Origin of the sequence: Collimonas antrihumi, from assembly GCF_018304965.1 — a bacterium.
Classification (GTDB): domain Bacteria; phylum Pseudomonadota; class Gammaproteobacteria; order Burkholderiales; family Burkholderiaceae_D; genus Collimonas; species Collimonas antrihumi.
Genome location: NZ_JAGQED010000004.1, coordinates 173,014 through 230,684, shown reverse-complemented (window position 1 = coordinate 230,684; position 57,671 = coordinate 173,014). Strand labels below are relative to the sequence as shown.

At 55.6% G+C, this 57,671-nt stretch carries 47 protein-coding genes, 1 tRNA gene and 1 pseudogene (2 of these 49 only partly in view); 21 read left to right on the top strand and 28 right to left on the bottom strand.

What is annotated here, in order from left to right; genetic code table 11:
• The 4 genes from KHU29_RS06235 to KHU29_RS06220 form a co-directional block, all read right to left on the bottom strand.
• Positions 1–1,282: the 5' portion of an ABC transporter permease subunit gene (locus KHU29_RS06235; RefSeq protein ID WP_211451878.1), read on the bottom strand. 443 nt of this gene lie to the left of the window's left edge; the window shows 1,282 of its 1,725 coding nt (coding positions 1–1,282); its start codon is at positions 1,280–1,282; its stop codon lies beyond the left edge, outside the window.
• Between the two features lie 14 nt (positions 1,283–1,296).
• Positions 1,297–2,349 carry an ABC transporter ATP-binding protein gene (locus tag KHU29_RS06230; RefSeq protein ID WP_211451876.1) on the bottom strand — a complete coding sequence of 351 codons (1,053 nt, stop codon included), beginning with the start codon at positions 2,347–2,349 and terminating at the stop codon, positions 1,297–1,299.
• A 12-nt stretch (positions 2,350–2,361) separates the two neighbouring features.
• The gene (locus KHU29_RS06225) at positions 2,362–3,423 is read right to left on the bottom strand and encodes an ABC transporter substrate-binding protein (protein ID WP_211451873.1); all 1,062 of its coding nucleotides are present in this window, start codon (positions 3,421–3,423) and stop codon (positions 2,362–2,364) included.
• 88 nt (positions 3,424–3,511) lie between these two features.
• Positions 3,512–4,282, bottom strand: a complete 771-nt coding sequence (locus KHU29_RS06220; RefSeq protein WP_211451871.1) for an enoyl-CoA hydratase/isomerase family protein — start codon at positions 4,280–4,282, stop codon at positions 3,512–3,514.
• Positions 4,283–4,677: 395 nt separating this feature from the next.
• On the opposite strand from KHU29_RS06220, the gene KHU29_RS06215 reads away from it, so the two are divergent.
• From KHU29_RS06215 to KHU29_RS06200, 4 genes are all read left to right on the top strand, one after another.
• Positions 4,678–5,457 (top strand): basic amino acid ABC transporter substrate-binding protein, encoded by a 780-nt coding sequence (locus tag KHU29_RS06215; RefSeq protein ID WP_211451869.1) that lies wholly within the window; start codon positions 4,678–4,680, stop codon positions 5,455–5,457.
• A gap of 15 nt (positions 5,458–5,472) precedes the next feature.
• On the top strand, positions 5,473–6,264 hold the full coding sequence (locus tag KHU29_RS06210) for a basic amino acid ABC transporter substrate-binding protein (protein ID WP_211451867.1): 792 nt from the start codon (positions 5,473–5,475) through the stop codon (positions 6,262–6,264).
• A gap of 50 nt (positions 6,265–6,314) precedes the next feature.
• On the top strand, positions 6,315–7,109 hold the full coding sequence (locus tag KHU29_RS06205) for a basic amino acid ABC transporter substrate-binding protein (protein WP_211451865.1): 795 nt from the start codon (positions 6,315–6,317) through the stop codon (positions 7,107–7,109).
• Between the two features lie 182 nt (positions 7,110–7,291).
• Entirely contained in the window at positions 7,292–8,035 is a 744-nt protein-coding gene (locus KHU29_RS06200) for an amino acid ABC transporter permease (RefSeq protein WP_211451863.1), read from the top strand.
• A gap of 168 nt (positions 8,036–8,203) precedes the next feature.
• Here KHU29_RS06200 and KHU29_RS06195 read toward each other — a convergent pair whose 3' ends face one another.
• Positions 8,204–11,512 carry a UvrD-helicase domain-containing protein gene (locus KHU29_RS06195; protein ID WP_246541562.1) on the bottom strand — a complete coding sequence of 1,103 codons (3,309 nt, stop codon included), beginning with the start codon at positions 11,510–11,512 and terminating at the stop codon, positions 8,204–8,206.
• Complete coding sequence (locus tag KHU29_RS06190) at positions 11,509–14,256, bottom strand: PD-(D/E)XK nuclease family protein (RefSeq protein ID WP_211451859.1); 2,748 nt, start codon at positions 14,254–14,256, stop codon at positions 11,509–11,511. Before KHU29_RS06190 ends, KHU29_RS06195 begins: the two co-directional genes overlap by 4 nt.
• 325 nt (positions 14,257–14,581) lie before the next feature.
• Here KHU29_RS06190 and trxA point away from each other — a divergent pair, with 325 nt between their 5' ends.
• The 12 genes from trxA (at position 14,582) to KHU29_RS06130 (ending at position 26,437) form a co-directional block, all read left to right on the top strand.
• Positions 14,582–14,908: a thioredoxin TrxA gene (trxA, locus tag KHU29_RS06185; protein ID WP_092414674.1), complete on the top strand. Its 327-nt coding sequence runs from the start codon at positions 14,582–14,584 to the stop codon at positions 14,906–14,908.
• Between the two features lie 104 nt (positions 14,909–15,012).
• Positions 15,013–16,275 (top strand): transcription termination factor Rho, encoded by a 1,263-nt coding sequence (gene rho / locus KHU29_RS06180; RefSeq protein WP_014004861.1) that lies wholly within the window; start codon positions 15,013–15,015, stop codon positions 16,273–16,275.
• 309 nt (positions 16,276–16,584) lie between these two features.
• Positions 16,585–17,508, top strand: coding sequence for a LysR substrate-binding domain-containing protein (locus KHU29_RS06175; RefSeq protein ID WP_211451938.1), 924 nt, complete (start codon positions 16,585–16,587; stop codon positions 17,506–17,508).
• 180 nt (positions 17,509–17,688) lie between these two features.
• Positions 17,689–19,158: a 2-hydroxymuconic semialdehyde dehydrogenase gene (locus KHU29_RS06170; protein ID WP_211451857.1), complete on the top strand. Its 1,470-nt coding sequence runs from the start codon at positions 17,689–17,691 to the stop codon at positions 19,156–19,158.
• Between the two features lie 29 nt (positions 19,159–19,187).
• Complete coding sequence (locus KHU29_RS06165) at positions 19,188–19,976, top strand: 2-keto-4-pentenoate hydratase (RefSeq protein WP_211451855.1); 789 nt, start codon at positions 19,188–19,190, stop codon at positions 19,974–19,976.
• 17 nt (positions 19,977–19,993) lie between these two features.
• Positions 19,994–20,962, top strand: coding sequence for an acetaldehyde dehydrogenase (acetylating) (locus KHU29_RS06160; RefSeq protein ID WP_211451853.1), 969 nt, complete (start codon positions 19,994–19,996; stop codon positions 20,960–20,962).
• A 12-nt stretch (positions 20,963–20,974) separates the two neighbouring features.
• Positions 20,975–22,021 carry a 4-hydroxy-2-oxovalerate aldolase gene (gene dmpG, locus KHU29_RS06155; RefSeq protein WP_211451851.1) on the top strand — a complete coding sequence of 349 codons (1,047 nt, stop codon included), beginning with the start codon at positions 20,975–20,977 and terminating at the stop codon, positions 22,019–22,021.
• Positions 22,018–22,824 (top strand): 2-keto-4-pentenoate hydratase, encoded by an 807-nt coding sequence (locus KHU29_RS06150; RefSeq protein WP_211451849.1) that lies wholly within the window; start codon positions 22,018–22,020, stop codon positions 22,822–22,824. The genes dmpG and KHU29_RS06150 overlap by 4 nt, the downstream gene beginning before the upstream one ends.
• Positions 22,821–23,270: a RidA family protein gene (locus tag KHU29_RS06145; protein ID WP_211451847.1), complete on the top strand. Its 450-nt coding sequence runs from the start codon at positions 22,821–22,823 to the stop codon at positions 23,268–23,270. The genes KHU29_RS06150 and KHU29_RS06145 overlap by 4 nt, the downstream gene beginning before the upstream one ends.
• 54 nt (positions 23,271–23,324) lie before the next feature.
• Positions 23,325–23,897, top strand: a complete 573-nt coding sequence (locus KHU29_RS06140; protein WP_211451845.1) for a 3-hydroxyanthranilate 3,4-dioxygenase — start codon at positions 23,325–23,327, stop codon at positions 23,895–23,897.
• On the top strand, positions 23,894–24,901 hold the full coding sequence (locus KHU29_RS06135; RefSeq protein WP_246541559.1) for an amidohydrolase family protein: 1,008 nt from the start codon (positions 23,894–23,896) through the stop codon (positions 24,899–24,901). The genes KHU29_RS06140 and KHU29_RS06135 overlap by 4 nt, the downstream gene beginning before the upstream one ends.
• A 105-nt stretch (positions 24,902–25,006) precedes the next feature.
• On the top strand, positions 25,007–26,437 hold the full coding sequence (locus KHU29_RS06130; protein ID WP_211451843.1) for an amino acid permease: 1,431 nt from the start codon (positions 25,007–25,009) through the stop codon (positions 26,435–26,437).
• Positions 26,438–27,127: 690 nt separating this feature from the next.
• Here KHU29_RS06130 and KHU29_RS06125 read toward each other — a convergent pair.
• From KHU29_RS06125 to kynU, 4 genes are all read right to left on the bottom strand, one after another.
• On the bottom strand, positions 27,128–27,442 hold the full coding sequence (locus KHU29_RS06125) for a c-type cytochrome (protein ID WP_211451841.1): 315 nt from the start codon (positions 27,440–27,442) through the stop codon (positions 27,128–27,130).
• Positions 27,443–27,512: 70 nt separating this feature from the next.
• Positions 27,513–29,240, bottom strand: coding sequence for an LVIVD repeat-containing protein (locus KHU29_RS06120; protein ID WP_211451839.1), 1,728 nt, complete (start codon positions 29,238–29,240; stop codon positions 27,513–27,515).
• Positions 29,241–29,318: 78 nt separating this feature from the next.
• Positions 29,319–30,344 (bottom strand): porin, encoded by a 1,026-nt coding sequence (locus KHU29_RS06115; protein WP_211451837.1) that lies wholly within the window; start codon positions 30,342–30,344, stop codon positions 29,319–29,321.
• A 203-nt stretch (positions 30,345–30,547) separates the two neighbouring features.
• Complete coding sequence (kynU, locus tag KHU29_RS06110) at positions 30,548–31,783, bottom strand: kynureninase (RefSeq protein WP_211451836.1); 1,236 nt, start codon at positions 31,781–31,783, stop codon at positions 30,548–30,550.
• A gap of 356 nt (positions 31,784–32,139) precedes the next feature.
• Between kynU and KHU29_RS22135 the strand changes: the two are divergent.
• The 4 genes and pseudogenes from KHU29_RS22135 to KHU29_RS06095 all read left to right on the top strand — a co-directional run.
• A pseudogene (locus tag KHU29_RS22135) lies at positions 32,140–32,325 on the top strand (MFS transporter); the annotation flags it as partial.
• 373 nt (positions 32,326–32,698) lie between these two features.
• Positions 32,699–32,968 (top strand): type B 50S ribosomal protein L31, encoded by a 270-nt coding sequence (locus KHU29_RS06105; RefSeq protein WP_061532390.1) that lies wholly within the window; start codon positions 32,699–32,701, stop codon positions 32,966–32,968.
• Between the two features lie 314 nt (positions 32,969–33,282).
• Positions 33,283–35,001, top strand: coding sequence for an ArnT family glycosyltransferase (locus tag KHU29_RS06100; RefSeq protein ID WP_211451834.1), 1,719 nt, complete (start codon positions 33,283–33,285; stop codon positions 34,999–35,001).
• Positions 35,002–35,138: 137 nt separating this feature from the next.
• Positions 35,139–35,225 (top strand) — tRNA-Leu (locus tag KHU29_RS06095).
• 703 nt (positions 35,226–35,928) lie between these two features.
• Here KHU29_RS06095 and KHU29_RS06090 read toward each other — a convergent pair.
• The 16 genes from KHU29_RS06090 to KHU29_RS06015 form a co-directional block, all read right to left on the bottom strand.
• Complete coding sequence (locus KHU29_RS06090; RefSeq protein ID WP_246541556.1) at positions 35,929–36,585, bottom strand: DUF2968 domain-containing protein; 657 nt, start codon at positions 36,583–36,585, stop codon at positions 35,929–35,931.
• A gap of 185 nt (positions 36,586–36,770) precedes the next feature.
• Entirely contained in the window at positions 36,771–38,138 is a 1,368-nt protein-coding gene (locus KHU29_RS06085) for a sigma 54-interacting transcriptional regulator (protein WP_211451830.1), read from the bottom strand.
• Between the two features lie 81 nt (positions 38,139–38,219).
• On the bottom strand, positions 38,220–40,040 hold the full coding sequence (locus KHU29_RS06080; RefSeq protein ID WP_211451828.1) for a pilus assembly protein TadG-related protein: 1,821 nt from the start codon (positions 40,038–40,040) through the stop codon (positions 38,220–38,222).
• Between the two features lie 32 nt (positions 40,041–40,072).
• Complete coding sequence (locus tag KHU29_RS06075; protein WP_211451826.1) at positions 40,073–40,519, bottom strand: DUF3613 domain-containing protein; 447 nt, start codon at positions 40,517–40,519, stop codon at positions 40,073–40,075.
• A 37-nt stretch (positions 40,520–40,556) separates the two neighbouring features.
• Positions 40,557–41,462, bottom strand: coding sequence for a tetratricopeptide repeat protein (locus tag KHU29_RS06070; RefSeq protein ID WP_211451824.1), 906 nt, complete (start codon positions 41,460–41,462; stop codon positions 40,557–40,559).
• The gene (locus KHU29_RS06065; protein ID WP_246541554.1) at positions 41,459–42,370 is read right to left on the bottom strand and encodes a type II secretion system F family protein; all 912 of its coding nucleotides are present in this window, start codon (positions 42,368–42,370) and stop codon (positions 41,459–41,461) included. Before KHU29_RS06065 ends, KHU29_RS06070 begins: the two co-directional genes overlap by 4 nt.
• An 86-nt stretch (positions 42,371–42,456) precedes the next feature.
• Positions 42,457–43,386: a type II secretion system F family protein gene (locus KHU29_RS06060; RefSeq protein WP_211451821.1), complete on the bottom strand. Its 930-nt coding sequence runs from the start codon at positions 43,384–43,386 to the stop codon at positions 42,457–42,459.
• 2 nt (positions 43,387–43,388) lie between these two features.
• A complete protein-coding gene (locus KHU29_RS06055; RefSeq protein WP_211451819.1) occupies positions 43,389–44,744 on the bottom strand; it encodes a TadA family conjugal transfer-associated ATPase in 1,356 nt (451 codons plus the stop codon).
• 115 nt (positions 44,745–44,859) lie between these two features.
• Entirely contained in the window at positions 44,860–46,164 is a 1,305-nt protein-coding gene (locus KHU29_RS06050) for a CpaE/TadZ family protein (RefSeq protein WP_211451817.1), read from the bottom strand.
• Between the two features lie 20 nt (positions 46,165–46,184).
• Positions 46,185–47,501 carry a type II and III secretion system protein family protein gene (locus KHU29_RS06045; RefSeq protein WP_211451815.1) on the bottom strand — a complete coding sequence of 439 codons (1,317 nt, stop codon included), beginning with the start codon at positions 47,499–47,501 and terminating at the stop codon, positions 46,185–46,187.
• 56 nt (positions 47,502–47,557) lie between these two features.
• The gene (gene cpaB, locus KHU29_RS06040) at positions 47,558–48,583 is read right to left on the bottom strand and encodes a Flp pilus assembly protein CpaB (protein ID WP_211451813.1); all 1,026 of its coding nucleotides are present in this window, start codon (positions 48,581–48,583) and stop codon (positions 47,558–47,560) included.
• Positions 48,584–48,887: 304 nt separating this feature from the next.
• Complete coding sequence (locus tag KHU29_RS06035; RefSeq protein ID WP_211451932.1) at positions 48,888–49,373, bottom strand: TadE/TadG family type IV pilus assembly protein; 486 nt, start codon at positions 49,371–49,373, stop codon at positions 48,888–48,890.
• A 122-nt stretch (positions 49,374–49,495) separates the two neighbouring features.
• Entirely contained in the window at positions 49,496–50,038 is a 543-nt protein-coding gene (locus tag KHU29_RS06030) for an A24 family peptidase (protein ID WP_211451812.1), read from the bottom strand.
• A 78-nt stretch (positions 50,039–50,116) separates the two neighbouring features.
• The gene (locus KHU29_RS06025) at positions 50,117–50,305 is read right to left on the bottom strand and encodes a Flp family type IVb pilin (RefSeq protein ID WP_211451810.1); all 189 of its coding nucleotides are present in this window, start codon (positions 50,303–50,305) and stop codon (positions 50,117–50,119) included.
• Between the two features lie 491 nt (positions 50,306–50,796).
• Positions 50,797–52,515 (bottom strand): ShlB/FhaC/HecB family hemolysin secretion/activation protein, encoded by a 1,719-nt coding sequence (locus KHU29_RS06020; RefSeq protein WP_211451808.1) that lies wholly within the window; start codon positions 52,513–52,515, stop codon positions 50,797–50,799.
• Positions 52,516–52,731: 216 nt separating this feature from the next.
• Positions 52,732–54,123: a collagen-like triple helix repeat-containing protein gene (locus KHU29_RS06015; protein WP_211451806.1), complete on the bottom strand. Its 1,392-nt coding sequence runs from the start codon at positions 54,121–54,123 to the stop codon at positions 52,732–52,734.
• A 370-nt stretch (positions 54,124–54,493) separates the two neighbouring features.
• On the opposite strand from KHU29_RS06015, the gene KHU29_RS06010 reads away from it, so the two are divergent.
• On the top strand, positions 54,494–55,408 hold the full coding sequence (locus KHU29_RS06010) for a 5'-nucleotidase (RefSeq protein WP_211451804.1): 915 nt from the start codon (positions 54,494–54,496) through the stop codon (positions 55,406–55,408).
• A 175-nt stretch (positions 55,409–55,583) separates the two neighbouring features.
• Here KHU29_RS06010 and KHU29_RS06005 read toward each other — a convergent pair whose 3' ends face one another.
• A complete protein-coding gene (locus KHU29_RS06005; protein WP_281416082.1) occupies positions 55,584–57,236 on the bottom strand; it encodes a 3-(methylthio)propionyl-CoA ligase in 1,653 nt (550 codons plus the stop codon).
• Between the two features lie 198 nt (positions 57,237–57,434).
• Positions 57,435–57,671, bottom strand: the final stretch of a protein-coding gene (locus KHU29_RS06000) for an NADP-dependent malic enzyme (protein ID WP_211451802.1). Its footprint extends 2,076 nt past the window's final position; only the last 237 of its 2,313 coding nucleotides appear in the window; its start codon lies off the right edge, out of view — the gene reads right to left on this strand; its stop codon occupies positions 57,435–57,437.

Below are 57,671 nucleotides of genomic sequence, written 5' to 3'. Positions count from 1 at the left end.
TCACGATGCGTGGCACGATCAGCGGCGCCAGGAAAACCGCGAACATGGGCTTGGTCCAGGCCGCCGGCAAGCGTGTCAACGACAGTGCTGCGCCCAGGCCCAGAGCGGTGGCGGCAAGCGCAGTTACCACCGCCACGCCGAACGAACGCAGCAATGCCGATTGCCAGACCGGAGAGAACATGAACGAGGAGAACCAGCGCAGGCTGAAACCCTTGGGCGGGAAGGCAAGGAACGGGGAATCGGTGAATGCAATCGGCAATACCACCAGAATCGGCAGCGACAACAATGCGATCAACACCAACGTATATATTTTAAGGCCGCGCACACTCGCGCTTATCGGCCCCAGTGCGGCATGAGCGCGCCCCAATGTTCTGCCGACGACGATCAGGAAACCGTTCATGCCAGGTAAATTCTTGTTGCGTGCCGCTGGTCGTGACTCGCCGCTCAATGAGGACAAGCCAACCAGTTTGTCGTACAAGATAAATACAGCGATCGCACAGACCAGCAATACCGTCGACAAGGCGGCGGCAAACGGCAAATTGAATAATTCATTAATCGCCGAAATCACCAGCTGCGCGATCATGGTTTCCTGCGGTGTGCCGAGCAGAGCCGGCAAGATGAAGAAGCCAAGGCTGGTGATGAATACCAGTAAACCGGCGGCAGCCATACCCGGCGCCGCCAGCGGCAGGAACACCGAAAAAAACGCAACTGTGCGATTGGCGCCCAGTGTTTCCGCAGCCTGCAGCAATTGCGCATTAACGCCGCGCATGATCGGCAGCATGTTCATCACCGCCAGCGGCAGCATCGCATGCACCATGCCTATCATCACCCCGCTCAAGGACGGCGCCATGGCTTGCGGATCATCGACCAGGCCAAGTCCCATCGCAATCGAAGCCAGCACACCGGTTTTGGACAGCACCAGAATCCAGGCAAAAGTCTTCACCAGGTAACTGGTCCAGAACGGGATCAGCAGCCAGATCATCCATTTACCGCGACGGCGGTCGCTGATCTGACTCAGAAAGTAGGCGACCGGAAAGCCGAGTCCGACCGCAAGCAGCGCGGTCAGCAACGATATCTTGAAGGTGGTCCACAGTACTTTCGCATACACGATATCGCCGCTGATGCGATGGAACTGCGCCAGACTCAGATTGCCGTCGGCGTTGTAGGCGCCGGTTTGCAAGATCTCGTAGACCGGCACCCCAAAAAAACATAGCAGGAATACGATAGACGGCAACGCTGGCAGCATGGCCTTGATCAGCTTGCGGTTTGAGGGATTAAGCATGATGGCGGCTCCTGTCAGGCGGCAACGACGGTGGTCAATTCGCGCTGCCAGCTGACGCCGACGATATCGCCGACGGCCGGTGCTTCGCGGCGGCCGCAACGTAGCAAGAAAGGCTCCGCTTCACCGATGTCGATGAGTACGCGGATATCGGATCCGGCGAACACGACTTCGTTGACGCGACCGCGCAGATAGGCTGATTCAGCGTTCGCCAATCGCGCGTTTTCGGGCCTCACGACCAGCGTCCGGATGTCCGATTGACCAACTTCCTGCGGCATCACAGGCAATGCGAAACGACCGTTGCGCAAGGTATCGAACCCAGCCGCACCTTGCTCCAGCGTTCCTTTCAGCAAGTTCGAATAACCGATGAATTGCGCCGAGAACACCGTGGCAGGCTGGTCATACATGGCTTGCGGCGTACCTATCTGCTCTATCTTCGACTGATTCATCAGGCAGATGCGATCGGACAAATTGAGCGCCTCCTCCTGGTCGTGGGTGACGTAAATGAAGGTGGCCCCCAAATCCTTGTGCAGGCGGCGGATTTCGGATTGCATGTGCTCGCGCAATTTCTTGTCCAGCGCGCCCAGCGGTTCGTCCAGCAAGATCACCGAGGGCTTGTAGACGAAGCAGCGTGCCAGCGCAATACGCTGTTGCTGGCCACCGGACAATTCGCGCGGCAGGCGATGAGCGTAAGCGCCCATCTGCACCATTTCCAACGCCTCCTTGACCGCGGCATCCATCGCCGCTCTTCCCTCTTTGCGCATGCGCAAAGGATAAGCTACGTTGTCCCAAACGGTCATATGAGGGAACAAGGCATAACTTTGAAACACCATGCCTATGCCCCGTTCACCGGCCGCTTTGCGGGTGGCGTCTTTACCGTCGATCAGCAACTTGCCGTCGCTTGGTTCGACCAGCCCCGCGATGATTTGCAGCAGCGTGGTCTTGCCGGAACCTGAAGGTCCGAGCAGGGTCAGGAATTCTCCATCCTGAACCTGCAGATCGGTAGGCGAGAGCGCGGTAACGTCCTGATAGCGCTTGCTAAGTCCAATTGTTTCTAATCTGGCGACCATTTTCCTACTCGCTTACGAAAGTAGCCATGCGTTGAATCGATCCGATGCCAGATTGCGGTTCTTGTGCCACCACTGCGCGTTGGGTGCGCGCATGAGTCTCAGGTTGGCTGCAGAGGTCGGCAAAATCGCGGCGCGTTTGGCTGGAATGTTTTGATAGGCATTGAGATTGGTGGGGCCGTATGCCAAAGTGTCGGTAAAGGCCGCCTGGCGCGCGGCATCGGCGCAGAACTTGACGAACGCCTTGGCTTCTTCGGCGCGTGGCGTTCCCTTCGGCACACCCCAGCCCTCGATCGAATACAACCCTTGGTTCCAGACGATGGCGACTGGCGCGCCGCCTTCGATGGCGGTTTGCGCACGCGCATTCCAGGTCGAAATCATGTCGACCTCGCCGGACTGAATCAGCTGCATCGCCTGCGCGCCGCTGGTCCACCACACCGCGACATGCGGCTTGATGCGATCGAGACTCTTGAACGCCCGATCCAGATCCAGCGGATAAAGTTTATCGATAGAGACGCCATCGGCCATCAAGGCCTGTTCCAGCGTGTCGATGGCATTGCGGCGCAATGCCCGGCGTCCTGGGAATTTTTCGACATTCCAGAAATCGGCCCAGTTGGACGGTGGATTTTTCCCGTACTTGTCGCTGCGATACGCCAGCACGGTCGAATAGACGTCGACACCCATGAAGTTCGGAGCAACCGATGCCGCCAGCATGTTGGGAAAATCGGCGGCTTTCAATCCCAGCGGCTCAAGCAAACCTGCTTCTTCCAAGATAGGGATATCCTGCGCCACGGTCAGGGTTGTGACGTCCCACACGAAATTCTTCGTCTTCACCATCGCCGTCAACTGCGCCACAGGTTGCGCCTCGCGCGCCACATTGATGACACGGATACCGGTGGCCTTTTCAAACGGGTCGTAAAAAGCCTTTCGATATGCTGCAGTGTAAGGACCGCCGGGATCGGCGACCACGATCTGTTTGTTCTGGCCGAATACTGTTGCCGGGAATGCGCCGGCGACAGCCAACCCTCCGGCAAGCTTCAGCACTCCACGGCGTGTGGTATCGAAACGATTTTTCATACGACCTCCCTATGCGATAGAAATGTGGATAGAAATGTAGGCAGAAACGTGAATATGTTCATTGGGGCAACCTTCTGCGGAAATCTGATTACGCGATGCTGCGCCCGCGTTTGCGGAAAAATTCTTCCATCATGCGTGCCGGTTCGCCGGTGCTGTACGCCTCCACCTGGATCCGGCGGCCGGCTCTGATGGCTTCGTGAAATCCGGATTCGGACATTTCGCAGAAACGCTGCTTATCCAGGCGCATCGCTACCGGCGGCTTGGCTGCCAGATCGCGGGCAATCTCCATCGCTTTGGGCATGACTTGATCGGCGGCGACCAGATGATGGATCAGGCCGATCCGATGGCACTCTTCCGCTTCCATCATGCGACCGGTCAGTGTCAGTTCTATCGTGCGCGACAAACCCAGCATCTGCTTCATGATCCACGGACCTGTGACGCTTGGGATGCCGGCATTTATTTCTGGCTGTCCCATGCGCGAACCGGCGTGACCGACGCGGATATCGCCCAGCAACGCGACCTGGAATGCGGAGCCGGCAGCGGTGCCGTTAAGCGCGATGACCAACGGTTTCGACAAGCCACGTAGCACGGCATAGTAATTTTCCCATTCGCTCATCCACTCGTTGACGCGTGCAGGATCGAAGCCATGCGCCTCTTCCAGGTCCTGTCCCGCACAGAATGCGCGTTCGCCGGCGCCAGTCATGACGATGGCGCCAATGGCCGGATCGGCATTGAAATCCTTCAGCGCAGCGATGATCTCGTTACGCATGTCGGTGTTCCATGCGTTGAGTTTTTCAGGGCGATTCAGGGTAACCACGCCGACGTTCCCGTTTGTTTCCAAGATGATATGCTTTGCCATAACTATTCCTATGTAATAAGTAATATTTAATTGCGATACAAAGTATTGACGCAATATGCGTGCCTGTCTATGCGCATGGCACAAGAGGCTTTTACATTGGGAAAGGTGGCGTATTAGTGCGCAAAAACTGTGCACTGCAGCATGCAGATATTCTGTTTTGGGCGAAGTTGATGCGAGAAACGGGTAAAGGGCTCTCGGAGTTTGGCAACGCATCTATATAAATCATTGTCATTTACATAGATGAATCTAAAATAGCGGCTTATTCCAAACAATATTGATAAAATTGCAACGACACACTCCAGCGAGAAGGCCGCACGTGGCGGCCACTCGTGAAATCTGGTTTTCGTCGCCGATATGAACTGGAACACTCTACCGATCTTTACAGGAGAAACTCAATGAAACGCATTTTCAATCTGGGCTTGTGCGTACTCGCGCTGTCATTGGCAGCTTGCGGCAAGCAGGAACCGAAAACGGCAGCAGCGCCAGCGCCGACTGTATACCTGGTCGGCGCCGAAGCGACTTTTGCGCCGTTCGAATACCAAAATGAACAAAAGGAAATCGTCGGCTTCGATGTCGATGTAATGAATGCAATCGCCGACAAGGGCGGTTTCAAGATCAAGTTCGTCAACACGCCGTTCGAAGGCATCTTCAATTTCCTGGCGCAAGGCGACCGCGATCTGCTGGCATCGGCGATCACGATTACCGATGAACGCAAGCAGACCGTCGATTTCTCCGAGCCTTACTTCGAAGCCAATCAACTGATCGTGGTGCCGAAAAATTCCACAGTCACGAAGTTTGCCGACTTGAAAAGCATGAAAGTTGGCGTGCAAAGCGCAACCACCGGCGATGAAATCGTGCAAAAGGAATTGGGCAAGAGTAATCCCAACATCAAACGCCTGGAATCGGCAACCCTGGTCATGAAAGAGCTGGAAGGCGGCGGCGTCGAAGCAGTCGTATCCGACAATGGCGTGATCAAGAACTACATCAAGAACAATCCATCTGAAGGCTTCCGTTTCATCACCGATCCGGCCTTCCCTAAAGAGTACTACGGCATCGCAGTCAAGAAGGGCAACGCCGAATTGCTGGCCAAGGTCAACCAGGGACTGGCGGCAATCAAGGCTGATGGAACTTACGACAAGATCTACGCCAAGTACTTTGCCGACACAGCCAAATAAACGCGGGGAGAACACATGAAACAACGATATCTGCCGGCCCTGACCCTGGCATTGCTGTGTTCGCTTGCAGTTCTCGCAGGCTGCGGCAAAAAGGACAGCAACTCCGCGGCGACCACCGGCAACACTGAATACGTGGTTGGCGCCGATGGCGCTTACGCGCCGTTCGCTTCCGAGAATGAACAGAAAGAACTGGTCGGCTTCGATGTCGAGATCATGAAAGCCGTGGCCGACAAGGCCGGCATCAAGATCAGGATCGTCAATACGCCGTTCGACGGCCTGTTCAATGCATTGGCCCAGGGCGACCGCGACATCCTGATTTCCACCATCACGATCAACGACCAGCGTCGTCAAACCATGGATTTCTCGGAGCCCTACTTTGTGGCCAAGCAGCTGATCGTGCTGCCGTCGAATTCCAAAGTGACCAAATTCGAAGATCTGAAATCCTTGAAGATCGGCGTCCAGAGCGCTACTACCGCTGACGAAGCGGCGCAAAACCTGGTCGGCAAAAACAGCCCTAGCGTCAAGCGCTTCGAATCGATGCCGCTGGCGTTTCAAGAGCTGGAAGGCGGTGGCGTCGATGCCGTGGTCGGCGACAATGGCGTCGTCACCAATTTCGTGAAGAACAATCCGGGCAAGAATTTCCGCATCGTCAACGATCCTGCTTTCCCCAAGGAATATTACGGAATCGCGGTCAAGAAGGGTAATGCCGAACTGCTGGCCAAGCTCAATCACGGGCTGGAACAGATCAAGGCGGACGGCACCCAGGACCGGATATACAAGAAATATTTCGCTGACGAGAAGATATGAACCAAGCTATGAATTCAGCCATGAATTCAATTTATTTTTGCGAGAGCACCATGAAAAAAATGTTACGCCGTTACCTGCCGCTATGCGCTCTGAGCATGAGCCTGCTCGCAGTGGGCGCCTGCAGTAAAAAAGAAGAAACACCGGCGGCAGCTGCCAAACAACACTTGTACGTGGTTGGGGTTGAATCGGCTTACGCGCCGTTTTCCGCTGAAAACGAAAAGAAGGAAGTGGTCGGTTTCGACATCGATTTGATGAAAGCGATCGCGGCAAAAATCGGCATCGAAGTGAAATTCGTCCCGACGCCGTTCGAAGGCATCTTTAACTTCCTCGCTCAGGGCGACCGCGACTTGCTGATTTCAGCCATCACGATTACCGATGAGCGCAAGCAGACCGTGGATTTTTCGACACCGTATTTTGAAGCCAGTCAGTTGATCGCGGTCCCGCAAGGTAATACCTCGGTCAAGCAGTTCAATGACCTGAAGACGATGAAAATCGGCGTGCAAAGCGCCACCACCGGCGATGAGGTGGTGCAGAACCTGGTCGGCAAGAACAATCCCAGCATCAAGCGCTTCGATTCCACTACGCTGGCCTTGAAAGAGCTGGAAAGCGGCGGTGTCGATGCCGTGGTGGCCGACGACCCGGTGGTGAGGAACTACATTACCAACAATCCATCCGCCAGCTTCCGTGTGGTGACCGATGCCGGTTTTCCGAAAGAGTACTATGGCATTGCGGTACGCAAGGGCAATACCGAGCTGCTGGCCAAGATCAATCAAGGCCTGGCAGATGTCAAAGCTGACGGCAGCTTTGACAAAATCAATGCAAAGTACTTTGGCAGCAGCAAATAAGCAGTTGCACATAGCTGTAAATAGTTGCGAATCCCCCGCAGACCGCCTGTTTTTGGCTGTCTGCGGCAACTACGGTATAATTTTGCGCTAATTTTTAGTATCTTCTTGCATAGCCCGGATCATCAGCCAGCCGGGTTACGCCTCCACTCAGCCCGTCACACCGTTTCTTCTCAACAATACTTATGGATTTTCGCTGGAGCATCATACAAGGCTACGCGCCGCTATTCGTCAAAGGCTTTTTCATGACGCTACAGGTCGCCGTGATCAGTATCATCATCGGCACCATCCTGGGCTTATTGCTGGGCATGCTACGTTTGGCGGATATCAAACACGGGCCATGGAAATGGCCGATGCGCGTACTGAAAGGGCTGGCCAGCTTCTATGTCGCCTTCTTTCGCGGCACCCCGCTGTTCGTGCAGATCCTGCTGATCCACTTCGCGGTGATGCCGGTGCTGATCCATCAGGACAACGGCCTGCTGATCTCCGGCGAGCTGGCGCGCACCATCAAACAGGATTACGGTGCCTTCATCTCCGGTGTCGTGGCCTTGTCGTTGAATGCAGGCGCGTATATTTCCGAGATTTTCCGCGCTGGCATCCAGTCGATTGACCGCGGCCAGACGTATGCCGCATCCAGCCTTGGCATGGGTTACAAACTGACCATGCGTTATGTGGTGCTGCCGCAAGCGTTTCGCCGCATGCTGCCACCGCTTGGCAATGAAGCGATCACCCTGCTCAAGGATTCGTCGCTGGTGTCAGCTATCGGCCTGGCCGAGCTGGCGTACGCAGCAAGGACCGTGGCTGGTGCTTATTCGCGCTATTGGGAACCGTACATCACGATTTCCGTGGTCTATTTCACCATGACCATGTGCCTGGCGATGCTGGTCGGCCGGCTGGAAAAGAAATACGCAGCGCCGCATCACCGTTGATTGCTGGACGGCGTAGGGTGGGCACGCTTTTGTGCCCACGCGGAATTCACATCACGTACACGTCTGTTTAAGCACCACATGGGCCGGCACTCCGGTTATCACGGTCACGCGTGGGCATTCATGCCCACCCTACGGCTGTCTTGACGTGAATTATAGAAGCGCTCTTACTTAGTCGATTTCCGACAACCGTCCATCTACTGTCAGCAACGCGGTGCGCAAGCGCTTATCCGCAAACACTGCCTGCGCCGCTTGCCGATAAGTGCGCAACTGAGCGGTATACGCCGCGCGTTCGCTGTCGAGCAGATTGCGTTTGTAATCCAGGATCCATACCTCATCGTCAAAGATCACTACCCGGTCGAAACGCAGCACGACGCTGTCGGCGATGATTTCCATTTCATTGCGCGCGTGCAGGTGCAAGGCTGGATTAAAGAAATGCGCCAGATCGGCCTGCCCCAGAATGGTTTGGGCCTGATGCCTGATCAGCTTGGCCAACACTAGCGGGCACGGTAGCCAGCGTGCAATCGTCTCGGCATCCGGCAGCACCACCGGCCATTGGCCATGCTGGGTGACTCTTTCCAGCAAAACATGCAAAGCGATACCTTCAGCTATCGCCTGGCTATCGAAAGTGGCGGCAGCCGCTACCACCGGCGGCGGCAGTTGCGGGGGATCGAATATTTCCTGCTCAAATCTTTGTGCGCCATCGACGACGGCAGCAGTTTCTGCGACTGCATCGACACTGGCTTCAGGCACATGTTCGAGCCTTGCATACCAACTGTCATCCGTCACGCCGCCGCTTCTGCCGGCGACACCGCTAATGATCAGCAATTGCTTGGCGCGGGTGGTAGCGACGTACAACAGGTTCCAGTCTTCCTGTGTCTTGAAACCTTCTTCTGCCGCAAACAAAGGCTCGCGGGCAGCGCCACGCTCGGCGCTGCTGCCGAACGCGGAAAAGTGCTGCGGCGCTTCCGCGTCTTGCGGCCAGTCGCACAGGATGCCGTAGTCGTCACGGGCAGGTTTGCTGTGGTTGGCGTCCAGCAGCACCACTATCGGCGCTTCCAGGCCTTTGGCGCTGTGTACCGTCAAGATGCGTACCGCATCGGTGGCAGCGTCGATACTGGCTTCGTCAGGAGCATCGCCGCCACCGGCGTTTTGCAGGCTGCGCAAGGCATCGATAAATTTCGGCAAGCTGGGATAGCGGCCGGCGTCCATGTTCAAGGCGAGTTCGACGAAGGTTTCGATGTTGCCGATGGCCTGGCTGCGCGACAAAGGTGTCGCCGCTTGCGCATAGCGGGCCAGCAATTGGCCTCGATGCAAAATCACGTCAAGCAGATCGTGCACCGGCAAACGTGGTGCAGCCTGCAACCATTCTTCCAGCAAAGCGCTGGCGCGTTGCAGCGCCGGTGCAGCGTCATGCTCCAGCGAAGCAGCCCGCAGCCGCGCCCACCAGCCGCGTTCTGTACGTTGCGCCAGGCCGATCAGATCATCGTCGCTGGCCCCGAAAATCGGCGATTTCAATACATGACCCAATGCCCGTGCATCGTCGGGTGTGATCAGGAAAGTCAACAAGGCAATCAGATCGGAAATTTCCAGCGACTCCAGCAGACCGCCGCGCTTATCGGACATGAACGGTATGCCAGCTTCGCGCAGTGCACTTTCGTAGGCGCCGAGATGGCTGCGCTTTTTTACCAGTAACATCACATCCGACCAGCGTATTGCGCGGCCACCTTGTTCCTGACGCACTGTCAGTTCCTGCCTGGCGCGCCATAAAGCTTGCGCCAGCTGTCTGCCTTCATCCCGACGACGCGCGTCTTCTGATTCTTCGCGTGCGGTCGTCAGGGGATTACGAAGGCCTTGCGGCGCTTCGTCTGCCTCGTCGCCGGCTTGCCGGATCAACGGTAAACGCCACACATCGCCGCCTACTTCGCCCAACGTGGTTTGCGCAGAAAACAAAGGATTGGCGTAGAAACTGGCGTTCAACACGTCCACAATCGCACTGGCGTTGCGCCTGGTTTGATTGGCTTGCAATACCGTGGCGCCTTGTTCTTGCAATAATTTGCGCGCGGCTTCAAACACGCGCGGCTCGGCGCGGCGGAAACGATAGATCGATTGTTTCGGATCGCCGACCACAAACACGCTCGGCTGGCCGGCATCTTCGCCATAGGCGCTCAACCAGGCGCGCACAATACTCCATTGCAGCGGATTGGTATCCTGGAACTCGTCCAGCAGAATATGCTTGTAGCGCGTGTCGAGCCGGCTTTGCAGATAGGCCGCGCTTTCCGGATTGGTCAACAAGCGATAGGCCTGCCATTCCAGATCGGCGAAATCGAACACACGCTGCTCTGCCTTGAGCGCCTGATAGCATTCCAGATAAGCGTTGCCGACGCTGAACAGATGCTGGTTCAAACTCAGTACAGTACGTTCGTAACTGCGCTTGCGCAGCAATTTGAGCGCTTCCCCGGTCGCAAAAAATTCTTCCTCGAAGGCCTCAAGGGCATTGCCGCCCAGGCTGTTTTCCAGCGCTTTCAGAAAATCCTTGGTTTTGCCGTTACTACGCGGCTTGCCTGCGTCATCAAAAAACTGATGGCAGAGAGCGTCGAAATTGACTACTTCCGCGCCCGCGGTCAGCGCCATCTCAATAGCGGTCGCGCGTTTCTGGTTGGTGGCCGAGCCTTGCCCCAGCAGCCAGGCAATCTGCTTCACTTGGGACAATAATTTCTCGTCTTCCCACAAGGACAGGCGGGAGTCGACTTCGGCGTCTTCGCCGCACATCTCGCGCAGCCATTCCATCGGCGCATCCGCACCCTGCTGAATCACTGCCCACCACTCGGCGCGCTTATCGATGAAAGCGTTCAGCAATTTCCGTGTGCTGAAATCGCCAACCAGTTGGTACAGCGTTAGCAAATCCTGCTTGATCTGGCTATTCTCTTCGTCGTTCAGCGATTGCATGAAACGCAGATAGGCATCTGCCTGCAACTCGCCGGTTTTCTCTATCAACGCGTAGCCATGCGGTACACCGGAAGCCAGCGGCGCAATTTTCAGCAAGCGCGCGAACCAGCTATGAAAAGTATCGATAGATAAACTTTGCGGACTAGCCAGCACGCGCTCATACAGATTGCGTGCGGCAGGCAATACTTGCGTCATGGCTTGCGGCGCGATGCCACGCTCTAGCAACAAGTTGCGCGCTTTGGCATCCGGCTGCAGCGCCAGATCGTGCAACAGCTCCAGCAAACGTTCGCGCATTTCCTGCGCCGCCTTGCGGGTAAAGGTAATCGCCAGCAGTTCGGACGGCGCAGCGCCGGCTAGCAATAGCCGCAACATACGCGCCACCAGCAACCAGGTTTTACCGCTGCCGGCGCACGCTTCCACCACCACCGAGTGCTGAGGATCGCAAGCGGCATTGGTAAAACTCTGGGCGTCGACCACTTCGCCATTCATCCGATAGGCGCTCGGCGGCGCGTTGTGCACAGGCTCGCTCATTCCCACGCTCCCTTGCGGCACAGGCCTCGTACATCGCAATACTGGCATACCGATGCGACACCATTGGCGGGCAGGCCGACACCGTGCGCAATCGCTTCCACATTGACCGAAATCTGCGCAGCCAAAGCACGTTGCGCTTCGTCATAATCAGGTGCGCTCACATCGCCGACCTTGTCTTTGGTAGTTTCCAGCGCGACGTAATGCGCCGCCGCAACCGGGCGATCCGATAGCAAGCCGTAAAACGCCAGTTGATGATCTTCATGATCCTTGAGTTTTTTATTCAGCACGAGCAGGTTGTTGGTCTTGTAGTCAAGCACCGCGCGTTCACCGGCATCGTTCTCGTCGATCCGGTCGATCCGGCCATGCAGAGTCAAGTCGCGGTCCGCCAGCGGCATCGGCTTTTCATATGCCTGTTCGCCAAACACAAAACGCCAGCCTTTGGCTTCGTGCTCATTAGCCCAGACGACGTAAGCCGAAATCACCTTTTGCCAGCGCGAGTAATAACCAAGGGCTGCGGCATTTTTGGCGATGACATCGTCGAATAATTTTTTTGAAATATCCACCAACAATGCTTCGCGCTGATCTGCGGGGCATGGCTGATCGCGCAGGGTTTCGTGGTAAGTCTCCAGGATCTCATGGAGCCAGCCGCCGTAGTCGCGCTTTTCCGGCAGGTCTGACAGTTCATCCAGCGATGCCAGGCCCAGCATACGCCGCGCAAAAAACTGATACGGACACTGGATAAAACTGTTGTAAGCACTGGCTGACAGACGGCTTGGCGTCAGCTGCGGCGCGACCGGCGTCGGCATGACTGACGGCGTAGCCTGCAAGCTTTGCACCGCAATCTTCGCCCGTCTTTCGGCCAGTGCAGGCGCTGCATGGCGCGCCAAGGTTAGTTGCAGGCGCTCGATCCAGGGACTGACCGGATTCGGTTCGCCATCCTTATGTGCCTGCCAGGACAACACTACCTGTGGATTCATCGCCAGCAATTCAACCACGTCCCGCAGTTGCTGGCGCTGCCGGCTCTCGCGTGTCGCCAGACCCAGTTCACGCCTGACGGTATTGGCAAAGAACAGCGTCTCTTGCGGTTGTGAAGGCAGGTGATCGGCGTCGGCGCCGACCATCAATACCGCATCGAATGAGCGCAAGCGGGCGCCGTTCAACGGCAGCATCACTACCCGGCGGTCATTGATGGCGCTGATGAAGCTGGTATCGTCGAGCTGCAAATTGACCAGCGCGCGCCATTCCGGAAAAGAAAACAGCGCGGCATAATCTTGACCCTGCGCATTCGCCGGCGGCGCGATATTCTGCAACAGCTGCAAGATCTGCTGGCCGGCCGAATCCGCGCTGAGCGCCGATGCAATGCCTAAACTATCCAATGTCGCGGTGGTGGTGGCAATCCAGTCGCGCAAATTCTTGCGGCCGCTAAACAATGCTGCCTGCTGCGCCAGCAGGGCTACCGTCTTTTGCTCCGTTGGCGCCGCATTCAGCGCATTGATCACCGCGCGCCACTCGCCAAGCACATTGGCGCGCCGCAGCAGCAATTCTATTTTCATCACCAGCGCCGACTTGTTGGCGATGCTGTCCTGCGCCTCATGCAACAAATCCCTGGGCGCTTCGTTCAATACAAACGGCGATTTCAGCAAATCCAGCAAGGCCGTGGTTTCGCCACGTGCAGCGACAACATCGAACCAGGCGGCAATCGCGGAGGCGGCACGCGTGGTCGACAACTTCCAGCCCGTTTCATCGGCCACATGTATCTGCGCACGTTCCAGCAAGGCGCGAATCCGCCGGGCCACGACCCGGTCCTGCGCCACAATCGCCAGACTGGTTTTGCCTGACTGCAGCCAGTCGATCACCATTTGCGCGCCCTGCACCGCTTCGTCTTCGACACTGGCGGCCGCGCACAATTGCAGCTCGGCCGGCAGCGCATGATCGCTGGCGGCGATATCGGTACGTTCTTCGGTGGTTACTACTTCCACCATTTCCGGCCACGCCACTGTATATGTCGGCAGTATTGCCTGCGCACGCCAGTCCAGCGTCATCGTCACCACCCGCTGATGCCTGGCATAGGCGTCGAGAAAAGCTTGCTCCAACGGCTCCGGCGCCACCGAACTGATCCAAATCAGCGGCTGGCTGGCGCTTTCCGCTATTTGCAGCATTTGCGCGAAACGAGCCGCAATCGCATCGTCGGCATCCAGCTGGCTTTTCCAGATCGACCACACCAGCTGCGTTTCATCCGACAATAATTTGCGCGCATCCGGCGACAATTGTTCCAGCGCGCTCTGCCAGCGCTGTTCCGGATCGCTGGCGGCATCGGCGTGCAACCCGGGCAGCAAAGCCTGGGTCAGCTCATCTGATAGCGCTAACAGTGTTTGTGCCAGCGGCAGCAAATCGGTATTGCGACGCGCGGTAAATAATTTCTTCAGCCAGCCATGCTGGCGCAACTCGGCATACAAGCGCATCAGCCGTTCGCTGGCGGGCAGTACATCCGGTAACGGCGGCAACGTCATCAACCAGCCGGACAAGGTAAAGAATTGCGGCGGCACGAAAGTCCCGCCTAATTCTGCAGCGATCGCTGCTTTCAATGGCTGTGCATGGGCGAAAGTTGGCAGCACCACGCGCCAGCGGGCGAAATCGCGCTGGCCATGATCGCCGCCGTCCTCGCGGCAGGCCGCCAGCAATGCGCGCGCCGCGGCCGGCCAGAAGTAGGCAGATGACACAAGTTTTATGGATTCTAGAGGCATGTGGCTCACTGGAAGGACGGGACCGGCCGCTCTGCTACGAGAATCAAGGCTCTCGCATTTTTGCAACAATTAGCCCTCATTTTATGCGAGGCCTTGAAAAAATAAGCTCGAAATAATTACATCGTCCACACTTTTTATCAAAATCGGTTATTATTTAGTGAATATCCCGCCGCAACACCTCTTACCACACCCACAAAAACTTGAATTCGCGCACGGCATCCCCACTTATTCAATAGAATAGGGAACGCCGATGGCAACCACCAAGCAGGAATGGTAAGTAGTCTTGGCACACATTGATTTCTTTTTCCCTCACATTGAGGAAACCATGAGCGAACACATTAAACATACTTCCGACGCATCCTTTGAAGCAGATGTACTTAAATCAGACAAACCGGTCCTGGTCGATTTCTGGGCTGAGTGGTGCGGTCCTTGCAAGATGATTGCCCCGATCCTGGAAGAAGTCGCCAAGGAATACGGCGACAAGCTGCAAATCGTCAAGCTGGACGTTGACGCCAACCAGGCAGTGCCTGCCAAGCATGGCATTCGCGGCATTCCGACCTTGATCCTGTTCAAGAACGGTGTTCCTGCGGCACAAAAAGTCGGCGCGCTGGCCAAAGGCCAACTGACCGCATTCATCGATTCGAACCTATAATAACAACCGCGGCGGTGCGCCCGCATCGCCGCTTGTGTTTTACTAACGACACCACGTAGTTCCCTCCCCCACCCAATACTTCCCATCCCGGGACACTCATACCTATGCATTTATCCGAATTAAAGGCGTTACACGTCTCCGCCCTGCTAGAAATGGCAATCGGCCTGGACATCGATAACGCAGCGCGTTTGCGCAAACAAGAACTGATGTTCGCGATCCTGAAAAAACGCGCGAAATCAGGAGAACAGATTTTTGGCGATGGCGCCCTTGAAGTCCTGCCTGACGGCTTTGGCTTCCTGCGCTCGCCTGACGCCAGCTACATGGCGTCCACCGACGACATTTATATTTCGCCTTCGCAAATCCGCCGTTTCAACCTGCATACCGGCGATTCGATCGAAGGTGAAGTGCGTACGCCGAAAGACGGCGAACGCTATTTCGCACTGGTCAAGGTCGACAAGGTCAACGGCGAATCGCCGGAAGCGTCGAAACACCGCATCCTGTTTGAAAACCTCACGCCGCTGCACCCGAACAAACCGCTGCCGCTGGAACGCGACATGCGCGGCGAAGAAAACATCACCGGCCGCATCATCGACATGATCGCGCCTATCGGCAAAGGTCAGCGCGGCCTGCTGGTGGCGTCGCCGAAGTCCGGTAAATCGGTCATGCTGCAACACATTGCGCATGCCATCACGACTAACCATCCCGACACCGTGATGATCGTCCTGCTGATCGACGAACGTCCGGAAGAAGTGACAGAAATGCAGCGCTCGGTGCGCGGCGAAGTGGTTGCATCCACTTTCGACGAACCGGCCACGCGTCACGTACAAGTCGCCGAAATGGTGCTGGAAAAAGCCAAGCGCCTGGTCGAAATGAAGAAAGACGTAGTGATCCTGCTGGATTCGATCACCCGCCTGGCACGTGCCTACAACACCGTGATTCCTGCTTCCGGCAAGGTGCTGACCGGTGGTGTCGACGCCAACGCGCTGCAACGTCCGAAACGTTTCTTCGGCGCCGCCCGTAACATCGAAGAAGGCGGTTCGCTGACCATCATCGCTACTGCGCTGATCGAAACCGGCAGCCGCATGGATGACGTGATCTACGAAGAATTCAAGGGTACCGGCAACATGGAAGTGCATCTGGAACGCCGCCTCGCCGAGAAGCGCGTTTATCCATCCATCAACCTGAACAAGTCCGGCACCCGCCGCGAAGAATTGCTGATCAAGCCTGACCAGCTGCAAAAAATCTGGGTGCTGCGCAAGCTGCTGTACAGCATGGATGAAATCGAAGCGATGGAGTTCATCCTCGACAAGATGAAGTCGACCAAGAATAACGCCGAGTTCTTCGACATGATGCGGCGCGGCGGCTGATCGGCATCGACCTCGGCCTAGCCCGTTTCGGTTGAAATCCACCTCGATCGAAAACAAAAAAAGTCTGACCTGCGCAAGCACGTCAGACTTTTTTTTGCACGGCGCGAAGTTAGCGCAGTACACTTGGCGCAATATTGCATGGCCTCGGTTACCTCTCAGTTACTGATGAGTCATGCGATAGCAGCCTGTTACTAATCACATCAGCAATCACATTAAAATAAAATCGCCGAAGCATTTCAGTGCTTCAGGCAGGAGACGAAATTGTCGGACATACCGGAAAAGCGCGCCAACGTGCCGTTGGTCGACACCATGATGCGCCGCTTGAAACTGAAGCCGTTGCTGATTTTTGAACGTGTGCTGGAATCCTCTTCCATCGCCCGCGCCGCGCGTGAATTGAACCTGACCCAGCCGGCCGTCACCAAGGCGATCCAGGAACTCGAAGCAGATCTGGATGTGCCGCTGTTCGAACGCACCAATCGCGGCGTGGTGCCGACTTGTTACGGCAGCCTGCTAGGCGCGCGCGTCAAGACCGTGATCGCCGAACTACGCTACCTGACCGATGAGCTGAATGCCTTCCGCTCCGGCGATACCGGCCATGTCATCGTCGGCACCCTGATCTCGGCATCGGCGCGATTGCTGCCGCAGACCATCACCAAACTCAAACAGCAACGCCCCGGCGTCCTGATCACCGTACGCGAAGGACCAACCGACCAGTTGTTCCCGGCGCTGGCCAGCGGCGAACTCGACATGGTAGTAGGACGCCTGCCGGAACGCGACCTGCCGCTGGCACGCATGTTCTCGTTTGAACACACCACGCTATATCGCGAAGCCCTGTGCGCCGTAGCCGGTTGCCAGCATCCGCTGGCGCAACGCGCCGACATCCATTTGCCAGACCTGTTGGAATGGCCGTGGATATTGCCGCTACCGGAGTCACCGGCGCGCCTGACCGCCGAACATCTGTTTATGGATGCTGGCCTCAGCATGCCGGCCAACATTGTCGAATCGCTATCACTGCTGACCAATATCGGGCTGATGCAAGATTCGCCCTCCTTATCGCTGATGCCGCGCGCCGTTGCCCAGCATTTTGCGCGGCTCGGCCTGCTCGCCATCCTCGATCTTGGCGATCTCGGCAAATTCGGCGACATCGGCTACTCGGTGCGTGCCGACCGGGCGCCGACACCAGCTGCACATTTGTTCATCGAGTGCCTGAAACAGACGGCAGCAGAACGATAAAACGTGGCTATTTACATAATCTTTCTTCATCGCCGATGAAATCCAACGTATTCATAGATATAGATTTGTGGAATATCAGGAGCATATTATTTCATTATGATTGATATCTGGCTCTCCCTATACTAGCCCTACAAGACCGAGCGGCAACACCGCTAGCCATAGGGAGAGGGAGACATTGTTGTGAGCATCAAGACAGTCAGGCAATTGCAGCATTTCATCGGCGGTGAATTCCATGCCACCGAAAAAACCTTTAACAATATTTCCCCGGTCGACGGCAGCCTGCTGGCCACCGTCTGTGAAGCCGATGCCGCTACCGTCGACGCCGCGGTAAAGGCAGCTCAGGCAGCACTCAAGGGACCATGGGGCACCATGAGCGTGCAACAGCGCGCTGCTTTGCTGCACAAAGTCGCTGACGGCATACAAGCGCGCTTCGAGGAATTTGTGGCAGCCGAAGTGGCCGATACCGGACGCTCGCTGCAGCAGGCACGGACGCTAGACATCGCGCGCGGGATTGCTAATTTCCGCACCTTCGCCGACCTCGCCAAAACCGCCAGTACCGACTTGTTCCAAAGCGATACGACAGATGGAGCCGGCGCCTTGAACTACACCATCCGCAAGCCGCTGGGCGTAGTCGGCATCATTTCGCCATGGAACCTGCCGTTACTGCTGTTCACCTGGAAAGTCGCGCCGGCACTGGCTTGCGGCAATACCGTAGTAGCCAAGCCATCGGAGGAAGCACCTTCCTCCGCGACCTTGCTGGCCGAAATCATCCGCGATGCAGGCATCCCTGCCGGCGTGTTCAACCTGGTCCATGGACTGGGCGCCAACTCTGCCGGCGAATTCCTGACTAAACACGACGGTATCGATGCGATCACCTTCACCGGCGAATCCAAAACCGGCAGCACCATCATGAAAGCAGTCGCCGATGGCATGAAGGAAGTGTCGTTTGAGCTGGGTGGGAAAAATGCTGCTGTGGTGTTTGCCGATGCCGATTTCGATGCGGCGGTAGCAGGCGTGATGCGCTCATCGTTCACTAATTCCGGCCAGGTCTGTTTGTGTTCCGAGCGGGTCTACGTGGAGCGCGCCATTTTCCCGCGCTTTGTCGCTGCGCTCAAAGAGAAAACCGAAGCCCTGAAAATCGGCTATCCGGATGAAGCGGACGTCGATATGGGACCGCTGATTTCGCACGCTCATCGCGACAAGGTGCTGTCCTACTATGAGCTAGCCGAACAGGAAGGCGCCACCGTGGTCACTGGCGGCGGCGTACCGAAATTCGGCGACCGGCGCGATGCCGGCGCTTACGTACAGCCGACCATCTGGACCGGGCTGCCTGACAATGCACGTTGCGTTACCGAAGAAATTTTCGGGCCGGTGTGCCACATCGCACCGTTCGACAACGAACAGGAAGTCATCGCTCGCGTCAACCATAGCGATTACGGCTTGGCCTGTGCCATATGGACTACCAACCTGGCTCGCGCACACCGCGTGGCCGCGAAGATAGACGCCGGCCTGGTGTGGGTCAACACCTGGTATCTGCGCGATCTGCGCACGCCTTTCGGCGGTGTCAAGCAATCAGGCCTGGGCCGTGAAGGTGGCCGCTACTCACTCGATTTCTATTCGGAAGTCGTGAACATTTGCATCAAGCTGTGAATTTTCCTTCGTCCGATCCTAGAGGAAGCATGAACAACATAATTCAAGAAGCCGCCGACCGTCTGTGGCAAGCCCACGTAGAACAACGGCCATGCGCACCGGTACGCGATCTGATCGGCATGACCGACATCGATGCCGCCTATGCAGTACAGCAAAAAAATACCGAGCGCTGGCTGCAACAAGGCCGGCGCCTGGTTGGCCGCAAGATCGGCCTGACCTCAACGGCGGTACAAAAACAGCTGGGCGTCGATCAGCCGGATTTCGGCATGCTGTTCGCCGACATGTGCGCGGCAGATGGCGAACAGATCAATGCCGGGCGCATTCTGCAGCCGAAGATCGAAGCGGAAATCGCCCTGGTCATCGAACGCCCGCTCACCCACGAAAAACATACCGTAGCCGACATCATCAACGCCGTTGCCTACGCATTGCCTGCATTGGAAATTGTTGGCAGCCGGGTCGCCAACTGGGACATCAAACTTACCGACACGATTGCCGACAACGCCTCCAGCGGCATGTTCGTGCTTGGCTCGAGGCCGGTCAAGTTGACCGACTTCGACATCGTCAACTGCGGCATGCTGATGGAGCGGCGCGGCGATCAGGTCTCGATCGGCGCCGGCGCCGCCTGCCTCGGCAATCCTCTGCACGTTGCCGTCTGGCTGGCAGATGTGATGACACGGTTCGGCCAATCGCTGCAGCCAGGCGACATCATCATGACCGGTGCGTTGGGGCCGATGGTAGCGGTCGGCGGCGGTGACGTATTCGATGCTCAAATCGAAGGCCTGGGGCGGGTCAGCGCCGCCTTCGACATACTGCGCTAACTCTCCAAGGACAAATTATGGAAACCAGACAACACGGCGATCATCAGCGCCACAAAGTAGCCATCATCGGTTCCGGCAATATCGGCACCGACTTGATGATCAAGGTGCTACGCAACGCCAAACATCTGGCGATGGGCGCGATGGTCGGCATCGATCCGCAATCCGATGGCCTGGCGCGTGCTGCGCGCATGGGAGTTGCAACTACACATGAGGGTATCGAAGGCTTGACGCGCCTGCCCGGCTTCAGCGAGATCAGGATCGCCTTCGACGCCACCTCGGCCGGCGCCCACGCAGAACACAACAAGATATTGCAACAGCATGGCATCCAGGTGATCGACCTGACACCCGCGGCCATCGGCCCCTACGTGGTTCCGGTGGTGAATCTGCAGGAACACCTGGCCAGTCCCAACATCAACATGGTCACCTGCGGCGGCCAGGCCACCATTCCGATGGTACGCGCTGTCTCGCGAGTGGCCAAAGTCAGCTATGCCGAGATCGTTGCCTCCATCGCCAGTAAATCGGCAGGCCCCGGCACCCGCGCCAATATCGATGAGTTTACCGAAACCACGGCAAAAGCCATCGTCAGCGTCGGTGGCGCAGCACACGGCAAAGCCATCATCGTGATGAATCCGGCCGAGCCGCCGCTGATGATGCGCGACACGGTGTTTTGCCTGGTTGACGGCGATGCGGATGAAGCGGCAATCCGCGAATCGGTGGAAGAAATGGTGCGTGCCGTGGCTGCCTACGTGCCTGGCTATCGCCTCAAGCAGCAAGTCCAGTTTGACCGTATTGCAAAAGATCAGGCGGTGAATGTTCCCGGCTTGGGCAAAGTTGCGGGATTAAAGGTATCCATATTTCTGGAAGTCGAAGGCGCCGCACATTACCTGCCGGCCTACGCCGGCAATCTGGACATCATGACTTCGGCGGCACTGGCGGCGGCGGAACACATCGCGGCTGGCTATGCGCAGCCGCACAGCGTCAAATAAGGAACCAGTCCCATGACTCAGCACACACATCCGAACAAGAAAATCACCATCTCTGACGTTACGTTGCGTGACGGGATGCACGCCATCCGCCACCAGTATTCGATCGACCAAGCGGTAGCAATCGCCAAAGCGCTCGATGCCGCGAAGGTCGACAGCATTGAAGTTGCACACGGCGACGGCTTGAGCGGCTCCAGCTTCAACTATGGCTTCGGCGCGCATAGCGACCTGGAATGGATAGAGGCGGTGGCCGAAGTTTTGCAGCATGCTCAGGTCGCTACCCTGTTGATACCGGGAATAGGCACCCTGCACGATTTGAGCGCAGCCCACGCCGCCGGCGCCCGCATCGTCCGGGTTGCAACCCACTGTACCGAAGCCGATATCTCGAAACAGCACATCGAACACGCACGCAAACTGGGCATGGATACGGTTGGCTTCCTGATGATGTCGCACATGATCACGCCGACCGCATTGGCGCAGCAGGCCAAGCTGATGGAATCTTACGGTGCGCAGTGCGTGTATGTGGTCGATTCCGGCGGCGCCCTGTCGATGAACGACGTGGCGGAACGCTTCAAGGCATTCAAGGACGTACTGAAGCCAGAGACGCAAACCGGCATGCACGCCCATCACAACCTGGCGCTGGGCGTGGCAAATTCGATCGTCGCGGTGGAACATGGTTGCGACCGCGTCGACGCTTCTCTGGCGGGTATGGGCGCCGGCGCCGGCAACGCTCCTCTGGAAGTGTTTATCGCGGCAATCGATCGCATGGGTTGGCAACACGGCACCGATCTGTTTACGCTGATGGATGCCGCCGACGACCTGGTACGGCCGTTGCAGGATCGTCCGGTGCGGGTCGACCGCGAAACACTGGCGTTGGGATATGCCGGCGTCTATTCCAGTTTCCTGCGTCATGCCGAAGCGGCGTCCAGGCGGTATGGCATTGCGGCGGTGGATATCCTGGTGGAACTGGGCCGGCGGCGCATGGTCGGCGGCCAGGAAGACATGATTGTCGACGTCGCGCTGGATCTGATCAAGCAACGTGGCCTGGCGGTGCCGGCATGAATATCAGCACAAGCAGCACAAACAGCATCAATCTGAACGCGCTGGCAGCCGCGCTCGATAACGCCGCCAGAGATCGCCACGAGATCGATCCGCTTACGCCGCAGCATGCGTTCACCCTGGAGCAGGCTTACCAGATCCAGCGTGCTTCCATCGCCCGCCGTCACCAGCGCGGCGAGCAGCCGATCGGCATCAAGCTTGGTTTTACCAGCCGTGCAAAAATGGTGCAGATGGGTGTCGATAGCCTGATCTGGGGCTTGCTGACCGACGCCATGTTGCGCGAAGATGGCGGCACGGTTGATTTATCCGATTTCATTCATCCGCGGGTCGAACCTGAAGTCTGCTTCCTGACCAGCCGCGTGATCGACCGCCCATTGACCATGCTGGAAGCGGCCGGTTATCTCGAAGCGGTTGCACCGGCCATGGAGATCATCGATTCGCGCTATCGCAATTTCAAATTCACGCTGGAGGATGTGGTGGCAGATAACTGCTCGTCGGCAGCATTGGTAGTTGGCGCGTTCTCGGATAATATTCGCGACCTGGTCAACTGCGGCGTCGCCATGCGTTTCAACGGCCATGCTGTGCAACTGGGCAGCACCGGCGCCATCCTGGGCAATCCTTTGCGCAGCATCGTGCACGCCTCCCAGCTGTTGAGCAAGGCCGAAATGGCATTGCCGGCCGGCGCCCTGATCATGGCCGGCGCTGCCACCGCGGCCGAAGTGCTGACGCCAGGGTTGCATGTCTCTACCGATATCGGCACGCTGGCCCGGGTTGAATTCTTTACCGCTGCGGGAGCTCATCAATGACAAGCACCTCCATCGCAACCGCAACCGTAACCGCAACTAAAGCCACCGTAGTAGCCGGCAAGGCGCAACCGCGCGGCAAGTTTCCGCACATCAAACGCGCCGGCGATTTTCTGTTCGTCTCCGGTACCAGTTCGCGCCGCCCGGACAATACCCTGGCTGGCGTCGAAGTCGATGCCATGGGCACTACCAAACTTGATATCCTGGCGCAAACCCGGGCAGTGATCGAGAACATGCGCGATATCTTGCAAAGCGTCGGCGCCGACCTGGCGGATATCGTCGAGATTTCTACTTTCCTGGTCAATATGAACGATTTCGGTGGCTACAACCAAGTCTATGGTGAGTTCTTCGATTACGACGGACCGACGCGCACTACCGTCGCCGTGCATCAATTACCGCATCCGCACCTGTTAATTGAGATCAAGGCGATTGCTTACAAGCCACTCTAAGCGCTGACATCTTATAAATACAAAAATATAAAAAAATAGACGAGGAGACTTTTCATGCTGACCTATGGAAAACCATTCAATTTCCAGCACTGGCTGGACCAGCACGCCGATCTGCTCAAACCGCCTGTAGGCAATCAGCAAATCTGGCAAGACGCCGATTTCATGGTGACGGTAGTTGGCGGCCCGAATCAACGCACCGATTTCCATGACGACCCGCTGGAAGAATTTTTCTACCAGATCAAAGGCAATGCCTATCTGAACATCATGGATAACGGCAAACTGGAACGCGTCGACCTGAAGGAAGGCGATATCTTCCTGCTGCCGCCGCATGTGCGTCACTCACCGCAACGCCCGGAAGTGGACAGTCGTTGCCTGGTCATCGAGCGCCAGCGCCCGCTCGGCGTGATCGATGCGTTCGAGTGGTACTGCCTGAATTGCAATCACCTGGTGCATCGGATTGAAATCCAGTTAAAAAACATCGTCACCGACTTGCCACCTTTGTTCGATCGCTTCTATAGCGATGCCAGCGTGCGCATTTGCAAACATTGCAACACGGTCCACCCGGGCAAGCATGCACATGCTGCACCTGCCCGGCAAACAGTTACTCAAAAAGGGGCTACACCTTGAAGCAAGACGCAACTTCCGTCATCGATATCCACTCACATTTCTTCCCGCCGATCACGCAGGCAGAAGCTGCCTCCCTGGATCCCGAAAGAGCACCGTGGCTGCAAGTCGGCGATGACGATCACGGCATGATCATGACCGGCAACAAGCCGTTCCGGCCGGTCTATTCGGCGCTATGGGATCCGGCTCGGCGCATCGCTGAAATGGACGAAGCCGGCGTTGGCGAGCAAATCATGTGTGCGACGCCGGTCATGTTCGGCTACAACTACCCGATTGCGCTGGCGCTGCCATGGGCACAACGGATGAACGACTATGCGATCGAACTTTGCGCGCACGATCCGCAGCGGCTGAAAACCCTGGCGCAAGTGCCTTTGCAAGATATCGAAGCAGCCTGTCGCGAAGCATCGCGGGCAAAAAGCATAGGCCATGTCGGTGTCCAGATCGGCAACCATTTCGGCAACAAAGACATGGACGACGCCGATATGCTGACTTTCCTGACGCATTGCGCGAACGAAGATATTCCATTGCTGGTGCATCCCTGGGACATGATGGGCGGCGACCAGCGCATGAAAAAATGGATGCTGCCTTGGCTGGTGGCGATGCCGGCAGAAACCCAGCTGGGCATCCTGTCGCTGATCTTGTCCGGCGCCTTTGAAAGATTGCCACGCTCGCTCAAGATCTGCTTTGCCCATGGCGGCGGCAGCTTTGCTTTCCTGTTGGGCCGAGTCGACAACGCCTGGCGCGAACGCGACATCATCCGTGAGGATTGTCCCAATCTCCCGTCTTCCTACGTCGACCGTTTTTATGTCGACTCGGCGGTATTCGACACGCGGGCACTTGAATTGCTGGTCGACGTAATGGGTGAAGAACGTGTGATGCTGGGCTCCGACTACCCGTATCCTTTGGGCGAGCAGCAAGTTGGCAAGCTGATTCGGGAATCCCGCTTTAGCAGCCAGACCAGAGAAGATCTGCTGAGCGGCAACGCACGCCGCTTCTTTGGTATTTAAGCGGAGCTAATTCCGCTTAGCGTAACATTCGCAACGATCCCGGTATCCCGACATGCCGGGGCAAGACCATTACAAAACAATTAAAAAATTCACCAGGAGATAGACATGACGCACAGCAGCGATCATTTTCAGAAAATAGTCGATCAGGAAAAAGGCTTGAAGCGCAGCCTGAGCAGTTCACAGATGTCGATGATTGCCATCGGCGGTGCAATCGGTACCGGCCTGTTCCTGGGCAGCGGCTTTGCGATCGGCTTCGCCGGACCCAGCGTCCTCATCAGTTACGCCATCGGCGCCGTGATCGCCTTGCTGTTGATGGGTTGCCTGGCAGAGATGACGGTGGCGCATCCTACCTCGGGTTCTTTCGGCGCCTATGCCGGCTACTATGTCAGCCCGTGGGCCGGCTTCATGGTGCGTTACGCTTACTGGGCCTCGATCGTACTGGCGATCGGCGCCGAGGTAACGGCGGTGGCGCTGTACATGCAATACTGGTTTCCCAGCTCGCCGTCGTGGCTCTGGATCGTGCTGTTCTCCGGCGCCCTGATTGTAGTCAATGCGCTCAGCGTGAATATTTTCGGCATGGTCGAATACTGGTTCTCGACGATCAAGATCGTGGCGATTGTCGGCTTCATTCTGTTCGGCGCCTACATTGTCTACGGCGCCCCGGCGGATAGCCCGATCGGCTTCAAGAATTACATCGATCATGGCGGTTTCTTCCCTAAGGGTTTCTGGGGTACCTGGGTCGCGGTGATCGTTTCCATCTTCAGTTACCTGAGTATTGAAATGATCGCAGTGGCCGCTGGCGAAGCGAAGGAGCCGGAAAAAGCCATTACCCACGCATTCCGTGCTGCGATGGTACGGTTGGTGGTGTTCTACATGCTGACGCTGGCGTTGATGCTGGCGATCGTGCCGTGGTCAGCTGCCGGTACCGACAAGAGCCCATTCGTCAAGGTGATGGAAGCGGTGCATATTGCTGGTGCGCCGGGTGTGATCAATTTCGTGGTGCTGATCGCGGCGCTGTCTGCCATGAACAGCCAGTTGTACATCACGACGCGGATGATGTTCAGCTTGTCACGCGCAGGTTATGCGTCGCCGCGTTTCGGCCGGGTTAACGGGCGCGGCGTGCCGCTGCAGGCGCTGGCATTGTCATGTATCGGGATTGCATTGGCCACCGGCCTCAGCATCATGTATCCGCATGCCTCCTTCACGTTGATGATGGCGGTATCCATGTTCGGTGCGATGTTTACCTGGTTGATGATTTTTGTCACCCACTACTGCTTCCGGCGGCGTTGGGCCAAACAAGGCAATCAGCGGTTGGCGTTCCGCATGTGGGGTTTTCCGGGACTGACTTTGCTTGGCGCGGCCTTGATGCTGGCGATCATGGTGACCACCTTGTTCACCGACGAATTCAAGGCTACGCTGCTGTTTGGCATTCCCTTTCTTGCGGTCCTGAGCGTGGTCTATTATTTTTTCTACCGGAACCCGAAGACTGCCGAGCTGGCCTCGACTGCGGCTACTGCAGCTTCAGCTGAAAGATAAGCAAAACAAAACAGGGGCAGGAGCTCTCCTCGCCCCGCAGCGATCAAGATCGCGCAAATTTCAAACCTGCACTAAGTGAACTACCTTTCTCCGTAGCCGTGATGTGAGGTCGGAGTCAAGTTTCGCGATAACCCGTGCGAAAGTTGACTCCGACCCTAATGCCGTTAAGTTAAGGTTACCGGTTATAGCGCTTGGCACGTCATTCCCGCGAACGCGAGAATCCATTTTAACCACCATACTGTGCAACATGGATCCCCGCGTTCGCGGGGATGACGGAGTGACCGCATTGGGCCATCTAAAGAATACCGTTCGTGGCTTAACTTAACGGCATTAGACTCTGACCCCAGATCACTACGTCATCGATTCACATCCATACAAATCGTGGCACCGAACTTTTACGGTATATGCGACGAGCGGCTCGAACTAACCGGGGTCGGAGTGAACTTTCGGCATGCCTTAACGCCGAAACTTCACTCCGACCCCGCTTAGTGGACCACGGAGAACGAGCGGTAAAACGAAAAGAAACAAACCCGTGACAAGTGAATTGCCGTTCTCCGTGACCACGACGTGGAATCTATCGTTGGAGAAGGTTATCGCGGCGCCTGGGAGGGAATAACGATGATGGTTCTGCGGTTGGTGCCGATGACCATCCGGCGCCAAGTAAAACGTATGATGTAAAACTGCGGCTCGTTAATGTGCGTTGGAGGTATTCAAACTCATCACCCAATGCGCAAATCGCTCCGCCTCTTCCCGGGTCAATCCCTGATTCGGAGGCATTGCCACACTGCCCCACTTGCCGCTACTACCTTCCAGCATGCTCTTCTTCAGCTTTTCGATTGCCAGCTGATCATCCTTGTAACGCGCAGCTACGGCACGGAACGGTGGCCCCACCAGCGTCGTGTCCATCGAATGACAAGCACGACAACTCTCTTCACCGGCAACCGCTTCCCGACCGCCGAATATCGACACCAGCATCAACGCCATTATTGGAAACTGCAACTTCATTTATCACCTCAGCATCCGGTTAACAAAAATGGCCCGGATCTACCCGGGCCATTTACCAACTTTTTACGTGTTACTCAGATTTTGCCGGCATGCCGAATACCGGTTTTCCCAATAACGGCACCGACAGCGTATAGATACCGTGGTTAGAGAACACCCACACCAGGTTCCGGTCCCACTCGACGAAGATGCTGTGCACAGGATTAGGCAGGGCGCGAATCGATAGCGTTTGCGCATCTACCGTTTTGGTGCCGGCGTCAATCATCTTCGGTACAAAGTAGGCTGCAATGGTTGGATGCCGCGGATCCTTTACGTCAAACATCTGCATGCCCGCGTTGTAGTAGGAATAGGGCATATAACGCTGGCTTGGCGTACCCGGCTGGATCTGTGCATAGCCGCTGCGCTTTGGCCCGAAACTGCCGCGCCGCTGACAGAAATCAGTGAACGGAGCGCTCTTCGGCGGCGTAGGCGTCGGCAAGGTATTGACGATCTTTGGATGCAGAGGATCGCGGACGTCGATCGAATAGATCGCCTTCAGCGGTTCGTAACAATCTTCGCTCATCGGATAGCCGCTGTAATACACCATGCCGGTCGCATCGACTTTGGAGACATCGATATTGTCGCCTTCGGTCCCTGTCACGCTGACCGGCATGTCGATGTGCGACACCGCTTTCATGTTCTTCGGATCGGAAATATCGATCACCCAGAAGCCGAATCCGCCCATTGCAGCGTAACCGTATTTACCCCCCTGCTCGACCGGTTTTGGAATGAACAGCGGCATGCGCGATCCCATCCATGAGGTCTTGTTGCCGGCACGTGGATTCTTCTTGTACTCCGCTTCTTCGCCGGCACGCGATCCCGGCGCCCACCAGGTCGACAGGCGCTTGGGTTTAGTCGGATCCGATACGTCATAAGCCAATTGCGCTCCCGCATACAAATAAGTTTTGTACTCGGTGTTGCTAAAACTATCGTCCGGCGCACCGGCGACGAACAGGTACTGGTCGCCGTTGTAAACTGGCACATCCTGGCAACCGGAACCTTCCTGCGGCTGGTCTTGTGCCGATTGCCTGTCGTCCAGCGGCGTTTCCGACAGAATCTTCCAGTCAGTCCATTTCGGGCTGGTGACTTCATAAATACGGAAGCCGCGCAGCATTTTGCGATCACGGATTTTCTGCACTTCTTCCGGATGCAAATACTTGTTGTGGATAGTACCGTAGCGTGGCACTTCGTAGCATTGCACCGCCAGCATCTTGTTCAGCTTCTTGTTGAATTTGACGTTGAACGGACCAAATTGATGCTCGCCTGCCTTGGTGTTGATCTGCTTCTGCTGGACTACCTTGACGTCGTGCGGATCGGTGATGTCAAACAGGTTATACATCCAGGTTTCATAGTCGTACAAATAGCGCTTGCCTTCAAAATCAAAGGACGCCTGCCAGCTGTGACCGGCACCGGCCACGTAAGGAACGAAGCCTTCGACCTTGACGTTTTTCAGATACTGGTTCTGGTCCAGGTACGAAAGACTGCCTTCGACCGGATGAGCGCCATACGCATCAGGCGTCATATCGGGACTCTTGAATTTCCCGGTTTTTTTGTTGTAGCCCCAGGTGCCTGGCGCCGGCGGCTGCGGTTCGCCCGGCAACAACTGATTGGTGCCGCTGGCGGCAGGAGGTGCATCTGGTGCGTTCAGGTTGGCGCCGCTGCGCGGTGCCTGCGCTAGCGCCGATGTGCTTAGCATCGCTGACAGAACCAGCGCTACCGTGCTGCATGAGAATATCTTTATGGTCTTACCTGCCTCGTTCATTTTCTTGATCTCCTAAGGTTTTTCGGTCCGGCTTTGCTGCCGGACCACATCTATAAATTTGCAAGCGTCCTGGCTGTTTCAGAAACCGTGCCGTATCCCGAGTTGGACGCCACTGGTTGGCGCCGGATTGCTTGAGAACGTCACTGGATACTGGATCGGCGTGTTGTTCTTGGCGATGATGCGTGCGTAGTTGAGATACAAGTCGGTGCGCTTGGAAAAGTGATAACCGTATCCGAACACGGCGCCGTTGGCATCCGACAGGCTGGTGTTGTGAGCATCCTTGCGGCGAACATAGCTGCCGAAGAAACTGTTGCGGCTATCCAGGTTGTATCGCGCGCCGATTTGCATGTCCCAGCCCTTGCTCTGGAATGCCACGTAAGGTGGATAGGCGTAATAGCCGTTATAGGTGTGGTAGATGAAAGTGGGCTCGATGCTGCCGAGTTTGTAGGTCAACGCAAAATAATTGTCGCGCGAGGTCGGTATCGCATTGGAGCCGGGCACGATGCTCTTGGTATTGGTCAAGTCGCTGACAAAACCGGCAAACAAGGGACCGTTGCGATAGTCGAAGCCGGTACTGATGTATCGGCCATTCCTGGTGCCGTCTTCGGCGCCGGCAGAATACATGAAGCGGCCCTGGACCCCACCGATGCGCGGCGTGTTGTAGTTGATCGAATTGCTTTCACGATACGGCGCATAGAAAAATTCCATATTGCTGACCATGCTGTAATCGGCAGACCAGCTCGGATCGGCGTAGCCGGCGACCCAGTAGGACGGCGTATTCTGACGTCCCAGGGATAAGGTGCCGTAAGGGCCGCTCATGCCGACAAACGATTGCCGCGGTGTCGGTCCGGCGCCGGTGCTGGCGTCAAACTGCATTTCATGCGTAAAGAAGGCTTTCCAGCCGTCCCCCAGGTCTTCCGAATCGCTGAAGACCAGGCGCGAGGAATTCAAGCCGCCGCTGGAAATCCGCTCGGTACTTCCCTTGGGTGAAGAAATTCGTTCCATATTCAAATCGATCCAACCCGAGATCGTCGGACCTTCCGCAGCAACCGCCTGCCCGCCTGCCAATAACATGCCAACTACAACAGCTCCCTTGCATTTCATTTCTGTCTCCTCTTGTTTGAATTTTTTTACCAGTTCGCTTATGACGCCGAATCTTGGCTATGTGTAAAGCACGCGCTTCTTATCAATACTCACTGCCTTTCTTTATCGGTGGGGCGCAATCGCAGCCTGGCCGCCAGCAACAGCAGCGGCGGCACATACAAAAACGAGTAACACCGTTCAGCGTTACTCGCATCGTTGTTGCTTCAGGTGACGGCCTTTTTTGCCAGGAAGTGTGCTTGATTCCACGCGTCGCCGACCATGATCTCGGCCAACGCCTGGACCGTATCGTAGACGTCGACATAACGCACATATAAGGGAGTAAAGCCGAAGCGCAGGATGTTCGGCATGCGGAAATCGCCGGTAATGCCGCGCGCGATCAAGGCCTGTACAATCGCGTAGCCTTGCGCATGAGTGAGCGAAACCTGGCTGCCGCGCACCGCACTATCGCGCGGCGATGCCAGGCCGAAATCGTACTCCGACAATTTTTCATCCACCAGCTTGATGAACAAATCGCCCAGCGCCATGCTTTTGACACGCAGGGCATGCATATCGACGCCGTCGAATACATCCAGCGCCGCATCCAGTCCCAACATGGAAATCAATGGCGGCGTACCGCATTGCATCCGATCCATGCCATCGGCCGGCTGATAGTCCCGCACGAACTCGAAAGGCCGTGCATGGCCGTGCCAGCCAGACAAGGGCTGACGCATTTTCTGATGATGGCGTTCAGCCACGTAGATGAAAGATGGCGCGCCGGGCCCGCCATTCAAATACTTGTAGCCGCAGCCAACCGCCATATCGGCATTGGCGCCGTTCAAATCTACTTCCACCGCACCTGCGCTGTGGGCCAGATCCCACACCATCAAGGCGCCCACCTGATGCGCCTTGGCAGTAATTTCCGCCATCGGGTAAATCGCGCCGGTACGATAATTGACATGCGTTAGCATGGTCAGGCAGATGCTGTCGTCGAGTGCGGCCAGCACGGCCTCCGGATTCGATTCGACATAACGGATCTCCAGACCGAATAATTCCGCGACGCCTTGAGCGATATACAGATCGGTAGGAAAATTATCCAACTCCGTCAAAATCACTTTGCGGCCAGGATTCAGGCGTGCCGCAGCGGCCAGCGCTTTGTACAAATTCACCGAGGTCGAATCCGCCACCATGACTTCATCCGGATTAGCGCCAATCAGACGCGCCACTTTTGCCGCGACGCGCTTGGGCACATGGATCCAGCCGGCGTCGTTCCAGGAGCGGATCAGCCCGTTTCCCCATTCTTTGGCAACCACCTCTTGAATCCGCGCCGGCAGGTGGCTTGGCATCGCGCCCAGCGAATTGCCGTCGAGGTAGATCTCGCCTTCCGGCAAGGTGAACTTATGGCGATACTCTGCGAGCCCGTCGCGCTGATCCAATGTAATGCAGTCTTGTCTCGTTACCATCTTCTTGTTCCCAGTTTATAAATTGCCACTTGATTTGATACTTGTCTTTTAACCACTTACCGACTCTTTGGTCCCACGCCACGGCTGCCTGCGGGACGCTTGGCGGTGTACGTATGCGGCTCAGTATGCAACCCTGTTGAGATAAGCGAAAATGAAAAATTCTGTCTTTGCCATGCCATTAATTTATAGGTAAAAATTATGGCCGCCGGTGCTACAGCGCAAACCCGGCCGCAGAAGATCGTGCTTCAGATCGTGATTTACAACAGAAATGGAGGCCGAATGATAAGGTATAGACTGAACAAGCTGATCTGTTAAATGCCATCCTTACGAACCTCAAATTTTCGCGACAACACACCATGGCGGCGACTCAATCCAGCCCATCGAAATTCAGCACTGTCCTGCGGGCGACCAGCGGTAACTTCATGGAGATGTTCGATTTCTTCCTGTTAGGCTTTTAAGCGACATACATTTCAAAAACGTATTTCCCCGCCGGCGATGAATTTGCTTCGCTAATGCTGACTTTCATGACTTTCGGCGGGGGTTGAACTGGGCGGCGTCTCGGTTTATCTGTCGGAAACGGCATCTGGATGACTGCCGCAGCGATATGTGGCTTAATTGCAACACTATATTTGTACCGCAAAAGCGGCAATCAAAAGATGGTGCCTGCATAGAACCAGGCTCAGCTTGGGTGAATTCGCTAGTTGCTCAGGTTGCTATCAAAAGAACAATATGGCAAATCAGTCCTAAGATGCCCCAAGGCACTGATTTCATTCGTTTTTCTCAATTCACAACCGGATTTATTCCGTTTTATTGTATAATTCGCGGTTTTCCACCCCGGCAAGTGATCGACAATCGGGTCAAGAAGCAAGGCGACCGACGAAGTGATTGATTGGCTACCACTCAATAGAGGCAATTATGAAAGACGGCATTCACCCAAATTACCGCGAAGTTCTGTTCCACGATGTTTCGAACGATTTCAAGTTCGTGACCCGTTCGACTATCCAGACTCGCGAAAACATCACTCACGAAGGTAAAGAATATCCTCTGGTGAAGATTGAAGTTTCGTCGGAATCGCATCCGTTCTACACCGGTCAACACAAAATCGTCGACACCGCCGGTCGCGTTGACAAGTTCCGTAAGAAATTCGGTACTGTCGGTTCCAAGACTTCGATCGCAAATACTTAATTCGATCGTATGTTTAAAAAGGCAGCTGCGGCTGCCTTTTTTTGTTTATCGAGATTGGCAACATGGGCGGAATCCCACATCCGGAACCGGGAGCCGCGAACCGGGTGCCGCGAACCGGGTGCCGGAACCGGGTGCCGGAACCGGGTGCCGGAACCGGGTGCCGGCAACGCATTGCAGCCAACTCTTTGATAAATCGTAAAGAAGTGTATGTTTCATTGAGAATATCAAGAACAAAAATTACGCTCAACAATAGCGAAGTACCCTGCTATCCGGCACAATACCCAGCAATTCAACATTGATCAGACGCCATTGTGATGAAGCCCGTTCGCCTTCCCGCCTCCGCCACCAGCGCACTGCCACGCTGGGGCCTGTGGGCGCTGGGGTTGCTCTATATTTTGCCTGGCCTGATCGGGCGCGACCCGTGGAAAAATGAAGATGCATCCAGCTTCGGTATCGCCTGGACCATGGCCCACGGCGGCATCGCCGATTGGTTGATGCCGAACATCGTCGGCCTGCCCATGCCCGGCGAAAGCCCGCTGACTTATTGGATAGGCGCAATTTGCATCAAGTTATTCGGCTGGCTGCTGGGCGATCCGCTCGCAGGCCGATTACCTGCAATCGGATTTTTCCTGGTCGGTTCGCTATCGGTCTGGTACGCCACCTATTTACTGGGGCGGCGTACCGAAGCACAACCACTAAGACTGGCCTTCGGCGGTCAGCCCGAACCCACGGATTTTGGCCGCACCCTGGCCGACGGCGCGTTCCTGATTTATCTCGGCAGTCTCGGCCTGCTATTGCAGAGTCACGAACCTACCGCTAAAAGCCTGCAGGTTTCACTGGTGGCTTTTTCCTTCTATATCTCGGTCCGCCTGTTTGAAGCACGCAGCCTGCGCAGTGCGGCAATGCTCGGCCTCAGCTTCGGGCTGCTGATACTGACCCGCGGCTGGCTGCTGCCGCTAGCGTTGCTGTGCGGTTTGCTGACACTAGCGTTGATGCGAGAAAAAGCCATCGCCAAGGATTTACTGCTGGTGACATTGCCCCTGACGCTGGTAATTCCGGCAATATGGTTTGCAACCACCTTTACGCTATTGCCCGACAGCCTGAATCGCTTCGCGGCTTGGGAAAAATTCAATCTGCAGCAATTGAGCTGGCCGACCTGGACCGCATTATCGTATTACTTTAAATACGGTATCTGGTTTGCATGGCCGGCGTGGCCGTTTGCCGGCTGGGCGGTATATGCCTGGCGCCAGCAACGTTCGACCTTGCATATCGCCCTGCCGCTGGCATTTTTCATCAGCCTGACGATAATACTGTTGCTGAATCCGCACCCGGAAGAAGGCATTTTGCTGCCTCTGTTGCCGCCACTCGTGATTCTGGCCGCATTCGGCTTGCCGACCATGAAACGCGGCGCCATCAATGCAGTGGACTGGTTCTCGGTGATGACCCTGACCGCTTGCGCCGCATTTATCTGGCTGGCCTGGATCGCCAAGGAAAGCGGTTGGCCGGCGCAGATTGCCAAGAATGTCTACAAACTGGCGCCCGGCTTTAAACCCGAGTTCAATCTGATCGCACTGGTGATCGCCCTGCTCGGCTCGATATTCTGGATTTTGCTGGTGAACTGGCGCCTGTCGCGCCGGCCGGCAGTCTTGTGGCGCGCCGTAGTGCTGTCCTCAGGTGGCGTGATTCTCTGCTGGCTGTTGCTGACCACCTTGTGGCTGCCATGGATCAATTACAGCAAGAGCTATGCAGGTGTCGCCGCACAAATCGATCAGCACCTGCCTGCGGTCAAACAATGCGTGGATACCAACGTCGGTCCGGCGCAGCGCGCATCGTTTGCTTATTTCGGCGACATACCGTTTGGCGAATATGGCCAGCCGCACTGCGATTTCCTGCTGTACCAAGACAACATCTCAGTCAAATCCGACGATGCAATCTGGCGCGAATTCAAAGGCAAGTGGCAACTGCTGTGGACCGGCCGCCGCCCGTCGGATCGCGATGAACGTTTCCGCTTGTACCAGCGGGTGAGTAATTAATCTCGTCTATTGGTCCGATCTATTAGCCTCAATTGGGATGAGGCTACGGCAGTAGCCAATATATTCAGGGGAAAATAGATTCATACAGAAAGGCTATTGATCGCTCCGAAAAAATCAGTCATAATAGCGGACGCGTTGCCGAGATGGCGGAATAGGTAGACGCACGGGACTCAAAATCCCGCGCTGGAGACAGCGTGCCGGTTCGATTCCGGCTCTCGGCACCAATGAATATAAGGCTCTCAGACTTGAGGGCCTTTTTTCATTGTTTCCGCAATTTGGTATTTTTTCCGCAAAAAATAATTTCCCAATTCCTCGATAGCTAAATTGGTAGAGCGACGGCCTGTTAATCCGCAGGTAGTTCGTTTGCTTTCTGAGTTGATAATCATCTAGTTGTCCTCCCCTCGCAAACGCCGCGTCCCTGTCATAAGATCCCTCAAAACCCAATTCCTTCAGGTCTTCACGGATCTGCGTCAATGTGCGTCGTTGCTTGCGTGATTTGGCCGCCTCGGTCTTTAGCAACGCCTAGAACTGGAACGCATATTTGTCGATTGCACTGGGCGAACGCCGCTCCGCGTAGGACGACTCTGTGATTTCCGTCCGCAGGTATACGTCGTAGCGTTCCGTACAAGTATCGGGCTTTGGTGATATTGGGCATCTCACCCCGCTACGCCGCCTCGTATCCGCTTCCTGTTCGTCAGACCAGTGCTTTGCCTCTGGCTTCCTTCAGATTAGCAGTCGCCCGCGACACCCTTGCCGTTCAGCTAATTCTTCCCCTTGTCGGGCGAGTAGAGGACTTTCACCTCCAAGTAAATGCGCCCTGCCGGGCGCACCAAAAAAAATCGGGATGCGTAAAATACGCATCCCGATTCGTTTGCTGCCTAAACGCCAAAGCCAATTGCCTGGCGCGATATTTCCGGCGTGCCGGCGTTACTTCCTGATAGTCTTGGCACCGCCAAAATTGCCGTTATCCAGTACGGTTTGCTGTGCTTCCAGCGTGCGAATACGGTTTTGCAAGCCCTGCAACTCGCCGCGTGCCGCTTGCTGCTTGTTGCTAAGCAGCTGTGCTTGCTGACGCGCCTGATCCTGTTGGACCGAGACGTTCTGCTCTTGCTGTTGCTGGACCACCAGATCGTTTTGCAAGGCGTTCAGTCTTGTTTCCTGAGCCGCAATCAACTGCTCGGTGTATTGCTTTTCCGCTTCCAGCTTGATGCGGCGGATATCTACCTCAGCCAGCTTCTCGGTCTGGCCGACAAAACTCTTGTAGACCTGCTCGGCCTGCGTTTCCGACGTGGTCTTTACGACGCGCCAGAAATTCTTTTGCTGGAATAAAGCGACATAATAAGTACGGCTGTCCGGCTTGAACAACTGGCTAGCGCCGTAGTTACCATTGTAGGTAGTACGCAATTCGCTCACACCCTGGTTCTGCATTAATTGCTGCAGTTCGCTGATGGTGCTGTTGGCGCTGCTGGCCACAGGCTTAGAAGCTATAACTGTCGCTGTCGGGGTAGTTGAAACCGTTGTCGGCGCGGGGCTTGCTGTAGACGTTTGCGCGAGTGCATTGACCGACAAACCTGCAATGAGCATTCCTAGTCCTAAACCGCGGACTGCTTTGCATACATTCACTTTCATCCCCTGATTCCTTCGCTAACATTAGTTTTGTCGGTATGAGTTACAGCTAGTGGCCAATTTTATCTGTAATCTTGTTGTTACTGGGCACTGTTTTCATTCAAGCCACTGCTGTTGCCATTTTATCACTCTATCGTAGCTAATTATTCAGCCTCGCCGATGGCTTCGGTGTCCGCTATCTGGAATTTGCGCATTTTTTCCCACAACACCTTACGGCTGATGCCCAGTGCATGCGCTGTATCCTGGCGCCGCCAGCCGTTGGCGTCCAGCATGGAAAGAATCCTGCTGCGTTCGGCCAGATCCCATTTTTTCCGGACCGCGGTCAGGTCGTTGCCTTCGTTCACCCGCTCCATGGTGCCCAGTTTGTCGAATACACGGTCGATGCGAACGCGATCCCAGACACCCAGCTGACGATAGATGATGCCGACTCGCTCGGCCACATTGCGTAATTCGCGCACGTTACCCGCAAATTTCGCCTCGGCCACCAGTTCCAGCAGCCAGTCTGGCGGTTGCGGAATCTGATCGTAGGTCTGCGCCAGCAGCGTGTTGAAAATCGCGATCTTGTCGATTCTGCCGCGCTCTTCCAGATTAGGAACCCGCAGCTCGATCACTGCCAGCCGATAATACAAGTCAGCGCGAAACATGTCTTGCTGGACCTGCTCGCGCAAATTCCGGTTGGTCGCGGCCACCAGGCGGAAATCCAACTTCACCTCCGTTTGCGAACCAAGCCTGGTGACCGTGCTTTGCTCCAGCACGCGTAATAGTTTGACCTGCTGGTACAAAGGCAAATCGCCGATTTCGTCGAGGAACAAGGTACCGCCATCGGCCTGTTCGAAATAACCTTTGTGCGCCAGCAAGGCGCCGGTGAACGCGCCTTTGGCATGCCCGAAAAACAGCGACTCGAACAGGCCGTCCGGAATGGCGCCGCAGTTGACTGCGACAAACGGCCCGTGGCGATAACGGCCATGGCGCTGATGTAAAAGTTGCGCGATGCGTTCCTTGCCGACTCCGGTCTCGCCGACGATCAGCACACTGGATTCGCAATCGGCGAAGGCCTCAGCTTCGGCCACCAGCATCTGCATGGATTCGGATTGCGCAATCAGCGGCTGTGGCGAGCGATCCGCGCTGGCGCTGGCGTGCAGTTCGGAGGCCAGGCGGAACACCAGCTTGCGCAGTTCGGCACAGGTAAAATCGAGCATCAGGATGTGCGAATATTCGACCGGATATACGCGCGGATTGGCAGTGCGTCCGACTTCGGCCACCCAGATCACCGGCATCCCATGCGATTTCTGCCAGGCGTCGACAGAAAACTCGGCATGCTCGATCACCGTCACCGAAATCACCGCCAGCGATGGCCGCGACGACACCTGATCACGCGTCACCGGCAAGCCGTCGGCACGAATCACTTCAATATCGAAACTCGCCAGACATTGCGAAATCCGGTCGGCAATATCGGAATTGCCTTCCCAGACGTATATGTCGAGACTTTCTTGCAACGGTTTGTTTTGCATGGTCATTTCTTTTCAGTCGCCTTCACGCAAGGCTAGCAGAATCATGCTTATTTTCACGTTAGAAAATGCCTGTTCATTTAATTAGTAAACCAACTTGACGTTGCTGCCACCGCAACTCAAATCTAGCAACTTGACATCGACAGTACCTATCTGTGCGCCGAGGAGGTTAGTTAACAATTGCGACAAAGGAGCTCCCAAACCGTCCAAGATCGGTTGTAGGAGATCCGTTAGAAGACCGACTGCTCCTCCTAACAAATCGCCTGCTATTGCTGCAGTCAGCGCCTTTAATAAATTGCTCACGGTTGTGCCGATCTGCAAATTATTACTGCCGGTAGAAGTCGTTTGTCCCTTGATTAACTGCACAGGCTGACTGTTCGGCAAACCGTCAACCGCAATCGGCTGATTGATCAAAGGGATACCCAGAACAGTTACCATCTGAGGATAAGCTGTTAAATTCTTCTTGCAGGCCCCTGTCGTCGAGAAAGCGGTACTACCGTTGACAGCACCGTTGAATTGTCCAGCACAAATACTCAACACCGGCGCATCTATTTGAATCGTGGCGCGATCGTTGCCACTACTATCTTTTGTAGTGCACATATCAGTCAACTGTCCCAATCCGTTGACCACATCGATGATGATAGGTAAATCTATGGTGATTAAACCTAAGGCGCTAGCTTGAATACGCGTATAGAGCCGAACCTGCGCTGTAAACGCTGTAGTGCCAATGCCACCTATCCCAATTGAAGGCGGTTCCACTATACCGATCTGTGTGGTTAATGCGCCCGGCAAACTGACACTCGCGGCCAACGCGTGGGAACTATTTGCGACCGCGACAGCAGTACTGACAATATCCAGAGCGCTCAATTTTACATTCAGCGCCGACTCACCATCTGCAGCGTTAATCGCGGCATTCAGTGCCGCCTGCCCGTCTGCGGCGTCAAGCAAGGTAAACAAACCTCCTGCTCCCCCTGGAATTGACAAGAGCCGCACAGGTAAATTGAGCTGGCCAGCCGTCAAACCAAGTGCACTGATTAGATTCTGTTGACTACCTACGACAGAAACAGCGCCAAGCAACGCCTGCAATGTGCATACTCCATTGCTGCAGCCAGCGGTATTCACGTTAAGTAGCTGGGTCACGGTTCCGACACTCGCATGAAGCGGAATTTGAAATCCAAGCGCTTGCAACAAACCGCTTGGCGTCACCGACACATTAGCCAAGCCGTTGTATGTGACTAGAGAGGTCCCGACAAGATTTAGTCCCAGCGCAGACAACAAATTCGGAACCACGCCATTTTTGACTTGTAATAAGTTAGAACCAACCGAAAATGCGGCATACGGATCGCTAGTCGATGCAATCGCCTGAGCACTGATAGTCCGCGAACTCAAACCAAAAAACGCGGGTACATTCTGCGTCAGAATTACCTGTACAGCATTCAGACGTGTGTTTGCTGCAGGGGGAGCTAAAAAAAAGCTCGGCGTCAAGGTCGCGTTGGCGCTCGGATCCCATCGACCACAATTGACGTAGATAGCATTGGACATTGTATTGGGAGCGGTATCCGAAAAACCGTTCATCTGCGCATTACCTATGGCAGCCAATCTTATGGCGGCCACTGCAGGTGGGTCAGTCGCCGCGCATGTGGCCGGATTGCCCGTTAGCATCGTACTGACAAGCTGCTGCGCACCTGCCAGCGCCGCCAGATCAGCCACTTTTTGCAAATCGCGCTTCATATAAAACAAATAACCGATGTCAATCGACGACAACAAGATGACCATGATGGACAAGCAAATCGCAGCCATGATCGCAATCGAACCACGTTGACAACCAGCATCACACCACTGCTGGCGAGCGGCTGACGATTGGTCCGCATCGGGATTCGAACATAAATTCATGAAAATTGGCATCGGTTTGATATCGCTATCCGCATTCAAAATGACTAGTTTGAGGTACCTTTCGATACCTTGTTTTCATAAAATTCCGGCAGCGGACGCTTGAAGCTATCAAGGTAGCGCTGCCAACTGGCGTCAGCCGTCGCACCTAACATCGGTAGTCGCGGACCTGCGACACGGCCATCGGCTTGCGCCTGCAATAAGGCATGTGTGACGTCACCGACACGTATCGTTGCTGCGTGCTCTGCCGCGACCGGTGTTTCCTGTGTCTGCACAGGCACGCGGGTAGTCGTGCGTGAAATGGCGGATGCACCAGTGGTTGCAGGCCGGGCCGCCGGCACTGATATATTTGTCGGCGCGACTGCCGGTTCCTGTAACAACTTTCCTGTGAGCGGCGACTGGGTCTGTGCAGGCGCTTCCGGAATCCCGGCTATCACCAGTAATACGGCGCCAACGAACAGACTGCATTGACCGAGAATTCCTTGTGCTTTCATTGCATACCTCTTAAGCAAAAATTTAATTGCATGACATTCAGCCACCATTACCAAACCGATCCAGCATCGACTGGAACGGCGTAACAGGTGACAGTACCGAATCTGCATTTTTTCTATCCGCAGTAACGGCAGTTCCTTTTACGGTGGTTTTTGCGTTACCGGCAGAATTTTGAACCGCAACCACTACCGGTTGTTGTTGACCAATTTCCGCAGCCAATCGATACACGGTCGCACGACTGTCTGCGGACAAATTCCCCTTGTCCATCACGGCGCGCGCCTTGCCGGCGTCACCTGAAACCAGAAGGAACAGCGCCAGATTGCCTATCATCTTGCGATTATCGGGCGCCAGTTCCGCCGCTTGCGCCAACGGCACACGTGCACCGGCAATATCTCCATTGCGTAACATCGCGTAGCCGAGATCACTCAACGTCACGGGATTGGTCGGCTCGCGCTTTGCCGCTTCGCGCAGCGCTGTGGTGGCACCTTTGTAGTCGCCACTTTGTGCCGCCATCAAACCCAGGCCGTGCCAGGCGGCGCTAGCCTCGGACGAATTCAATAATTTACGGTAAGCGGCATCTGCAGCAACGCTTTGCCTGGTTTCACGCAATGCGTCAGCGCGTAAACGCTGGATTTCCGGCGTACTGCCATTTTGCTGTTCGTAGGCATCGATATGCGCCAGCGATGCAAAGTACATGCCCTTCTCTTGCATTTGACGAATCAACCCTAGATACATGCCCTTGTTGTCAGGTGTCGGAGCCTTTTCCTCTGCCTCCTGGCGAAGTTGGGCCGCTTCGTTCTGTTGGGCATACATCTTTGCCGAACTGGTGGCGCAACCAGCCAACAGCGTTGACGCCTGCACTATGAAAAATGGCAATGCCCAGGTCGACAGAACATGTTTCGGCACCCGCCGGGCCGTGTTTTCCGGCGTCAGAAAAAACTTCATATATTTCCACCCATTTTCGAGAGTGCCCGGATTACCGCTAAAAATCCCATGCCGCCGGTAATCACTAACAATCCAGGCAAAAGAGTCATCACCATGACCCCAGTCATCTTTACCGTCAGTTTCCCTATTTTTTCCTTCATATCCAGTTTGCGTTGTTCGCGAATTCGTTCACTGAACAACTTGAGCGGTTCTTGTACCGCGCCGCCGTGATGCTCCACCTGCACCAACAAACGCGATACCGCGCTCAAATCCTCATTGTCGAATACCGTGGAAAATCGCCGCATCGATTGTTCCCGGCTGCGTCCCGTACTGTATTGACGACCGGCGATCGCCAGCTCCTCACCCAGCACCTTCAATACATTGCTGAATTCGTTTTCAATGACATGTAAGCTTTGATCTACCGACAAACCTACTCCCTGCAACAAGCGCAGCAGGTCAATTAATAATGGCAGTTCGTCGGCGGCCATGCGCTGACGTTTGCGCGCGACCCGCTGCATCACCCATTTCGGCAACATATATCCCAAAGCGATGCCAAAAAAGATAATCAACAACAGTGACAACCACCCTCCGCGATCAAACAGCAATAAACCCAACACCGGTAAACTTATCGCCAACACTACCCGAGCCAAAAAGAACTGGGATTTTCCACGCGTATCGTTGACGCCGCACTGGTCCAACAGATGGCGGTCCTCTTCCGCCACCAACTGGCGCCCCACAGGGGTATCCAGCCAATTCGCACCGAGCGCAATCAGACGATCGCGCCAGCCCGGCGATTCAATATGCACATCGGACACCGCTGCAGGTCTGTCGCGCGCGGCGATCTTTTGATCAATCGTGGCCAGATTGCGCTTGAGCCGCCACGCCCTTGCTATCAACGCTCCCCCAACCAACAGCAGGGCAGCTGCCATCAACAGGATCGCCAGAATGATCAGCGTATGTTGCGTTGTATTCACCTTAATTCCACCTCATGTAGCACTCAGCATCAAACTTGCAGTCAGACCGTCTTCGCCAGTCGAAACAAGCCATAACCACCCAGCACTTCGAGCACGACAGCACCGATCAGCATTTTTTCCCCAACTGGGTCATGCCACATATTGAGAAACATATTGTTATTAAAAATAATCAGGAACAAGCCGATAGCAATCGGCAAGAGACCCATGATCCATGCTGACAGACGGATTTCCGCCGACAAAGCGACCAGTTCATTTTGAGCGTGCTCCAGATCTCGCATGAATGCCGCCATGCGCTCCAGAACCAAATCGGAACGTCCGCCAAAGCGTGAGGAGATACCGATCACGGCGGCGACCAGATCGAGTTCCTTGAATCGAAAAATCGCTGCTTGCTGACGCAACGCATGTTCCAGGTCAACCCCGGCCTGCACCTGTCGGTTGGCACGATCCAGTACTACTCGCAACGGCCCGTCGGTGCCTGGGATGGCAGTTTGAAAAGCCGCGCCTATGCTGTTGCCAATAGTGACCAGGCGTACCAGAGCGTCGAGGAATCCTGGCAATTGCCGCACCATGGTGCGCTGAAGCTTCGAGCTTCTTAACCAAAAATAAAAAATCATCAGCATGATGTATAGGAACAACGTTCCCAGCGCCGAAAGCCATCCACCGAATAACAACGCCAACAAGGTCAGGCCGACGCCAGGCACTAGCAACTTAAAATACAGCCTGCCGTCAGGTTGCTGAATCCCTGCGCGCAAAAAAAAATGACGCAAAGCTTCTGTTTGCAACTGCAAATGCGGCGCAGTTTCGATTCCGCTTCGGGACTGTTGCTGCACCGGCTGCATTCCTTGAATCTGCCTGTCCACGAACGCAGCGCTGACATCTTGCCGCGATCGTTGTTGCGCGCGCTGCCACAGCCATAGCGCGGTGCCTGCTGAAAGCAGAGCGGCGGCAAGTAACCATAGAGCGATATGCATGACTAGCGTCTTCCAGGCTGAGTACTGCCGCCTTGAGCGAAGCCACCTGTATTCGGGCTGCCGGTGCTTTGCTGGCCAAGCTGGCGCTGCCGTTGCAATTTCGGTGCGTGCGGGAAGATGCCCAGCGATACCCAGCGGTCTGCCTCTTCGCCGTCCGGAGCGATATAGCTCTCGTGTTTATACAGTTCTTGCAACGTGATGATGTTGTCGCCCATGCCGGTGACTTCGGTAATTGAAACGATACGGCGGCGGCCATTGGAAAGCCGGCCAATCTGCACGATGAAATCGAGAGCGCCGGCTATCTGTCGCCTGAGGCTGCTTTCGCTGCCTTGGAAGCCGGCAAAGCCGGCCAGCATTTCGATCCGGTACAAGCATTCGCGCGGCGTGTTGGCGTGAATCGTGCCCATCGATCCGTCGTGCCCGGTATTCATGGCCTGCAGCATTTCCAACACCTCGGCGCCACGCACTTCACCGACGATAATCCGATCCGGGCGCATCCGCAGGCTGTTCCGGATCAGGTCACGGATACTGACCGCGCCGGCACCTTCAAAGCCGCCCAAACGCGATTCCAGACGCACCACATGTGGATGGTTAAGCGACAGTTCAGCAGTATCCTCCACAGTCACCACGCGTTCAGCTTCCGGAATGAAAAATGCCAGGGCATTCAGCAAGGATGTTTTACCGGAACTGGTGCCGCCTGAGACCAGGATATTGCAGCGAGCTTTCACGGCGTTTTCCAGCAGCGCATAGATCTCGTCGTTCATGGTGCCGAGATTAAGCAGGTCGGTAGGCTTCAACGGTTCTTTGCGGAATTTGCGGATCGATACCATGGGTCCGTCTACCGACAACGGTTCAATCACCACGTTCAGCCGGCCGCCATCCGGCAAACGTGCATCAACCATGGGATTCGATTCGTCGAGCCGACGCCCGAGCGGCGCCAGGATGCGCCGGACGATGCGCAGCAGATGGGCATTATCGGTAAAGCGTAACGTTTCACGTTGCAATATGCCGTGGCGCGAAACGAACACATCGTTATAGCCGTTGATCAGGATATCTTCGACAGTCGCGTCGGCCAGCAAGTCTTCCAGCGGCCCCAGACCTGCGAGCTCTTTGGTCAAGGCATCGGCAATCTGCCGCACCTCGGCTTCATTCAAGGGGATACGCTGCAGGCGGACAAAACCGTCAACGTCCAGATTGACGAATTGCTGGATCGCGCTGCGCGACCAGCGGCCGAATTCCGCGCCCAGTTCTTCAATCCGCGTCAGCAGATGATCGTAGGCTGCCGTCTTGATATCCTGGAATTCCTGGGTATTCGAAAACGTTTGGTCATCATCAGCAAATTCAATCTGGTTACTCACGTTTGTATCTCCCGTCTTTCATCTTGGGCCGCCTCTTGTCTGTTTTTTCCAGTTATTTGAACAGTACCAAGATTGCGGTGCGCATCACGCTTACGTTGTGCCTGAATCGGCTTGCTTATTTTCGTAACAAAATTTTCGGCAGCCAGCGTCCCACGCCGTACTTGTGCGGCACCGTCTCGTTATGGCTGAGTAATCCATCGATCAAGCCATCGACCGCCTTTACGTAGGAATCGTGCGGAGCAACTTCATGTAGCAGCTTGCCGCGATTGGCGCTGGCAGTCAGTTTCAGCGTGCGCTCCGGTACAGTCGCAAGCAACGGCAATTTGAAACGCTCGGCAATCTGGCCGGCCGCCATGCCGAAACGATCGTCGTAACGATTCACTACCAGGCGTCGCTTGCCATCATCCGGGTGACGGCCATTCAATTCTTGTAAAGTGCCCGCTAAAGAAACCAGCGCGCCGACGCTTTGGTCCGTCACCAGCCATACCTGGTCGGCCGCACTGGTCAAGTTGGCAATGAATTCATGATTGGTGAAACCGCCAAGATCGGCGATCAGTACATCGAAATACAAGCGTAAGCGGTCCAGCAAAGCCAGCGCATCGTGATGCGAAACGGTGCGCATCTCACTCAAGCTGTGAGGCAAGGAAATTACGGTCACGCCACCAGGGCTGCGCGGCAGCGCGGTGTGCACCAGCGTTTCGTCCAGCCGGCGCAGATTACGCACGGCTTCGGCAAAATCGAAATTGCCGTTAGCGCTCAGATATAATTTACCGTCCCCGGCGGGCAAGCCGAGATCGAGCAGGGCCACACGGCTGTCGGTCGTATTTCGCTTGCCGCCTTGACTGGCATTCCGTTCCTGAATCATGTCCGCCAGATGCGCCGCCAGCGTACTGGTGCCAATACCGGAACGCACACCGAGCAAGGTCACCAGCTGGCCACGCTTGACCGGCGCCGGATTTCGCGCCGCGGCCTTGGCCAGCACGCGTTGTACTACATCGCGCGCCTCGTCTTCCGAGGCACTGACATCGATGAAGTCACTTACGCCGGCTCGCAATGCGGCAATCGTCCCTTCGGGAAAAGCCATGGAGCCGACTGCCACCAAGGGCAACATCGGCAATGTTTTGCTCAATGCACGCGCCAATTCAATCGCGTGTGCTGTGGTGCCGAGAGAGTCGATGGATAGGACCCCGGCATGATCGCTGATTGACTCGACCCCGGAAAAATCAAGCAATACCAGCAAGGGATCGAGTTCAACTATGCGTGACAATAATTCCGCCACATCCGCCTTCTCCTGCAGCAAGGTGCCCCATTTTCCGAGGGCGGCACCTAACCACTCAGCTTGCGTGCTGTTACGCGAGCAGAATACGAAACGACTTAGTGCCGCCATTTCATTCAAAGCCTTGTTGCGAGCGTTCATCATGTAACCCAAATAGTTATCGCTTACTTCGAAAATCCTGGTAACTCATCCCGGCTGGCTCCCCCAAGCAGATAACTTCCCCATGCGGTACCTGCGGTATTGCGGCGCTCCTGTTCTTCACCTGGCAGTGGCAGCGGCACATTCTTTGCGATGGGCTGGACCACATGTGGCGTGACGATAATCACTAATTCCTTGTCGTTCTGGGTATAGCTCAGGTTGCGGAAAAAGCTGCCTATAATAGGCAAATCCCCGAGTAACGGAATCTTATTAACACTAGATTTTGTGGAGCGCGAGACAAGGCCACCAATAATGAAACTTTCTCCATCGCCTAGCTCAACCGTGGTATCCGCACGCCGCGTGGTAATCGCCGGGATCGATGGAGTGCCAGCACCGCCGATATTGATGGCATTGGCATAGTCAATATCGCTGGCCTCAGGCGCAACTTTCAAAGCAATCCGCCCCTTGGCCAGAATGGTCGGCGACACGGTCAAGCCTATGCCAAAAGGCTTATAGACAATCGTCGTGGTACCGAGACCTCCTGACTGAGGAATAGGTAGTTCGCCCCCCGCCAGAAAACTTGCGCTTTGCCCCGAAAGCGCGGTCAAAGATGGTTCTGCCAATACACGCGCCATGCCATTACCTTCAATCAGGCGCAAGTTACTGCTCAAGCTGTAACTGCCTCGGCTAAACTTGGTCAGCAGACCGAATGCCGACGATGCAGTTGACAATCCGCCGTTGGAAGCAAGATTACTGCCTAGATTAAAACTGAAGTTGCCGCGATTCAGGCCGGCGGAGAAATCAAAGCCGATTTCTTTCAATACTGTTTTGCTGAATTCGACGATCTTGACGTCAATCTGCACTACGTTGCCGCTATCTATGGTCGAGATATCGAGTACCTTACCTTTACCTGTCATGTCGGCGGCAGCGGCGCTACTTTTTGTATGATCCAACAACGACGCTACGTGGCCACTGATCACACTCGCCGCGCCACGAACTTTCACCTCGGCGCCCCCTTGCCCTGCCAGGGCGGCCTGCAAATCACCCTGGACCGTCACTCTCCAGGTATTTGACGGCAGCCCTTTGGTCCATGCCGTCACGGTGGTGGTACCGGCTTTTTTTCCCACCAGAATCACACTGCCGCGCTTGCCGCCGGCGCCGCGTACCATCAATACATCCGCCACCTCCGGGTCAGCTACGGCAATGCGTTCCAGCGTGCCTGCAACCGGCAGGCTCTGCTGCTCGCGCATGCCGAGGGTAATATCCGCGGTAGCGGCCACGGAAAATGCTGGAATTGCACTTGCGCTCAATAGCAATGGCAGAACTAGGTCGTGAATTTTCATGAGTTACGGTCAATCCTGTTATTGATATAGGCCTGTCATTGAAGAACATCTTCGCCTCAGAAGGCCACCGACTCCCGTTGCGTACCGCGGATCACCTCAACTGTTCCGGAGTTGTTGGCGCCGCGGTTCTGCGCCGCGCCCGATTGCGCAGCTACGTTATTGGCGCTATTCACATACGGCTTGCGGCTTGATGCGGATTTCGAGTCACCAGCCAACCCGCTCATCTCCATGCCGGCAAAGGCTTGGTTATCCGGCTGCTGCATAGCTTGTTGCTGATCGCGTGTCAGATCCTTTTTCCCGACGAGTACGGCTGCCGGCGGCGGGAACAGCGCCAGATCAGGCGTTGTTGCATCGCCAGGATTGCGCAATGCCAGCATCAACTTGCCATTCTGGGTTGCAAGCAGCAGTCGATTCACATCGGCAACCGGCGTCGCCAGCACTGCAGTACGGGCGACTTGCTGGGCTTGCTGCGACGACTGCACTTGCTGGCCCGATTGTGAGGTTTGTTGATTCGGTATGGCTCCTGCGCTGCCGCCATTGGTAGCTGTGCCGATCACCGCTGCGCCATAAGACAAGACTTGCAAGCGCGACATGAGCAAACGCGACTGAGTTTTTTCGCTCTCCTGGCCTTGCTTGAGAGTGAAAAACACATCCACATAATCGCCTGCCTGGACACGATTGCCGGCACCTACAATTTCATCAACAGGAATCGCCACGGCGCGTTCGCCGTCCGCCAATTTCACTGCCAGACCGCTAGCCAAGCCGCTTTCGGTTATCGGAGTACCGGCACCGATGTCAATCAAAGGAATTTTGCCAACTACCGCACTGGCCTGGCTATACGCGCCAGCGGGATTGATAGGCAAGCTCACCAGGCTAATGTCATCGGTGGCAATCGCCTTGCCCGCCGCCAGTGCATGTGCCGCCACCACGACCTCATATTGTTTGGAGGTACCCGCGATTACCGCTGCTGGCGCCGCTGAAATCGGCGGTGGCGGCCGACTGCCCAGCCACCAGGCCACAACTGCCAGGCCGAGCGCCGCCGCTACCAGTATCGCTGCAACAATTTTTGTCAGGTTATTCATAGCGTGTAGTAAGTGTCTGTCCCAGCGGAGAAAATGTTCAAAGTGGCTTTCATACAAAATTCAGTCATCGAGGACGTTAAGGCCACCTCTAATAACTCTTCCTGCCTCATTCCCGCGAACGCGGGAATCCATCTTGGTTGCCATCGTAGTTACCGTGTTATGCAGCCACTTGAATCTCCGCGTTCGCGAAGATGATGACGTTTTGAGAGCTCACTTTAAATCATCGTCCCACTGATTCGAGGTTGATTAAAATCGCAATATGCACAGCAAATAAATAACTGCCAATCGCATGCCAAGAAAATACTCAATCAATTTGCACCGTGGCCGAGCCTCCCAGATTGGCAGGCACCGCGACACTCATTAACGATCCCAGCAGGAGTGGCACCAGTGGTTGAGTGCCATATGGATAAGTAACTTTGACCTTGATGCAATTTGCGTTAGGGGCAGGGTTAGAAGCAGGGCATGTCAGATAAGTGACTTGGACATATGGTACGGTGGTGGGATATGGAGCCGGCGGGTTGCATGCGGCACTGCCTAGCCAGCTGACAAGCGGCGTGACGGTATTACAGGCAGCCATGCCGCGAAGGGGATCGGTGGGACTGCCAGTGCCGATGTACCGCAACGCAGCACGCGCGCCCTCTTCGGCCGCCAGTGTCAGCGACTGCTGAGCCACGAAAATCAAGGCATAAGTAATGATCCCGTACAGCAGCATGAAAAATACCGGGAAGATCAATGCGAATTCTATGGCTGCAACACCGCGCTGAGCTACATTCTTAGCCCTCGCTCCCATGTCAGCAGGATGAGCCGCATATTTATATTTTTTATACACCCCTGCTCCCGATCTTTACCACCCATACGATCAGTGCATGAACAACGCGTGCGGCGCTGATATGCATGACGTAAAACACGAATTCAAATAAATCCTGGCACTATTCGCGCACCATGTGTTCCTATCCAAGCTCCAGCCACAGCCATATAGGCCGCGTAAGGAATGCCAACGCGATTGCCACGCTTCTCCAGCATCCACTGATACCAAGACCGGCGCGCTATCCGCAGCGCGACCAACTGCAGACCCGGCGCTATTCCCAACCGCGATGCGTAAATCACTACGGCATGAACGGCAGCGATTAGCGACGCTATTATGAATACCGGCAGTAATGCTGCAGGCCCTAGCAAGAAGCCAAGCACCGCAAAAAACTTGACATCGCCAGCAGCCATTGCCCGCAATGCATATAGTGGCAAGAAAAAGACAAACCCGATGGTAAGACCTGATAGCGCACTCAACCAGCTTACATCGTTCAATCCTTTGCTCAACAACATGAAAGATCCCAGTTGCAACGCGATCGCGATCAGCAAAAAAATATTGGGTACACGCCGGAACAAGTAGTCGTACAGAAATATCATGGTGCAAAACACCAAGAACAGTAAGAGCAAGAAAAGGCTCGTATGCGGCATTTTTTCGCCCAACTAAACATTGAGAATAGTTGGACTGTTCATATCATCTAATTGATATCCGCCTTCTTCAGCTACCAATTAAATTGCTAGGCCGGTTAATTTAGTTCCGATACGGGTAAATATACCCTGCAAACCCTTAGTACCATCACCGGTCAATGCGGCCACTGCGACAATCAGCGCCGCTGCCACCAGTCCTGCAATCAACCCATACTCAATAGCAGTAACTCCATCTTCATCCCGAAGAAATTTCATTAATTTGGCATTCATTGTGATCTCCTGAAAAAAAACGTATCTCGTTAAAGCAGCTACCCTTGGTGTTGCAATTCACGGCGAAACGACCCTACATTCAACCGTGAATAACAACTCTTGATCTCGAACTACGTGGTACCAGCATAGCCCTGAATAAACATTACCTCAAGATAATTTTTACTTTTTAGCAATAAATTAATAGAGCAACAACTCTAATTATTCCTTCATAGGAGAAACGCAATTTTTCGCTGAAATCTCGCTTCACATCATGAAAAAATAGTTGCAAAAAAGCTACAAATTATTTATTTTAAGCGACATTAAAATTCAACTATCAACGCATGTTTTTCATAGCTTTTTCCCATCACAAAAATGACGTGATCTTGATGGCCTGACACATAGTTGAGCGCCTGCGTAATGGCGCATAAATGGCAATTTTCTTCGACAATCTTCCGACACATTTCTAACGCTCAAGTGCCTCGATACGCAATCCGCCCGATATGACGCGAAATCTAATCCAGCTGATACGAGTAGGATGCATTCACACGCGGCGATCTGGAACTGGAATTGACCGGGACGTCTGCCACCGGCTTTGCCAGCGACAGATCAAGGGTGTAGTAACGGTCATCCGAAAAGCGCACTCCCAGCGCGATAGAACCCAGGGTATCGTGGGTCAGAGGGCCGGAATTCGAATACACGCGAGAATGATCCACCAGGAGATAAGGCTGCACCTTCTTCAGATAGGTGTAACTCATCGGGAACATGCGATTGACCTCGGCCGAAATACCCCAGCCCTTGTCGCCGGCCAATTCACCAACCGGATAAGCAAGACCGAACAGTTTCCCGCCGAAACCGATCTGTTCCGAGGTCGGCAAAATATTGCTGCTGTACTGCATGCTGGCGGCCACCGCAACGCCGAAGCCGCCGCCCAGCTGATTCGATTGCGCCGCTTGCAATGTGACTCTGGTAAAGCCCAGGTCGACATTGCTCTTCTCGCTTTTGCTGCCAAGCCCGTTCACCGCTTTATATACGCCGACGCTCAACTGACGCGTCTGTTGCAATTTGTCCGGCCCTGTTTTGACATCGACCCACGCTGCTTCCGCGCTCAACACCCGCACTTGGGAACTGAGCTCTAACGTCATTGGCGTAGCCGGCACCGAACGCGTGAACTCCTGGCCATTTTCGACGCTATACGCGCCGCCGGTAACGGTCAGGCTATGGGTGTTATCGAGGATCACCGGATAACTGAGGGAGCCGCCAGCACGTACGGTTTTGGTTTGATAGCGCGCTTGGTATTGCACGCCTTCCAAAGCCGAATTTTCCGGCTGAGCGCGATAATTGGACCAGTTCAGCTTGGCCAACAGCCCGTCATTGCCGATTGGCTGGACATAATTGATCGCGTAATATTTCTCGTCCTGCGGTCCGCTGGGTTGCAGCGTACTGACTGTCACCTGCTCACCCAACGGCGTCAGGCCGTTGGTGCTGGCGGTCAGCAAACCGCGTATTCCGGGTTGCCGGTAATCGGCGCCAACCCCGACCGTGACCGGCCGTCGCTTCACCGTCAACACCATGTCGGCGGCGCCGTCGGTGGTGGTCGGTGGCGCTACGTTGGCGACAATCTTGACTCCTGGCTGCAGGCTAAGAATGCCGGCAACCCGTTCAAAGGTGGCGCGGCGTAACGGCCGCTCTTGTTGCAATTGTTCAGCAATCTGCTTCAGGCGATCTTCGTTGCCGCCGGGATTGCCTTCGATCTTGACGTTCTTGACGTAACCCTCGACAACCGTGACCACTACCACGTTATTCTCGAAAGTCTGGGCCGGGATGAAGGCAAAAGAGAGTGGATAGCCCTGGTCTTGATACATCTGCGTGACTTTGTTGGCGGTGGCCAGCAATTCGGCGACTGTAGTATCGCGATTAGCCAACGGCGCAAACAATGCAGCCACCTGATCGAACGGCAAGGTTTTCACGCCGGCAATCTGGAAACGCGACGGCGTCAGATGACTTGCCAGCAATTTTTGCAACGCGGGATCGACCGCCTGGGTCTGGATATTGATGGTCACCGGCGCGCTTGCGGGTGCCTCGGCTTTGGGTAAAGTGTCGGCCGGATTGCCTTGCAGCGGACTGCGTCCATCCGCATAGGCAGGCAAAGAATACGACGCCATCAGGCAACAAGCGCCGCTGGCCATGATCACCGCAGCACGGCGATAGCATCTCGATTTGAATAATTGCATGCTGCGACGGCTCTCGTTCTTTGTAGACGGCAAAACCTGCCCATTAATCGGGATGTCAAGTTATTATTAAATTACGGCAATAATTCATTTGGTGCAACTATTTTGTTGCAGCATGTGTTGTCATTTTGCCTCTTTACTGCTTGACTGTTTTCCCGCTCGCTCGAACAAAAGGGCCTTGGTAAAAACCAAGGCCCTTTTGCAAACCGCTGCTAATGTTTATTTTTTAGTTATGCCACCTAGCAAGCCACTCAACAATCCCGTCGCTTGTCCGGTGCCTGTCCCGCTAGTAGTCCCGGCAGACACCGATGAGGTCAACCCGGCTACCAGATTGGTTACCGGGGCCAGAGGGCTACTGCCACTTGCGCCACCCGCAGCTCCACCCAAAGTCCCTAACAGACCGGTGACTGGAGCCAGAGGGCTACTAACGCCAGCACCACCCGCAGCACCACTCAACGTCCCTAACAGACCAGTGACTGGAGCCAGAGGGCTGCTACCGCCAGCACCACCTGCTGCACCGCCCAAAGTTCCCAACAGACCGGTGATTGGAGCCAGAGGACCACTACCGGCGCCGGCTGCTGCACCAGTGAGGCTGCTGGTCAGGCCATTCACAGTACTGACCACGGGGGCCAACGGTCCGACCAGGGCGCCAAGCAGTGCATCGTCAACCGGTTGCAAGATACCGCCGGTTTGATTTCCCAATAATGGCTGGCCGGTGCCGGTCACGCCGTTGACGGCGAGGCCGCCAACCAGGTTGCCTGTGTTGCTTACTACCGGGCCGAGATTGCTGACGACAGGCACGCCGGACTTAGTCAGCCCGCCACCGACGCTGGCGACAGTGCCGCCAACCACGCCCAGTAAAAGATTAGCCGGCTGGTTCACCGCTGTGGTATTGCCAACGGTCTGGAGCAAGGTCCCTGCGGTGCTGGTCAAAGGCTCAATCGCAGTGCTCACCGCTTGCGTGACTTGTTGCACCGGACCGGTGGTCAATGCCGTAGTGAGTGTCGGCGCCACAGTACCGGAGATGGTGTTGCCGATAGTGCTGACCAAACCGCCAACTGGTGCAGTTACCGGCGCCAGAGCGCTAAGCGGACCGCTGCTGCCCAGGCTGGTGACTACCTGTCCTGTACTATTCACCGTGGCGCCAACCTGCGCTACCACACCGCCGGTACTGCCGACTGTGATGCCAACCGGATCCTGCGCCGTGCCAATTTGCCCCAGGCCGTTAGTCAAACCGCCGCCGAGTACGGTAACGATACCGCTGGCATTGTCGATCACGCCTTTCAATGCAGTCTTGGTAGCTGGAGTGAGTGGTAACTGGCTGACTATGGTGTTGCCAGCGCCGTCAACCGCTGTGCCTACGCTCGATACGGTAGTGCCTACATTCGAGATCAGATTGCTCGATGTAGCAGTCGGTGGCGTTGGTGGAGTCGGTGGTGTCGGCGGTGTCGGTGGAGTCGTCGGTGTGGTGCCGCCAGGACCGGTACCCGCTGTGCTAGCGCCCGCGCCGGCGCCATCGGCATGTATACCGCCGCCGCTGCCGCATCCGGTGAGCAATGCCGTCAGTAACATGGATGCCGCTAGCAATCCGCTTTTTTTCGATGCGTTCATGATCTATCTCCCTTTTTGATGAATCGGATAAAGCCCTGCCTACTGTCTTTTTTCGCAAAGAACGTGCCAGCCAGAAACTCCTTCAAAACAGCAACAGTTGCAGCGCATCCATTTCCATGAAAATCAGAAAAAGAACTTATAAATCAATGACTAAGAGAAATATTTACTACTGGAACGGTAACATTGCCATGCCGCCCAACATGGCCACCGACACGTAACATGTAACGTAACGCGAGGGAACAACGCCGGCCCAATACGACGAATAAGTTGCAAAAACACCACCAGACAACCACCTCCCTGGTGATCCGTTAATAGTTGCTCCAACGCCTATAATGAGCGCTCTCGCTAATCGACCTTAAGACCACCACTCATGCCGCAGTCCTTGGATAATTTATTGGTAATCGGAATTTCATCCCGTGCGCTATTCGATCTGGAAACCGAAGAAGCAATCTTTCGGCAGCAGGGGCTGGAAGAGTATCGTCGTCACCAGCTGCTCAATGAAAACCAGGTGCTCAAACCCGGGGCCGGGTTCGCCTTGGTAAAAGCGCTGCTGAAACTGAATCAACTGACCGGCCAGCGTTTCGTCGAGGTAGTCGTGATGTCGCGCAATTCCAGTGAAACCTCGATGCGCATCTTCAACTCGATCAAGCATTACGGCCTCGACATCACGCGTGCCGTGCTGTCCGGCGGCGCTTCGCTGGCGCCGTATTTGCAGGCCTTCAATGTCAGCCTGTTCTTGTCCCTGCATGAAGACGATGTCCAGGCTGCCGTGAATTCCGGCATTGCCGCAGCGCTGCTGTACCAAAAACCGGAGAATGCGCTGGAAGAGCTGGAGCAGATCCGTATCGCGTTTGACGGCGATGCCGTCATTTTTTCAGATGAATCGGAAAAAATTTATCAAACCGAAGGGATCGAAGCATTTGAGAAGCACGAGCGCGAGAATGCCATGCTGCCATTGCCGCAAGGTCCGTTTGCGCGGCTGTTGCTGGCGCTGTCGTATATCCAGAATAACTTCAAGAATCCGGACGGACATGCGGCGCCGATCCGTACCGCACTGGTGACGGCGCGCTCGTCGCCGGCCCATGAACGCGTGATTCGCACCTTGCGCGCCTGGGATGTGGCGATCGATGAAACCTTCTTCATGGGCGGTCTCGTCAAATCGGATGTGCTGGCCGCCTTCAAGCCGCATATGTTTTTTGACGACCAGCCGGCGCATTGCGAGCGCGCCGCCGGCACCGTGCAAACCGGGCGAGTGCCTTGGAAACAGCCCAGCGAATTTGGATAAACATTCCGTCATCCCCGCGAACGCGGGGATCCAAGGTACTGACTACCCCAAATGGATTACCGCGTTCGCGGGAATGTCGGGGACGCCTAGTCGGGGACGCCTAGTCGGGGACGCCTAGACGGGTCGCCAATGGCGCAGCTTGTTCGCGCTTACTTTAATTGATCTGGCATCAACCTCAAGCGGTCGGCAGGACATGTCCCTTGAACTGCTCCCGCAATTTGTTTTTCAATAGCTTGCCGGTAGCGCCAATCGGCAAGGCGTCGACAAAAACAACATCATCCGGCGTCCACCATTTGGCGATCTTGCCTTCAAAAAATGCGAGCAGCTGCTCGCGAGTCACCTCCATGTCCGGCTTCCTGACTACCACCAGCAATGGCCGCTCGTCCCACTTCGGATGAAACATCCCGATACAGGCGGCCATTTGCACCGCCGGATGCGCCATCACGATATTTTCCAGGTCTATGCTGCTGATCCACTCGCCGCCTGATTTGATGACGTCTTTGCTGCGGTCGGTTATCTGCATGTAGCCGTCGGCATCGATGGTCGCCACGTCACCGGTTGGGAACCAGCCGTCCTGCAGCACCGTCCCGCCCTCATTCTTGAAATAGGTATCGACAACCCACGGCCCCTTGACCAGCAGATTGCCGTAGGTGCTTCCATCCCACGGCAGCTCGTGGCCGGCGTCGTCGACAATTTTCATATCGACGCCATAGATCGCATGGCCCTGCTTTTGCAGCAGCAATTCCTGCTCTTCAGGAGGCAGGGATAAATGCCTGGTCTGCAGGCTGCCGGTGGTGCCCAGCGGCGACATTTCGGTCATTCCCCAGGCGTGTACCACATCTACGCCATAACGATGGCGCAAAGCTTTCATCATCGCTGGCGGGCAGGCAGAGCCGCCGATGATGGTGCGCTTGAAGCTGGAGAATTTCAGCTGGTTTTGATCCATATAGTTCAGCAAGCCGAGCCATACCGTCGGCACGCCGGCGGAAAAGGTGATTTGCTCTTGCTCGAACAATTCGTACAGGGATTTCCCATCCAGTCCGGGGCCGGGAAATACCATTTTCGCGCCAGTGATCGGCACCGCGTACGGCAAACCCCAGGCGTTGACGTGAAACATCGGCACTACCGGCAATACGGCGTCACGCCCTGATATGTTCATGGTGTCCGGCATGGTCGATGCCAGGGAATGCAAAACAGTCGAGCGGTGCGAGTACAAGGCGCCCTTTGGATTGCCGGTGGTGCCCGAGGTATAACACAGGCTGGAGGCGGAATTCTCATCGAACAATGGCCAGCTGTAATCGTCCGCGCCGGCTTCCAGCAAGGCTTCATAGCACATCAGGTTGGGCAGCTTGCTGCCTTGCGGCAAATACTCGGGCCCGCACATGGCAATGTAGCCTTTGATGGTCTTGGCCAGGGGCGCCACCGCCTCCACCAGCGGCAGGAAACAGACATCGAACAGCAGGTATTGATCCTCGGCGTGGTTGGCAATGTAGCCGATCAGGTCCGGATGCAGGCGTGGATTGATTGTGTGCAGCACCGCCCCCGAACCGGATACCGCGTAATACGCCTCCATATGCCGATAGCCGTTCCATGCCAGAGTGGCAACCCGCTCGCCCATCTTCACGCCCAGCGTGCCCAAGGCATTGGCAAGCCGGCGCGCGCGGCGATGGCACTCACTATAGGTGTAGCGATGGATATCTCCTTCAACCCGCCGCGAGACTATTTCATTACCGCCGAAATGACGATCTGCATGCTGGAGGATGCTGGAAATGAGCAGCGGCTGGCTCATCATCTGCCCCATCAACGGACTCTTCGGATACTGTGACATTGCATCTCCTGATGTTGTAATGGTTCTGTTTTTATTACAATTTACACGTTTTCTCGATAAGCGACGGCAGAAATAAGAAAGAAGGGTGGGCACGCATGCCCACCCTACGAAAAAAAGGACCCGGCTATACCGCCGATCATTTGGCGGTATAGCCGGGTCCTTCTATTCCAGCTTGCTGTGCTTGCTACTGTCTTCGATTCAGCGTGCTGAAATCGCGTCCACCACGCACAAGGCGGTCATGTTGACGATACGGCGCACCGTTGCCGATGGCGTCAGGATGTGGACCGGCTTGGCGCAACCCAACAGGATCGGGCCGACCGCCACGCCATTGCCGCAAGTATTCTTGAGCAGGTTGTAGGCGATATTGGCGGCATCGATGTTTGGCATTACCAACAGGTTGGCATCGCCTTTCAACGACGAATCCGGCATCGTTTT

Excerpts from the sequence above, each read along its gene's own strand:
- KHU29_RS06020 (WP_211451808.1), bottom strand. The coding sequence starts at position 52,515 with ATGCAATTATTCAAATCGAGATGCTATCGCCGTGCTGCGGTGATCATG.
- KHU29_RS06195 (WP_246541562.1), bottom strand. The coding sequence starts at position 11,512 with ATGAGCGAGCCTGTGCACAACGCGCCGCCGAGCGCCTATCGGATGAAT.
- KHU29_RS06105 (WP_061532390.1), top strand. The coding sequence starts at position 32,699 with ATGAAAGACGGCATTCACCCAAATTACCGCGAAGTTCTGTTCCACGAT.
- KHU29_RS06165 (WP_211451855.1), top strand. The coding sequence starts at position 19,188 with ATGAACAACATAATTCAAGAAGCCGCCGACCGTCTGTGGCAAGCCCAC.
- cpaB (WP_211451813.1), bottom strand. The coding sequence starts at position 48,583 with ATGAATAACCTGACAAAAATTGTTGCAGCGATACTGGTAGCGGCGGCG.
- KHU29_RS06120 (WP_211451839.1), bottom strand. The coding sequence starts at position 29,240 with ATGAACGAGGCAGGTAAGACCATAAAGATATTCTCATGCAGCACGGTA.
- KHU29_RS06035 (WP_211451932.1), bottom strand. The coding sequence starts at position 49,373 with ATGGGAGCGAGGGCTAAGAATGTAGCTCAGCGCGGTGTTGCAGCCATA.
- KHU29_RS06140 (WP_211451845.1), top strand. The coding sequence starts at position 23,325 with ATGCTGACCTATGGAAAACCATTCAATTTCCAGCACTGGCTGGACCAG.
- kynU (WP_211451836.1), bottom strand. The coding sequence starts at position 31,783 with ATGGTAACGAGACAAGACTGCATTACATTGGATCAGCGCGACGGGCTC.
- trxA (WP_092414674.1), top strand. The coding sequence starts at position 14,582 with ATGAGCGAACACATTAAACATACTTCCGACGCATCCTTTGAAGCAGAT.
- KHU29_RS06080 (WP_211451828.1), bottom strand. The coding sequence starts at position 40,040 with ATGCCAATTTTCATGAATTTATGTTCGAATCCCGATGCGGACCAATCG.
- KHU29_RS06045 (WP_211451815.1), bottom strand. The coding sequence starts at position 47,501 with ATGAAAATTCACGACCTAGTTCTGCCATTGCTATTGAGCGCAAGTGCA.
- rho (WP_014004861.1), top strand. The coding sequence starts at position 15,013 with ATGCATTTATCCGAATTAAAGGCGTTACACGTCTCCGCCCTGCTAGAA.
- KHU29_RS06085 (WP_211451830.1), bottom strand. The coding sequence starts at position 38,138 with ATGCAAAACAAACCGTTGCAAGAAAGTCTCGACATATACGTCTGGGAA.
- KHU29_RS06210 (WP_211451867.1), top strand. The coding sequence starts at position 5,473 with ATGAAACAACGATATCTGCCGGCCCTGACCCTGGCATTGCTGTGTTCG.
- KHU29_RS06005 (WP_281416082.1), bottom strand. The coding sequence starts at position 57,236 with ATGTCACAGTATCCGAAGAGTCCGTTGATGGGGCAGATGATGAGCCAG.
- KHU29_RS06090 (WP_246541556.1), bottom strand. The coding sequence starts at position 36,585 with ATGCTCATTGCAGGTTTGTCGGTCAATGCACTCGCGCAAACGTCTACA.
- KHU29_RS06125 (WP_211451841.1), bottom strand. The coding sequence starts at position 27,442 with ATGAAGTTGCAGTTTCCAATAATGGCGTTGATGCTGGTGTCGATATTC.
- KHU29_RS06115 (WP_211451837.1), bottom strand. The coding sequence starts at position 30,344 with ATGAAATGCAAGGGAGCTGTTGTAGTTGGCATGTTATTGGCAGGCGGG.
- KHU29_RS06160 (WP_211451853.1), top strand. The coding sequence starts at position 19,994 with ATGGAAACCAGACAACACGGCGATCATCAGCGCCACAAAGTAGCCATC.
- KHU29_RS06190 (WP_211451859.1), bottom strand. The coding sequence starts at position 14,256 with ATGCCTCTAGAATCCATAAAACTTGTGTCATCTGCCTACTTCTGGCCG.
- KHU29_RS06200 (WP_211451863.1), top strand. The coding sequence starts at position 7,292 with ATGGATTTTCGCTGGAGCATCATACAAGGCTACGCGCCGCTATTCGTC.
- KHU29_RS06150 (WP_211451849.1), top strand. The coding sequence starts at position 22,018 with ATGAATATCAGCACAAGCAGCACAAACAGCATCAATCTGAACGCGCTG.
- KHU29_RS06225 (WP_211451873.1), bottom strand. The coding sequence starts at position 3,423 with ATGAAAAATCGTTTCGATACCACACGCCGTGGAGTGCTGAAGCTTGCC.
- KHU29_RS06175 (WP_211451938.1), top strand. The coding sequence starts at position 16,585 with ATGATGCGCCGCTTGAAACTGAAGCCGTTGCTGATTTTTGAACGTGTG.
- KHU29_RS06220 (WP_211451871.1), bottom strand. The coding sequence starts at position 4,282 with ATGGCAAAGCATATCATCTTGGAAACAAACGGGAACGTCGGCGTGGTT.
- KHU29_RS06025 (WP_211451810.1), bottom strand. The coding sequence starts at position 50,305 with ATGAATGCCAAATTAATGAAATTTCTTCGGGATGAAGATGGAGTTACT.
- KHU29_RS06050 (WP_211451817.1), bottom strand. The coding sequence starts at position 46,164 with ATGATGAACGCTCGCAACAAGGCTTTGAATGAAATGGCGGCACTAAGT.
- KHU29_RS06015 (WP_211451806.1), bottom strand. The coding sequence starts at position 54,123 with ATGAACGCATCGAAAAAAAGCGGATTGCTAGCGGCATCCATGTTACTG.
- KHU29_RS06010 (WP_211451804.1), top strand. The coding sequence starts at position 54,494 with ATGCCGCAGTCCTTGGATAATTTATTGGTAATCGGAATTTCATCCCGT.
- KHU29_RS06030 (WP_211451812.1), bottom strand. The coding sequence starts at position 50,038 with ATGCCGCATACGAGCCTTTTCTTGCTCTTACTGTTCTTGGTGTTTTGC.
- KHU29_RS06230 (WP_211451876.1), bottom strand. The coding sequence starts at position 2,349 with ATGGTCGCCAGATTAGAAACAATTGGACTTAGCAAGCGCTATCAGGAC.
- KHU29_RS06215 (WP_211451869.1), top strand. The coding sequence starts at position 4,678 with ATGAAACGCATTTTCAATCTGGGCTTGTGCGTACTCGCGCTGTCATTG.
- KHU29_RS06205 (WP_211451865.1), top strand. The coding sequence starts at position 6,315 with ATGAAAAAAATGTTACGCCGTTACCTGCCGCTATGCGCTCTGAGCATG.
- KHU29_RS06130 (WP_211451843.1), top strand. The coding sequence starts at position 25,007 with ATGACGCACAGCAGCGATCATTTTCAGAAAATAGTCGATCAGGAAAAA.
- KHU29_RS06145 (WP_211451847.1), top strand. The coding sequence starts at position 22,821 with ATGACAAGCACCTCCATCGCAACCGCAACCGTAACCGCAACTAAAGCC.
- KHU29_RS06065 (WP_246541554.1), bottom strand. The coding sequence starts at position 42,370 with ATGGCAGCTGCCCTGCTGTTGGTTGGGGGAGCGTTGATAGCAAGGGCG.
- dmpG (WP_211451851.1), top strand. The coding sequence starts at position 20,975 with ATGACTCAGCACACACATCCGAACAAGAAAATCACCATCTCTGACGTT.
- KHU29_RS06100 (WP_211451834.1), top strand. The coding sequence starts at position 33,283 with ATGAAGCCCGTTCGCCTTCCCGCCTCCGCCACCAGCGCACTGCCACGC.
- KHU29_RS06070 (WP_211451824.1), bottom strand. The coding sequence starts at position 41,462 with ATGAAGTTTTTTCTGACGCCGGAAAACACGGCCCGGCGGGTGCCGAAA.
- KHU29_RS06075 (WP_211451826.1), bottom strand. The coding sequence starts at position 40,519 with ATGAAAGCACAAGGAATTCTCGGTCAATGCAGTCTGTTCGTTGGCGCC.
- KHU29_RS06060 (WP_211451821.1), bottom strand. The coding sequence starts at position 43,386 with ATGCATATCGCTCTATGGTTACTTGCCGCCGCTCTGCTTTCAGCAGGC.